The organism is Sphingomonas sp. SFZ2018-12, from assembly GCF_022496715.1.
In the GTDB taxonomy this organism is placed as follows: domain Bacteria; phylum Pseudomonadota; class Alphaproteobacteria; order Sphingomonadales; family Sphingomonadaceae; genus Sphingomonas.
Genome location: NZ_WTFM01000001.1, coordinates 852083 through 909104, shown reverse-complemented (window position 1 = coordinate 909104; position 57022 = coordinate 852083). Strand labels below are relative to the sequence as shown.

General features: G+C 68.7%; 50 protein-coding genes, 2 tRNA genes and 1 other RNA gene (2 of these 53 cut by a window edge). 15 read left to right on the top strand and 38 right to left on the bottom strand.

The annotated features are described in order from the left end of the window. The 3 genes from GO308_RS04225 to GO308_RS04215 form a co-directional block, all read right to left on the bottom strand. Positions 1-776, bottom strand: the start of a protein-coding gene (locus GO308_RS04225) for a TonB-dependent receptor (RefSeq protein ID WP_240884018.1). The gene continues 1525 nt to the left of window position 1, outside the view; 776 of the gene's 2301 nt are visible here — the first part of the coding sequence; its start codon is at positions 774-776; its stop codon lies beyond the left edge, outside the window. Between the two features lie 91 nt (positions 777-867). Continuing rightward, complete coding sequence (locus GO308_RS04220; RefSeq protein WP_240884015.1) at positions 868-2145, bottom strand: MFS transporter; 1278 nt, start codon at positions 2143-2145, stop codon at positions 868-870. 195 nt (positions 2146-2340) lie between these two features. Then, positions 2341-3441, bottom strand: a complete 1101-nt coding sequence (locus GO308_RS04215; RefSeq protein WP_240884013.1) for an NmrA family NAD(P)-binding protein — start codon at positions 3439-3441, stop codon at positions 2341-2343. 64 nt (positions 3442-3505) lie between these two features. Here GO308_RS04215 and GO308_RS04210 point away from each other — a divergent pair, with 64 nt between their 5' ends. After that, a complete protein-coding gene (locus GO308_RS04210) occupies positions 3506-4123 on the top strand; it encodes a TetR/AcrR family transcriptional regulator (RefSeq protein ID WP_240884011.1) in 618 nt (205 codons plus the stop codon). A 23-nt stretch (positions 4124-4146) separates the two neighbouring features. On the opposite strand, the gene GO308_RS04205 is transcribed toward GO308_RS04210, so the two are convergent. Together GO308_RS04205 and GO308_RS04200 are read right to left on the bottom strand one after the other, a co-directional pair. Next, the gene (locus GO308_RS04205; protein WP_240884010.1) at positions 4147-4878 is read right to left on the bottom strand and encodes a hypothetical protein; all 732 of its coding nucleotides are present in this window, start codon (positions 4876-4878) and stop codon (positions 4147-4149) included. Beyond that, entirely contained in the window at positions 4875-5243 is a 369-nt protein-coding gene (locus GO308_RS04200; protein WP_066481752.1) for a hypothetical protein, read from the bottom strand. The genes GO308_RS04205 and GO308_RS04200 overlap by 4 nt, the downstream gene beginning before the upstream one ends. Positions 5244-5411: 168 nt before the next feature. Here GO308_RS04200 and GO308_RS04195 point away from each other — a divergent pair, with 168 nt between their 5' ends. Further along, a complete protein-coding gene (locus GO308_RS04195) occupies positions 5412-6032 on the top strand; it encodes a TetR/AcrR family transcriptional regulator (protein ID WP_240884008.1) in 621 nt (206 codons plus the stop codon). Between the two features lie 107 nt (positions 6033-6139). On the opposite strand, the gene GO308_RS04190 is transcribed toward GO308_RS04195, so the two are convergent. After that, positions 6140-6216 (bottom strand) — tRNA-Arg (locus GO308_RS04190). A gap of 82 nt (positions 6217-6298) precedes the next feature. Here GO308_RS04190 and GO308_RS04185 point away from each other — a divergent pair. After that, positions 6299-6799 carry a hypothetical protein gene (locus tag GO308_RS04185; RefSeq protein WP_240884006.1) on the top strand — a complete coding sequence of 167 codons (501 nt, stop codon included), beginning with the start codon at positions 6299-6301 and terminating at the stop codon, positions 6797-6799. Between the two features lie 15 nt (positions 6800-6814). On the opposite strand, the gene GO308_RS04180 is transcribed toward GO308_RS04185, so the two are convergent. The 8 genes from GO308_RS04180 to GO308_RS04145 form a co-directional block, all read right to left on the bottom strand. After that, entirely contained in the window at positions 6815-9106 is a 2292-nt protein-coding gene (locus tag GO308_RS04180) for a fused MFS/spermidine synthase (protein ID WP_240884004.1), read from the bottom strand. Continuing rightward, entirely contained in the window at positions 9106-9663 is a 558-nt protein-coding gene (locus tag GO308_RS04175; RefSeq protein WP_240884002.1) for a GNAT family N-acetyltransferase, read from the bottom strand. Before GO308_RS04175 ends, GO308_RS04180 begins: the two co-directional genes overlap by 1 nt. After that, positions 9660-10649, bottom strand: a complete 990-nt coding sequence (gene hemB / locus GO308_RS04170; protein WP_240884000.1) for a porphobilinogen synthase — start codon at positions 10647-10649, stop codon at positions 9660-9662. The genes GO308_RS04175 and hemB overlap by 4 nt, the downstream gene beginning before the upstream one ends. Positions 10650-10722: 73 nt before the next feature. Continuing rightward, positions 10723-11082 (bottom strand): VOC family protein, encoded by a 360-nt coding sequence (locus tag GO308_RS04165; RefSeq protein WP_240883998.1) that lies wholly within the window; start codon positions 11080-11082, stop codon positions 10723-10725. A gap of 6 nt (positions 11083-11088) precedes the next feature. Then, a complete protein-coding gene (locus GO308_RS04160; RefSeq protein ID WP_240883996.1) occupies positions 11089-13926 on the bottom strand; it encodes a valine--tRNA ligase in 2838 nt (945 codons plus the stop codon). A 55-nt stretch (positions 13927-13981) separates the two neighbouring features. Continuing rightward, the gene (locus GO308_RS04155) at positions 13982-14560 is read right to left on the bottom strand and encodes a DUF2497 domain-containing protein (protein ID WP_346768991.1); all 579 of its coding nucleotides are present in this window, start codon (positions 14558-14560) and stop codon (positions 13982-13984) included. Between the two features lie 28 nt (positions 14561-14588). Next, positions 14589-16073 (bottom strand): TolC family outer membrane protein, encoded by a 1485-nt coding sequence (locus GO308_RS04150; protein WP_240883989.1) that lies wholly within the window; start codon positions 16071-16073, stop codon positions 14589-14591. 11 nt (positions 16074-16084) lie between these two features. Then, the gene (locus tag GO308_RS04145) at positions 16085-16753 is read right to left on the bottom strand and encodes a protein-L-isoaspartate O-methyltransferase (protein WP_240883987.1); all 669 of its coding nucleotides are present in this window, start codon (positions 16751-16753) and stop codon (positions 16085-16087) included. Between the two features lie 173 nt (positions 16754-16926). On the opposite strand from GO308_RS04145, the gene GO308_RS04140 reads away from it, so the two are divergent. From GO308_RS04140 to GO308_RS04130, 3 genes are all read left to right on the top strand, one after another. Then, positions 16927-17000: transfer RNA gene (locus tag GO308_RS04140), tRNA-Cys, on the top strand. Between the two features lie 81 nt (positions 17001-17081). Next, entirely contained in the window at positions 17082-17960 is an 879-nt protein-coding gene (locus GO308_RS04135) for an XdhC family protein (protein ID WP_240883985.1), read from the top strand. After that, entirely contained in the window at positions 17935-18534 is a 600-nt protein-coding gene (locus GO308_RS04130) for an NTP transferase domain-containing protein (RefSeq protein WP_240883983.1), read from the top strand. Before GO308_RS04135 ends, GO308_RS04130 begins: the two co-directional genes overlap by 26 nt. 48 nt (positions 18535-18582) lie before the next feature. On the opposite strand, the gene GO308_RS04125 is transcribed toward GO308_RS04130, so the two are convergent. From GO308_RS04125 to GO308_RS04085, 9 genes are all read right to left on the bottom strand, one after another. Then, on the bottom strand, positions 18583-20772 hold the full coding sequence (locus GO308_RS04125; protein WP_240883981.1) for a xanthine dehydrogenase family protein molybdopterin-binding subunit: 2190 nt from the start codon (positions 20770-20772) through the stop codon (positions 18583-18585). Then, positions 20769-21755 (bottom strand): xanthine dehydrogenase family protein subunit M, encoded by a 987-nt coding sequence (locus GO308_RS04120; RefSeq protein ID WP_240883979.1) that lies wholly within the window; start codon positions 21753-21755, stop codon positions 20769-20771. Before GO308_RS04120 ends, GO308_RS04125 begins: the two co-directional genes overlap by 4 nt. Then, positions 21752-22264 carry a 2Fe-2S iron-sulfur cluster-binding protein gene (locus tag GO308_RS04115; RefSeq protein WP_066551297.1) on the bottom strand — a complete coding sequence of 171 codons (513 nt, stop codon included), beginning with the start codon at positions 22262-22264 and terminating at the stop codon, positions 21752-21754. Before GO308_RS04115 ends, GO308_RS04120 begins: the two co-directional genes overlap by 4 nt. Positions 22265-22388: 124 nt before the next feature. Then, a complete protein-coding gene (locus GO308_RS04110) occupies positions 22389-22697 on the bottom strand; it encodes a hypothetical protein (protein ID WP_066481778.1) in 309 nt (102 codons plus the stop codon). Beyond that, positions 22694-23233 carry a DnaJ domain-containing protein gene (locus GO308_RS04105; protein WP_240883977.1) on the bottom strand — a complete coding sequence of 180 codons (540 nt, stop codon included), beginning with the start codon at positions 23231-23233 and terminating at the stop codon, positions 22694-22696. Before GO308_RS04105 ends, GO308_RS04110 begins: the two co-directional genes overlap by 4 nt. 64 nt (positions 23234-23297) lie before the next feature. Further along, positions 23298-23677, bottom strand: an RNA gene (rnpB, locus tag GO308_RS04100) — RNase P RNA component class A. Between the two features lie 13 nt (positions 23678-23690). Then, the gene (locus GO308_RS04095) at positions 23691-24380 is read right to left on the bottom strand and encodes an N-acetylmuramoyl-L-alanine amidase (protein WP_066481782.1); all 690 of its coding nucleotides are present in this window, start codon (positions 24378-24380) and stop codon (positions 23691-23693) included. Between the two features lie 320 nt (positions 24381-24700). Then, positions 24701-27451, bottom strand: coding sequence for a preprotein translocase subunit SecA (secA, locus tag GO308_RS04090; RefSeq protein WP_240883969.1), 2751 nt, complete (start codon positions 27449-27451; stop codon positions 24701-24703). A 114-nt stretch (positions 27452-27565) separates the two neighbouring features. Continuing rightward, a complete protein-coding gene (locus GO308_RS04085) occupies positions 27566-27895 on the bottom strand; it encodes a hypothetical protein (protein ID WP_240883961.1) in 330 nt (109 codons plus the stop codon). A 38-nt stretch (positions 27896-27933) separates the two neighbouring features. On the opposite strand from GO308_RS04085, the gene argJ reads away from it, so the two are divergent. Genes argJ through moaC form a run of 5 tightly spaced genes read left to right on the top strand, consistent with a single transcriptional unit; the run spans position 27934 to position 32043 of the window. Next, the gene (gene argJ, locus GO308_RS04080; RefSeq protein WP_240883959.1) at positions 27934-29163 is read left to right on the top strand and encodes a bifunctional glutamate N-acetyltransferase/amino-acid acetyltransferase ArgJ; all 1230 of its coding nucleotides are present in this window, start codon (positions 27934-27936) and stop codon (positions 29161-29163) included. Positions 29164-29215: 52 nt separating this feature from the next. Beyond that, entirely contained in the window at positions 29216-29797 is a 582-nt protein-coding gene (locus GO308_RS04075; protein WP_066481798.1) for an aminodeoxychorismate/anthranilate synthase component II, read from the top strand. Next, complete coding sequence (trpD, locus tag GO308_RS04070; RefSeq protein WP_240883957.1) at positions 29788-30783, top strand: anthranilate phosphoribosyltransferase; 996 nt, start codon at positions 29788-29790, stop codon at positions 30781-30783. Before GO308_RS04075 ends, trpD begins: the two co-directional genes overlap by 10 nt. Further along, positions 30780-31568, top strand: a complete 789-nt coding sequence (trpC, locus tag GO308_RS04065) for an indole-3-glycerol phosphate synthase TrpC (protein WP_240883956.1) — start codon at positions 30780-30782, stop codon at positions 31566-31568. The genes trpD and trpC overlap by 4 nt, the downstream gene beginning before the upstream one ends. Before the next feature lie 4 nt (positions 31569-31572). Continuing rightward, positions 31573-32043, top strand: a complete 471-nt coding sequence (gene moaC / locus GO308_RS04060; protein WP_240885196.1) for a cyclic pyranopterin monophosphate synthase MoaC — start codon at positions 31573-31575, stop codon at positions 32041-32043. A 216-nt stretch (positions 32044-32259) separates the two neighbouring features. Here moaC and katG read toward each other — a convergent pair whose 3' ends face one another. Beyond that, on the bottom strand, positions 32260-34464 hold the full coding sequence (gene katG, locus GO308_RS04055; RefSeq protein WP_240883954.1) for a catalase/peroxidase HPI: 2205 nt from the start codon (positions 34462-34464) through the stop codon (positions 32260-32262). Between the two features lie 186 nt (positions 34465-34650). Between katG and GO308_RS04050 the strand changes: the two genes are divergently transcribed. Together GO308_RS04050 and lexA are read left to right on the top strand one after the other, a co-directional pair. Beyond that, entirely contained in the window at positions 34651-35865 is a 1215-nt protein-coding gene (locus GO308_RS04050; RefSeq protein WP_240883952.1) for a molybdopterin molybdotransferase MoeA, read from the top strand. A gap of 54 nt (positions 35866-35919) precedes the next feature. After that, complete coding sequence (gene lexA, locus GO308_RS04045; protein ID WP_066481811.1) at positions 35920-36597, top strand: transcriptional repressor LexA; 678 nt, start codon at positions 35920-35922, stop codon at positions 36595-36597. On the opposite strand, the gene GO308_RS04040 is transcribed toward lexA, so the two are convergent. After that, a complete protein-coding gene (locus GO308_RS04040) occupies positions 36591-38741 on the bottom strand; it encodes a ComEC/Rec2 family competence protein (RefSeq protein ID WP_240883950.1) in 2151 nt (716 codons plus the stop codon). The genes lexA and GO308_RS04040 overlap by 7 nt on opposite strands. 58 nt (positions 38742-38799) lie before the next feature. Between GO308_RS04040 and gltX the strand changes: the two genes are divergently transcribed. Both gltX and GO308_RS04030 read left to right on the top strand, forming a co-directional pair. Further along, positions 38800-40257, top strand: coding sequence for a glutamate--tRNA ligase (gltX, locus tag GO308_RS04035; protein ID WP_066481194.1), 1458 nt, complete (start codon positions 38800-38802; stop codon positions 40255-40257). A 19-nt stretch (positions 40258-40276) separates the two neighbouring features. Next, positions 40277-41560, top strand: a complete 1284-nt coding sequence (locus tag GO308_RS04030; RefSeq protein ID WP_066481139.1) for a citrate synthase — start codon at positions 40277-40279, stop codon at positions 41558-41560. 21 nt (positions 41561-41581) lie between these two features. On the opposite strand, the gene GO308_RS04025 is transcribed toward GO308_RS04030, so the two are convergent. The 13 genes from GO308_RS04025 to GO308_RS03965 all read right to left on the bottom strand — a co-directional run. Further along, on the bottom strand, positions 41582-42199 hold the full coding sequence (locus GO308_RS04025; protein ID WP_066481141.1) for a hypothetical protein: 618 nt from the start codon (positions 42197-42199) through the stop codon (positions 41582-41584). An 84-nt stretch (positions 42200-42283) separates the two neighbouring features. Then, positions 42284-43663, bottom strand: coding sequence for a HAMP domain-containing sensor histidine kinase (locus GO308_RS04020; protein ID WP_240883948.1), 1380 nt, complete (start codon positions 43661-43663; stop codon positions 42284-42286). Then, positions 43660-44772, bottom strand: coding sequence for a DUF2336 domain-containing protein (locus GO308_RS04015; RefSeq protein ID WP_066481145.1), 1113 nt, complete (start codon positions 44770-44772; stop codon positions 43660-43662). Before GO308_RS04015 ends, GO308_RS04020 begins: the two co-directional genes overlap by 4 nt. 35 nt (positions 44773-44807) lie before the next feature. Next, positions 44808-45983, bottom strand: coding sequence for a hypothetical protein (locus tag GO308_RS04010; RefSeq protein WP_066481147.1), 1176 nt, complete (start codon positions 45981-45983; stop codon positions 44808-44810). Positions 45984-46036: 53 nt separating this feature from the next. After that, on the bottom strand, positions 46037-47233 hold the full coding sequence (locus GO308_RS04005; protein WP_240883940.1) for a DUF1343 domain-containing protein: 1197 nt from the start codon (positions 47231-47233) through the stop codon (positions 46037-46039). Further along, the gene (locus tag GO308_RS04000) at positions 47230-47751 is read right to left on the bottom strand and encodes a DOMON-like domain-containing protein (RefSeq protein WP_240883938.1); all 522 of its coding nucleotides are present in this window, start codon (positions 47749-47751) and stop codon (positions 47230-47232) included. Before GO308_RS04000 ends, GO308_RS04005 begins: the two co-directional genes overlap by 4 nt. A 55-nt stretch (positions 47752-47806) precedes the next feature. After that, the gene (locus tag GO308_RS03995) at positions 47807-49693 is read right to left on the bottom strand and encodes an XrtA/PEP-CTERM system amidotransferase (protein WP_240883936.1); all 1887 of its coding nucleotides are present in this window, start codon (positions 49691-49693) and stop codon (positions 47807-47809) included. Continuing rightward, positions 49693-51219, bottom strand: a complete 1527-nt coding sequence (gene xrtA, locus GO308_RS03990) for an exosortase A (RefSeq protein ID WP_240883934.1) — start codon at positions 51217-51219, stop codon at positions 49693-49695. Before xrtA ends, GO308_RS03995 begins: the two co-directional genes overlap by 1 nt. Beyond that, a complete protein-coding gene (locus tag GO308_RS03985) occupies positions 51216-52418 on the bottom strand; it encodes a TIGR03087 family PEP-CTERM/XrtA system glycosyltransferase (RefSeq protein WP_240883932.1) in 1203 nt (400 codons plus the stop codon). Before GO308_RS03985 ends, xrtA begins: the two co-directional genes overlap by 4 nt. Positions 52419-52426: 8 nt before the next feature. After that, positions 52427-53491, bottom strand: a complete 1065-nt coding sequence (locus GO308_RS03980; protein ID WP_240883930.1) for a FemAB family XrtA/PEP-CTERM system-associated protein — start codon at positions 53489-53491, stop codon at positions 52427-52429. Next, positions 53488-54363, bottom strand: coding sequence for an XrtA system polysaccharide deacetylase (locus tag GO308_RS03975; RefSeq protein WP_240883928.1), 876 nt, complete (start codon positions 54361-54363; stop codon positions 53488-53490). Before GO308_RS03975 ends, GO308_RS03980 begins: the two co-directional genes overlap by 4 nt. 14 nt (positions 54364-54377) lie before the next feature. Next, positions 54378-55451 (bottom strand): AAA family ATPase, encoded by a 1074-nt coding sequence (locus GO308_RS03970; protein WP_066549235.1) that lies wholly within the window; start codon positions 55449-55451, stop codon positions 54378-54380. A gap of 31 nt (positions 55452-55482) precedes the next feature. Then, positions 55483-57022: the 3' portion of a hypothetical protein gene (locus tag GO308_RS03965; RefSeq protein WP_240883926.1), read on the bottom strand. Its footprint extends 107 nt past the window's final position; the window shows 1540 of its 1647 coding nt (coding positions 108-1647); its start codon lies off the right edge, out of view; its stop codon occupies positions 55483-55485.

Sequence of the window (57022 nt, the reverse complement as noted above, 5' to 3'; positions counted from 1 at the left end):
GCCTGGCGCCAGTCGGCGATCAGCGTAAAGGTCAGGTCCGGGGTCGGTTCGGCGACAATCATGCCGCGCACGCCGTAATGCTCATATCCGTTGACGCGCGTGTTCACCGCGCGATTGAACAGATTGCCTTCGTAATTGCCGTAGAAGCCCGTGAAGCGGCTGGAGATGTTCGCGCCGAGTGGCACGTCCAGCGCGCCGCGCACGCGATATTCGTTGCCCTGGTCGAAGTAGAACGCGCCCTCGACATAGCCGCCGAGCTCATTGCCTGGTCGCCGCGTGACGATGTTGACCACGCCGGCCGACCCGTTCTTGCCGAACAGGGTGCCCTGCGGCCCGCGCAGCACCTCGAGCCGCTCGATGTCGATCAGGTCGCTGAACGCTTCGCCCGCGCGGCTGTAGACGACGCCGTCGACGACGGTCGAGACCGACGGCTCGCCCGCGATCGAGAAGGTCGAGGTGCCGACGCCGCGCAGGAACAGCGACTGGTTGATCGTCGTACCCGATTTGCGGAAATTGAGCGTGGGGACGAGATACTGCGCATTCTCGAGCGAGACCGCGCCCTGGCGGTCGAGCAGATCGCCCGAAACGACCGAGACCGCGATCGGCACGTCCTGCAGCCGTTCCTCGCGCTTCTGCGCCGTGACGACGATGTCGGCCGCGACATTCTCCTCGGCCGGATCGGGCGTATCGGCCTGCTGCGCCCATGCCGGCAACGCGAACATCGTGCAGCTCGCCATCAACGCGGCGGTCCGCGAAAATCCCTTGCGGTTCATCATGACACCCTCCCTTTTCAAGCCATCCGGCCTTTTAAATCCTATTCGTCCGATAGGAATATAGAAACGCTATCCCGCTCCCCAACTGCGCCTACTAGTGCGCCGGCACAATCTCGCGCGCGCCGGGCGGGCCGTCCACCGTGCGAATCACCGGCACCAGAAGCTGGATCCACCCGATTGCCAGCAGATAGGATATGGCGGCAAAGCCGAACAGCGGCAGATAGCCGAGCCCCGCCGAGAGCACGAGCCCGGCGACCTTGGCGATCACCAGACCGCCGATATTGCCGCTGAACGCGCCGAACGCGGTCACGCGGCCGACCTTCTCCTGCGGCACGACGTCCGCGATCAGCGCGAACAGGTTGGTCGAGAACGCCTGGTGCGCGGCAAGCGTCAGTGCGATGATCGCGATCGCCAGCGGATAGCTGTGGGCGGTGAGCGCGACCGGCACCGGCAGCACGAGCAGCGCGGCGCACAGCATGATCCCCTTGCGCACCGCGTTCACGCCATAGCCACGCTGGAGCAGGCGGGTCGAGATACCGCCGCCGAGCAGCGATCCCGCCGCTGCGCCCGAATAGGCGATGGCCAGCGGCACGCCCAGCGCGACGCCCGACAGGCCGAACTCGCGATTGAAGAAATCGGGCAGCCAGAACAGCATCAGCCACCATGTCGCATCCGACAGCACCTTGGCCACCGCGATCGCCCAGGTGCGACGCTCGGTCAGGATCGGGCCGTAGCGATCGGGCGTGGCAGCAGCGGATTCTGCCGCCACCGGTGCGGTGCGCGCCGGCGCGCCGAGGCTCAAGCCGCGGGTCGCAACCAGCCAGATGCCGGCCCACAGGATGCCGACCATGCCCGCCGCGACAAAGGTCGCCCGCCATCCGAAGCTGAGTGCGACCAGCGGAATGGCCAGTGGTGCCAGGATCGCGCCGATCGAATTGGCCGCGTTCATCGCGCCATAGCCGCTCGATCTGAGCGCCGGGGGCAGGATGGCGGCGATCGACTTGATGCCGACGGGCGTGCCCATCGCTTCGGTCGCGCCCAGCGCCACGCGGACCATCACGAACTGTACGGTGCTCTGTGCCCAGCCGTGCAGCATCGCGGCGATCGACCAGGCGGCGACGCCGAGCGGATTGGCCCATTTGACCCCCAGCTTGTCCGCGATCCAGCCGGTGAAAAGGAACGCGACCGCCGCCCCGCCCTGAAACCAGGCGGCGAGCGTGCCGTAATCATTGTCGGTCCAGCCGAGATCCTTCGAGATCACGGGCTTGAGCACCGCGATGATCTGGCGGTCGACCAGATTGAGGATGCCCGCGGTGATGACGAGCGCGAAGAGCAGCCAGCGCCGCGCGGTGCTCAATTCGGCATATGTCAACGCGCGCTCCCGCCGCTCGAGGGAGCGCGAACATGGCCTATCCGCCCGCACAGGAAAAGCGCCATCGGCAAAGGACCGGCGCAGGCCAGCCGGGGGTCGCCGGCACGTAGCCCGCGACCGGCACGCTTGCGGATGCTGCGCTGTCGATGCTGTGCCGTCAGGGCGCGGACATATATCCGCTCGCCTCGCCCCCGGTCATGCCGCTTCACCGACGCGAAGGACCTCGCCTTCGCTCCCTTTGTCGACCTGCGCGGACCTGAGCGCACGCCAGCCGGCATCCTCGATCGCAAAGCGCGAATCGGCAGGACGGCTGAGCCCCAGCCGCTGGTCGAAGGCGTCGAGGTCATAGCCCGGCATCATCGGGGTCCGCATGAAGTCGGTCCAGGCGCGTGCGCTTGCGCCGAAGCTGCGACGGGCTTCGGGAAGCGCGGCATAGCGCCGGGCGATGGTGTCGAAGCTTTCGGGCGCGCGGCCCGTGACGCGCCGCACGTCGTCGGTCGGCGCGCGGAATGAAAAGGCGCCCTGGGCGTGATCGCGCACCCAGTATCGGAAGCCGCTCAGTTCGTTGGCGGGCACGCCCTGCATGCGCGCAGCCTTCAGGAACAGCCACATCGGCATTTCGACCGCCCGCACCTTGCGCGCGAGCACCCGCGTCAGGATCGCGGCCATGTCGCGCGTCGACAGCAGCTCCGGCCCCGTCGGGCTGTAGCGGCGTCCGCCATGCGTCTCCGGATCCAGCAACGCGGCTGCGGCGACAGCGGCGATGTCCTCGTTCGAGGGCGGCGCGTTGCGGCTGTTCCCGGACAGCGAGGGCAGAATGCCCAGATGCGCGGCGAACCCGATCAGGCGCAGATAATTGTCGGCAAAGAAGGGCGGATTGACGATTGTATAGGCGATGCCGGGGATCGCGCCGAACAATTCGTCCATCGCCCACAATTGCCGGGTCAGCCAGGCAGGATGCGCCGGACCCGCCAGCCACTGGCTGAGGCCGACGATCGATTCGACACCGGCGTCTTTCGCTGCGGCCGCGAAGTGCGTCGCGCCTTCCAGCATCGCCGGGTCGAACGCCGGCAGGAAATAGGCACGCCGCACGCCCTGAACCGCGGTGCGCACGCTGCCCGGATCACTCAGGTCGCCCACCACCGTCTCGACGCCCTCGCGCTCCAGCCGCTCGCTGCGTTTGTCGCGCCTGCGGACGAGCGCCCTGACCGGCGCACCGTGCCGGCGCAGTTCCGCCACGACCGCCTGGCCGGTCTTGCCCGTCGCGCCGGTCACGAGAATTCTGGGATGCGTCATCATGGTCTCCTGCAATGGGGGCAGGCGTCATTAGGATAGATGATGCTTGTCATCTTTTTAGATGATGACTATCCTCTATCTTGTCAAGACGTCGGGAGAAGCAGCGATGCGCGTGTCGCAACAGGAAAAAGCGCGGAGCCGGGCGCGCATTGTCGACAGCGCCAGTCGGGCCTTCCGGGCGCGCGGGGTCGAGGGGGCGAGTGTCGGCGACGTGATGAAGGAGGCGGGGCTCACGCATGGCGGCTTCTATCGCCATTTCGAGTCGAAGGACGCGCTGCTCGCCGCCGCGCTGGAAGCCGCCTTTGCCGAAATGATCGGACGCGTGACCGACGGCCTGCAAGCCGAAGCGCCCGACGATGTCCGCCGGGCGTTCCAGACCTTCTATCTGTCGGCGGGCCATCTTGCGGCACCCGAAACCGGATGCCCCGCCGGCGCGCTCAGCGGCGACATCGCACGCGCGGACGGCGCAGTGAAGCGTGCGTTCGGCGGGGGGCTGCGCCGGATGATCGACGCCTTCGCCACGACATTCACCGGGTCGAGCGCCGACCCGCGACGCGAGGCCATGCGCGAATTCGCCATGCTGGTCGGCGCGGTGATGCTGGCGAGGGCGAGCGACCCGGAAATGGCGGGCACGATCCTGCGCACCTGTGGCGCTTCGGACGAGGCCGAAGCCGCCGCCTGATCGAGACGCTCGGATTCTCGCGTTCAGCCGCCGGCGAGCGCGGCGCCGAGCACGACCGGGATCAGCGTCGCGGCGCTCGCCCCGATGGCGAAGTTGCGATCGCGAACCAGGTTCTGGACGACGATGCCGGCCAGTGCCCAGGCAATGGCACCTGCATAGATGAGCGCCCCCGACGACGACGCCACGATCGTCCCCAGCGCGCCCGCCGCCCCGAGCAGCGCCAGCTGCCAGTCGGTGCGGACCGCGACCCCGCTCCACTTCAGCGTCGAACCCAGGTTCACCCAGGTCGCGGCCGAGATCCACCCGGCGAGAAGCAGAAGCGGTGCCGCGCCGAGCCAGAACGCCCAGCCCGAAAGCGGCCCTGCGACCGCGATCGTCCACACCGCAGCGAGCAGCGTCACGAGTGCGGCCGCGATCAGCCCGACGCTGGTCCAATCGATGTCGCGCCTGGCCACATGCCACTCCCACGCCGTGTTCAGCGTCCACGCGGCCACCGCCAGCCAGCCGAGCGCGCGCATCAGCGGGTCGGACGGGTTGAGCGTGTGCCACACCGCGAAACCGAAGCTCGCGGCAAAGATCACCGCCCAGATGGTGAAGAACGGTGCCCATGGCACGATCGGCAGATGCTGGCGCTCCGACCGTTCGGGCACCGTCTTTTCCCAGCCGCGCAACTGCGGCCAGCTGGCCATGACGGCCTGGGCGAGCGCGGCGACGATCACCAGCGCGACGCGGACGAGATCGAACGGTTCGGTCATGGCAGGCTCCTTAACAGGATGACGGGCCAGAAAAGGACGATGGGAAGGAAGGTCAGCGCCGGACCCCACGGCACGGGCGCGCCCGCGCGCCACGCCGGCAACACGAAGGTCAGCAGCCACGCGGTCTTGTAGATGACCTGGAGCACCAGGACGCCCGCCATTGCACGCGGCCAGGCGAGGCCGACGACCGAACACAGGAGGATGGCGCCCCATAACGCGGCGACGAGCAGCCGCAGCGCCGCCGAATCCGGGACCCCGGGACCGAACACCGCCGCAGTGCCGCGCATGTGCAGCGCGATCACGACGGGCAGCAGGATGAGGATATTGGCCGTATAGGCCAGCCGCAGCAGCGTCTCGCCGTTCATCGGCCACGCGCCTCCCCCACCCCCGGCGACCATCGCGCGAAATGAAACCCGATCATGTCGTCACGCCCTCGCTTTCGATGACACTTGGCATTGGCCGCAGCGTCGCTAGACTGGATCAAGCGTCATAATGCATGAGCGTTAGTTTGGTTCAAGTGATACATGCCTAGGATGGTCGGCACGCCGAACCGCGCGACGGCAAAGCGGCGGGCGGAGCTGCTCGACCGCATCCGCGCCCGCCTTCAAGATCGCGGCGCGGGGCCGGCATCGTGGCGCGACATGGCCGCCGCCGCCGGCGTCAGTCTGTCGAGCCTGACGCACCATTTCGGACGGCGCGACGACGTGATCCGCGCGCTGATGGAGGACGAGAAGAGCCAGGGGGCCGAGCCGCTCGCGGTGATGGCGCGCCCGACCGGCGACTTTGCGACATCGATGCGCGACGCGGTCGGGCATCTGGCCGGTGGTCTGGTCCATGCCGGGCTGGACCGGATGATCGCCAGCGGGCTCGCCGAGGGCCTGGGCCATCCGACCGTCGGGCCCGCATTCGTCGCCAACCTGCTCGAACCGATGATCGAGGCGGCTGAGGCGCGGCTGGAGGCGCATGTCGCGCGGGGCGAGATGCGCGGTGGCGACACGCGCCTCGCCGCGATCCAGCTGATCGCGCCGGTGCTGATCGCGGTGCTCCATCAACGCCCGCTTGGCGGCGCTGCGGTGCGGCCGCTCGACCTCGACGCGTTCGCGAGCGATCACGTCGACAGCTTTGTCCGGAGCTGGGGCCTGCCGCAGTCCTGATGTGCTGAAAACGGTGCGCCCAGCGGATACCCCGCGGTCACGCCTCGGGTCAGCCGACACGCCCGAATATCGGCCCGACAAAATCCGTCGAAATGGCGGGAAGAAATTGGCGCGCCCGGAACGATTCGAACGTCCGACCCTCAGATTCGTAGTCTGATGCTCTATCCAGCTGAGCTACGGGCGCGCGGGAAGTGGGCACATAGAAGGCTGTCGACGGGAGCGCAACCCTGTTGCACGGATAATTTCCGCCGCCTAAGCGCGTGGCCATGCGCGCACATCTCATCCTGGCCGCCCTTGTCGCCCTGACGGCGGGCTGTGCCAAGCGCTCGGGCGACGGCTATCCGTCGCTGCTGCCGCGCGCGATCGAGTCGGCTGATACGGCGGAACCGATGCGCGAGCCCGTGCCCGCGGCGCCCGATCCCGCGCTCGACCAGCAGGTCACGGCCCTCGCGGCGCGATTGGACGAAGCGTCGCGCGTCTTTGCCGCCCAGGCAGATCGGGCAGCGCAGCTGGCCGCGAAGGCGCAGGGCGCGGACGCCGGCAGTGAACCGTGGCTGGCCGCGCAGGTCGCGCTGGGCGAACTCGACGTCCTGCGCGCGGCGACCAGCGGCCTGGTCGCCGACATCGAACGGTCGATCATCGACCGCGCGGCTGCCGGCGCGATGCCCTATCCCGCGCTCCAGTCGCTCTACGAGGATGCGACGCGACGCGCGGCGGCGGAACGGGCGCGGGTGACCGAGATCGAAGCGATGCTCGCCACGGCCTGAGGCCGGTCGCTTGCCCTAGCGATTCATGTCCGGGTGCAGCGCCAGCAGCACCGGCAGGATCGAGGCATAGTCATCGGTCCATGCCTGGACCCGCTTGCGGTTCGCCAGCGGTTCCCACGGCCCCTCCGCCATCAGGGTCGCCAGCGTCTCGGGATCGCGGGTCAGCACGATCCAGTCGGAAACGGCACCCGCTTCCTCCTCCGCGCCGGGACGATGGATCAGCCGCGCGGCATACCAGTCGCCACCCGCCGCGGTTGCCGTGATCACCGGCGCCAGCGCGAGATAGCGGTTCGAAATGTGGACGAGCAGCGCGCCGCGCCGCGGCAGGACGCGGGCATAGGTCGCGAAGGCCTGGCGCGTCATCAGGTGCATCGGCACCGCATCCGAAGAAAAGGCGTCGAGGACGAGCAGGTCGAGGCTGGCCGTCCGGGTTGCCTCGAGCGACAGTCGCGCGTCGCCGAGCGTGATCTGTGCCGACGGCTGGCAGCGCGACAGGAAGGTGAAGCGCCCGTCGTCGCGCGCCAGCCGCACCACCGCCGGATCGATCTCGAAAAAGCGCCAGTGCTGGCCCGGCCGGGCAAAGCAGGCGAGCGTGCCTGCACCGAGCCCGACCACCCCGATCCGGGCCTCCCGACCATAAAGTTCGGGCGCGGCGAGCAGCGCGCGACCGACGCCCGATCGCGGCAGATAATAGCTGGTCGGCCATCGTTCGCGATCGGCCGATCCGGTCAGCTGGATGCCGTGCAGCGTCGTCCCGTGCGACAGCTGGCGTCGAAAGCCGTCCTGTTCGACCGTGTAGACCCCAAAATAGCTGCGCGTGCGGATATCGCCCTGCCAGCTCAGCCACAGCGACTGGAACCCGCCGAACAGCAGCAACGATCCGGTCAGCACGATCAGGAACGCGATGCGCGTCCCGACGGTCAGCACCCCGATGACGGTCAGCGCGACGAAGGGCAAGCCGGCCTCCGGACCGCCCGCCATGCCTTCGCTCCACCACAGCCCACCCGCGACGACCCCGGTGACAAGCAGGGCGACGAATCCGGTGCGCAGCGCGACCGCGCGGCGCGATCCCTGCCACAGCCGGGCGACCGGATCGATCAGCCAGCTTTGCGGCACGAGCGCCCCGGCGGCGATGATCAGCAGCGGATATTCGTAGGTCCAGTCGAAGATGATCGGTGCGATCAGCGCGGCGAACACCCCGCCCAGCGCCCCACCCACCGACATCGCCAGATAAAAGCCGGTCAACCCGCGCGGTCCGGGACGAAGATCGTACAGCCGGGTGTGCAGCGCGACCGCCACCGCGAACAGCACGCTCAGCGCCATGAGCGCATTGAGGAAGGGCTGCGACGTGCTGCCGCCGATCATCAATCCGCCGAAGATCAGCACAACGACCGGCGCGAATTTGGTGATCGCGTCCGCCACCCCGCGCCGGTCGGCAAAGGCTGCGGTGAAGCTCAGGAGGTAAAGCCCGAGCGGCAGCACCCAGAGCAGCGGGACGGCGACGATGTCGGTGGTCAGGAAGGTGCTGGTCGCCAGCATCAACCCCGACGGCACGGTCGCGAGCGCGATCCACATCAGGATGCGGCGGGGTGTGGGCGGGCGCTCGGCCGCTTCGGCCACGTCGCGCGCCGGCGGCGGCGCACTGGCCATCGGGGCGGCGCGCGCCCGCCAGCCGCAAGCGAGGACCAGCACGATCAGGAGCAGATACCCCGCGCTCCACAGCCGGCTTTGCGCACTGAGCGCCAGTGCCGGTTCGACCAGCAGGGGATAGGCGAGCAAGCCCGCGAAACTGCCCGCGTTGGACGCGGCATAGAGCGCATAGGGGTCCGCGCCGCCGCTCGCGACGCTGAACCAGCGTTGCATCAGCGGCGCCTGCGCCGACACCGCGAAGAACAGCGGGCCGATCGATGCCAGGAGAAACAGCGGCACCCACAGCACGGGCTCCCCCGCCCCGGCCGGATCGATGCGCGCCAGGCCGATCGGCAGCCAGATCGCGGCGAGCGCCAGCACCGCGAGATGCACGACGACCTGGCGTGCCACCGTGATCCGGCCGAGCGCGTGCGAATAGGCATAACCGCCGAGCAGCAGCGCCTGATAGACGAGCATCGCCGAGTTCCACACCGCCGGCGCGCCGCCCAGCCGGGGCAGCGCCATCCGCGCGATCATCGGCTGGACGAGGAACAGCAGGAACGACCCCAGCAGGATCGTGACCAGGAACAGCCGGCGCGTCGCTGCGCTACCCTGAACCGCAGCGGCGCCCGGCCCGTTCGGCGCGGGCGCCGCCTCCGTCATCGGCGAATCGGTCATTACGTGCCGTTCGCGCCGGCGGCCACCGGACGGTCAATCGCATAGACGATCATCGCCGCCTGGGGGCTGTCCGGCGGATAGTCGGGATGGCGGAAGTCGAGGTCGGGACGGCGCACCATGCCCAGCCGCAGCATCAGCCCCCATGACCGGCTATTGCCGATCACCGTCCAGGCCGAAATCCGGGGATGCGGGGTGTTGGCCCAGCCCCAGGCGATGCTCGCCGCCGCGGCTTCGCGCGCCAGGCCGTGGCCCCACCACCGCTCACCGAAGCGCCAGCCGATTTCAAGGTCGCCCATCACCGGCGTGCCGGGATGGCCCCCGATGCGCAGGCCGCACACGCCCGCCAGCTCGCCCGTTTCGCGCAGGGTCGCAGCCCACATGCAATGTCCGTACTTGGCCTGTTGCGCCATCTGGGTATCAATGATCGCGTAATGCCGCTCGGCCGGCACCGGCCCGCCGAAATGTTCCATCATTGCCGGTGTGTTGACCAGTGCGTGGAACACCGGCTTGTCCGCCTCGGTCCAGGGGCGCAGGTGCAACCGTTCGGTCAGGATCACGGGCGCAGCAACCGCGCGGCATGCAACGCGTGATAGGTCAGCACGCCCGAGCAGCCCGCGCGCTTGAACGCCATCAGCGTCTCCAGCACCAGCGCGTCGCGATCCCCCGCCCCGGCGGCCGCCGCGGCCTCGATCATCGCATATTCGCCGGAAACTTGATAAGCGAATACAGGGACTTCGAAGCGTTCCTTCACCCGACGTATGATATCCAGATAGGGCAGGCCCGGCTTGACCATGACGCTGTCCGCGCCCTCGTCCAGGTCCATCGACACCTCGCGCAACGCCTCCTCGGCATTGGCGGGATCCATCTGATAGGTCTTCTTGTCGCCCTGCAGCAGCCCGCGGCTGCCCACCGCGTCGCGGAACGGGCCATAGAAGGCAGAGGCGTATTTGGCGGCATATGACATGATCTGGACATTGACGTGCCCGCCCGCCTCCAGCGCCGCGCGGATCAGGCCGATGCGCCCGTCCATCATGTCGCTGGGTGCGATGATGTCCGCCCCCGCCGCCGCCTGGTTCAGTGACTGGCGCACCAGCACGTCGGCGGTTTCATCGTTGAGCACATAGCCCGCCGCGTCGATCAGCCCGTCATGGCCGTGGCTGGTATAGGGGTCGAGCGCGACATCGGTCAGCACGCCGATGTCGGGCACCGCCGCCTTGATCGCGCGGATCGCCCGGCACATCAGATTGTCCGGGTTACAGGCTTCCTCCGCATCATCGGTGCGCAGTTCGCGCGGCGTGTTGGGGAACAGCGCCACGCACGCGATGCCCGCGTCGCGCGCTTCTCGTGCCCGATCGACGATCCGATCGACCGACCAGCGCGACACGCCGGGCAACGATGCGATCGGCTCCTCCACCCCCTTGCCCGACGTCACGAACAACGGCCAGATCAGGTCGGCGGCGGCAAGGTGGGTTTCGGCGTGAAGGCGGCGGCTCCACGGCGTGGCGCGGGTCCGCCGCAGGCGCAGCGCGGGATAGTGGCTCATGGCGCCGGGTTGTGCGTCAGCGCGCGGCCAGTGGCAAGCCGCCTCGCCGATCGCGGACGCGCACGCCCGTCGGTCAGGGGTAGTGGCTGACCTCGATCCGCATGCCGTCCGGATCCTTGAAAAAGGTCGCGGTGCTGTCGCCGAACGCCTGGATATCGGGCACCTCGAACCCCGCGGCCGCCATGCCGGCGCGCACGGCGTGCAGGATGTCGAGCGTCGGCGCGGTGAAGCCGAGATGGTTGAGCCCCGGGCCGTAGCGCGCGTAATCGCGCGTCTCCGGCTCGGCCTGCTTCAGGTCGATATAAACCCCGTCTTCATTGCCCCAGACGTGATCGCGCGACTTGGTGAAGCCGATCAGCCCCAGCATCGCGTCATACCAGGGCAGGCTCGTTTCGAGCGAGCGGACCATGATGACCAGATGATCGAGCTTCATGTTTTCCTACCCCAACCTGGCCAGCGCCGCCGCCAGCCGCTCGGCCTCGGCGGCCTTCTCGGCATGGTCGGCGCGGGCTTTTTCCACCGCCTCGGGCTTGGCCCGCGCGACGAAACTGGGATTGTCCAGCCGGCCGGACAAGGCATCCCGTTCTTTCTGCGCGGCTAGAATTGCTTTCGACAGCCGCGCGCGCTCGGCATCGAGATCGATAACGTTCTTCAGCGGAATGGCGTAAAGTCGGCCTTCAACAGTAATTTGAATCGAAGCCTCTGGTTTACCTTCAAGAGGTGAAGTCAATATAGAAGGCCTTACCCGCGCGAGCCGCTCGATAACTGCAGCGTTTTGCATCAATTTTGCTTCAGCGGCTTCATCTTTCTCGGTCTGGTAGATTAGCGTTTTCGCCCCCGGCGGCACATTCAGTTCGGTGCGTGCCGCGCGAATTTCGCTCACCAGCCGGATCAGCCAGTCGACCTCACGTCCAGCCTCCTCATCCACCGCAATACCATCCACCTCAGGCCAGTGCGCCACGATCAGCTCGCCGTCGCGCGCGCCCAGCGCGTGCCACAGTTCCTCGGTGATGAACGGCATGAACGGGTGGAGCATCACCAGGATCTGGTCGAGCACCCAGCCGGCGACCGCGCGGGTCTCATCCGCCTCGGTCCCCTCCCCGCGCTCGCCCGGCGCGGGGGACAGGACCGGCTTGATCAGCTCCAGATACCAGTCGCAGAAGCGGCTCCATACGAATTGATAGATCGCATTGGCCGCCCCGTCGAAGCGCAGGTCGGCCAGCGCTTGGTCGAGCGCGCGGACCGTCGCCACCGTCTCGCCGATGATCCAGCGATTGACCGCGAGGGCCGCGGGCGGCGGCGCGATGCTGGTCGACGCGCCGATCCCGTTCGCCTGGGCGAACCGCGTGGCGTTCCACAGCTTGGTCGCGAAGTTGCGATAGCCCTCGACGCGGGCGACATCCATCTTGATGTCGCGGCCCTGGCTCTCCATCGCCGCCATGAAAAAGCGCAGCGCATCCGCGCCATATTGATCGATCAGGCCGAGCGGATCGACGGTATTGCCTTTCGACTTCGACATCTTCTGCCCGTCGGCGGCGCGGACCAGCCCGTGCAGGTAGAGCGTGCGGAACGGCACGTCGCCCATGAAGTGCATCCCCTGCATCATCATCCGCGCATCCCAGAAAAACAGGATGTCGAAACCGGAAATCAGCACGTCATTGGGGTAACGCCCGTTGAGGGTCCCTAGCCCTCTCCCCTCAAGGGGAGAGGGAGCATCGCCCGGCCACCCCAGCGTCGCGAATGGCCACAGCGCAGAAGAGAACCAGGTGTCGAGGACGTCCTCGTCGCGAGTAAGCGCGACGTCCTCGCCGGCCTCGGCTTGCGCCTCCGCCTCGGTTTCTGCGACGAAAACGCGACCATCTTCGGCAAACCACGCCGGTATCCGATGCCCCCACCAAAGCTGCCGGCTGACGCACCAGGGCTGGATATTCTCCATCCAGTTGAAGAACGTCTTCTCCCACGTCTTGGGGACGATGTTGATCCGCCCGTCGCGCACCGCCTCGATCGGGCCCTGCGCCAGCGTCTTGGCGTCGACATACCATTGGTCGGTCAGCATCGGTTCGATCACCACGCCCGATCGGTCGCCGATCGGCTGCATGATCGTCTTGTCCTCGACCTTGATCATCAACCCTTCGGCGTCGATGTCGGCGACCACGCGCTTGCGCGCTTCGTATCGGTCGAGTCCACGATAGGCTTCCGGCACGAGGTTGAGCGCGTCGATTTCAGCAGCGCTTGCCGGTGCGCCCTTCGCGATTTCGCGCGCGCGCGCGGATGCGAGTGCATACGCAACACCGTCGACCCGCATCGCAGCGACTTCGTCCATCAACCGGTACATTGGGATGCCGTTGCGCTGCGCGACGCCATAATCGTTCTCGTCATGCGCTCCGGTGATCTTGACGGCGCCGGAACCGAATGCGGGATCGGGATAGCTATCGGTGATGATCGGAATTGCGCGACGATGCTCGCGAGGCCCTACCGGAATCTCGCAGAGCTTGCCCACGATCGGACGATAGCGTTCATCGTCCGGGTGGACCGCCACTGCGCCGTCGCCGAGCACAGTTTCGGGCCGAGTCGTCGCAATCGAGATATAGTTGCGCTCCTCTTCCAGAGTGACATTCCCGTCCGCGTCACGCTCGACGTGGCGATAGGTCTCACCCCCCGCCAGTGGGTATTTGAAGTGCCACATGTGCCCCTGCACTTCGCGCGCCTCGACCTCGAGGTCGCTGATCGCGGTCTTGAGCGCGGGATCCCAATTGACCAGGCGCTTGTCGCGGTAAATCAGCCCGTCGCGATACAGATCGACGAACACCTTCAGCACCGCCTTGCTGAAGCCCGGGTCCATCGTGAAACGTTCGTTGGCCCAGTCCATCGAACAGCCCAGCCGGCGCAGCTGGCCGGTGATCTGGCCGCCGCTTTCCGCCTTCCACTGCCACACCTTCTCGACGAACTGCTCGCGCGTGTAATTTGTGCGCTTGTCCTGCCGCTCGTTCAGCTGACGCTCGACCACCATCTGGGTGGCGATGCCGGCATGGTCGGTGCCGACCACCCACAAGGCATCCTTGCCGCGCAGCCGCTCATAGCGGACCAAGATGTCCTGCAGCGTGTTGTCGAGCGCATGGCCGATATGCAGGCTGCCCGTGACGTTGGGCGGCGGATTGACGATCGTCCAGGGCTCGGCACCCGGCCGCTCGGGGCGGAACAGGCCGTTTCTTTCCCAATGGGCATACCAGCGGCGCTCGATCTGCGCGGGGTCAAAGGTCTTGGCGAGTTCGGTCATGGCGGCCACGCCATAGCCTGACGGCGCGGCGTGGCAAGAGCGCGGCGTTAGTGCGTCAGCCGTTGCGGCCGGCGATCCGGGCGATTTCGCGCGCCACCATCGCCTCGACCATTTCGGGCAGGTTCGCGTCGAGCCAGTCGCGAAGCATCGGGCGCAGCATGTCGCGCACCAGATCCTCCAGCGTCTCGCCCGCCGGCGATTGCGGCGCGACGATCACGCGCGACAATGCCTCCAGCGAACGGCTGGTCGCGCGTGCCGCCTGATCCGACACGATCGTCGCTGCCGCCGGCGCGGCCGCATCCGCAGGCAGCGGTGCCGCTGTGGCTGCCGCAGCCTCACCGTTCCGGCGCGCATTGACGGAGTCGCCGGCTCCCGCCTTGGTGGGCGCGGGGCGCGGTGCCGCGGGCCTGGCGGCGGGTGACGGCGCGTGGACTTCCTCGCTCAGTTCGAGGACCGCATCGTCCGGATCGGCAGCGTTGGTCGGGGCGGCAACGGGTGCGGGCTCACCCGCGCCGCGCGGCAGCTTGCGTCCACGCGTGCCACCGGCGGTGCCGTCGCTTTCCTCGGCGATGATGCGCTTGATCGACGACAGGATGTCCTCCATCGAGGTTTCGCCGCCCAGGTCGCCCATCATCCCGATCCCAATTTCGCCGCCAACGCGCCTATCTGTCGGGATTTGCGGGGCCCGTGTCAACGCCACGCTGCAGCTCGGGATCGAGCGGCTTGGTGACGACCGGCGTCTGCGCCGGCGTGTTCGCGGTGCTGCTCGCGACCGGCGCGGCACGCGCGCCGTCGCTCCAGTCCCACAGCCCGCCGCGCACCCGGCGATAATTGACGTCGGGATCGTAAAGCGGCCCGCCGTCGAGGCCCAGGTCGCGCGCCTCCGCCCGGCCCATCGCCGCCAGCAGCGCGAAACCGGCGACATAGGCGTCGCGGCGCGCGGTCACCAGCGTCACTTGCGCATTGAGCAGCTCGCGCTCGGCATCCAGGATGTCGAGGATCGTACGCGTGCCGACGCTGTTTTCGGCCCGCACCCCTTCAAGCGACAGCCGGTTCGCCGACACTTGCGTCTCCGCCGCCTCGATCACGCGCAGCGACGATTGCCAGTTGGCGAAGAAGGCGCGCGCCTGCTCGATCACCGCGCGTTCGGTCGCGGTCACCTGCTCGATCGCGACGCTCTCCAGCGCCCGGGCCCGGCGGACGTTCGCGGCCGGTGCGCCACCCTGATAGATCGGGATCCGCATCTGCACGCCCGCGCTCGCGCCCGAGCCCGAATTGACGCTGACATTGCCGGCATTCTGGGACGATAGGTTGTTGAAATAATTGCCGCCCAGGAACGTCGAAACCTGGGGCAAACGCTGCGCACGGGCGGCACGCGCGTCGAAACCGGCCGCGTCGCTGTTATGGCGCGCCGCGATCAGCGTCGGATTGTTTTCCAGCGCGGCCGCGACGGCGGCATCGGCGGTGTCGGGCAGCCCGGGCAGCGGCGGCGGCTGTTCGAGCGATTCGGGCGCCACGCCAACGGTGCGGATATAGAATTCACGGCTCGCGATCAGCGTCGCCTCCGATCCGCGCAGCTGGCCGACCGCGGCGGCCAGGCGGGCCTCGGACTGCGCCACATCGGTGCGCGTGACGTCGCCGACATCGAACCGGTCGCGCGTCGCCTGCAAATTGACCTCGAGCGCGCGGACATTCTGACCGTTGAGCTCGACGATCGCCTCGTCGCGGATGACGTTCAGATAAGCCGCGACCACGTCGGTGAACAGCTGCGCCTCAGTGCCGCGCAGGTTGGCGCGTCCGGCCTCGACCCGGGTCTTGGCCGCGCGCACCGAATTCTTGACCGCGCCCCCGGCATAGAGCGGAACGCTGAGACTGGCCTGCCCCGTCACCGATCGGGCGGGGGCAAAGAACTGATTGGCGGCCTGCTGGAAATCCTCCGAATAGCGCGCATCGACCGCCGCCGAAGGCAATCCGTCCGCGCGGGCAAGCGGCACCGCCTCGTCCGTCGCGCGCAGGCTGGCGCGCTGGCCGGTGATCGTCGGATTGGTCGAATAGGCGCGGACCAGGGCGTCACGCAACGTTTCGGCGCTGGCCGGGCCGACAGCAAGCACCGCCACGCCGGCGAAAAGGAGAAGACGGTGTCTCATCATGCCCGATTTCAGAAGGTGAAGCCCCTGGGCCGCTCGAACCCCGGCAGCACCACGCACTCGACATCGGCGAAATCGACCATGCCAAAGCCGCCCTGGCTCCGCTGGCCGCGCGCCAGCCGCGTGACGCCGCGATCGACGATCCCGGTGACGATGCGCCCGTCGGGGCGACACTGTTCGACGAAGCCGTCGGGCAGCCGTTCGACCGCACCGTCGATCACGATCACGTCATAGGGTGCGCCCGCCGCCCAGCCCTGGTTCAACGGCCCCTCGACCAGTTCGACATTGCCGATGCCGGCCAGCGCGGCGCGCGCCGTCGCCGCCAGATCCGCCGATTCCTCCACCGCCACGACATGCGCCGCCAGCCGCGCGAGCAGCGCGGCGGCATAACCGCCAGCGGCCCCGATCAACAGCACGCGATCCGCCGGCGCGATCTCGGCCGCGACCAGCAATCGCCCGGTCGCCAGCGGGTCGTTATGCATCCGCCCCGCACCCAGCGGCAGCGGACGGTCGCGATAGGCGACATTGCGCAGATGCGCAGGGAGAAACTGTTCGCGCGGGACACTCGCCATCGCGTCGACGACTCGCGGATCATTGACCGAATTCGTCCGCAGCTGACTGTCGACCATCGCCTGGCGCGCGGTCGCGAAGGAAAGCGTCTGGGGAGCAGTCTCGATCATTATTGGCCTCTGTCGCACAGCTGTATTATCGATGCAATACACATCCTGCTACATTGGCTTCTAATGATATGATTTCACGTCGCCAAGCGCGCGTACGATTGTTTTTCGCAGTCGCCGTCCGGAACCAAGGGTTGACACTGCGTGCGGCCCCGCGCATCTCGCGCGCCTGCTTCGGCCCGATGGCGGAGTGGTGACGCAGCGGACTGCAAATCCGTGCACGCCGGTTCGATTCCGGCTCGGGCCTCCAAGCATCCGGCGCGATCGGCGAAGGCCGCTTCACGCGGTTTAGCCCTTTGCAAATGGTGCTGGCGCGCTATCGCGTCCGACGATGTCGTTGACCGATCCCGCCCTGCCCGCATGCCTGTCGGGGGAAGACCCGGGGGCGGTGGACGAGGATCATCTGGCGCTCGCAGCCGCCTGTGCGCCGGGCGTCGCCCTGTGCACCATCGTCGGCATCGACGGCAGCTTCTCCCGTCGTATCGGCGCGCAGCTTGCGATTCGGCCGGACGGCAGTTTCGCCGGCAGCCTGGCCGACGGTTGCCTGGAGGCGCAGCTGCGCACCGATGCCCAGGGTGCGACGACGCCCGTCGTCCGACGCTATGGCCGGGATTCGGGCGTCGTGGATTTTCGCCTGCCCTGTGGTGGCGGCCTCGACATCCTGATCGACCCGGTGCCCGACCGCGCCGCTTGCGCCGCCGCGATGACGGCGCTCACGGCGCGGCGTGCCGCAACGATTTCGCTGCCGCCCAATCCGTATCTCGGCGCGCGGCGCTATCTGCCGTGTCTCGCCATCCGCGCGTTCGGCGAGGGGCCGGAACTGGGCGCGCTCGAACGCATCGCCGCGGCAGCGGGCGTCGTGTGCCAGGGGGTTGAGAAGTCCGGCCTGTCGCTGGGCCGCCGAAGCGGCCTGCCGGACGCCGACCGCTGGACGGCGATCGTCATGCTGTTCCACGACCATGAGTGGGAAATCGCGCTCCTCGACGAAGCATTGGCGAGCGACGCCTTCTACATCGGGGCGCAGGGCGGCTTCACCGCGCGCGCCGCACGCCTGGAAGCGTTGCGGGAGCGCGGCGCCGACCCGGTCGCGCTCGCCCGCGTGCGCAGCCCGATCGGCCGACCCTCGGGCAGCCGGTCGCCCCAGACGCTGGCACTGGCGATCCTTGCCGAGGTGGCGGGGGAATATGAGCAGCTCCGGACCTACCCCTGACCCCGCGCCCGCGTTCGCGCTGCTGGCGGCGGGATCGGCGCGCCGTTTCGGCGGCGGCAAGCTCGTCGCCGACCTGCTCGGCAAGCCGCTCTGGCGCTGGGCCGCGGACGCCGCGGACAGCGCCGGCTTCAAGGCCAGATGGCTGATCCTCTCGCGTGAGACGGCGGCTGATATCGGTCCCGTGGCAGCTGACTGGGGGGTAGCGATCAATCCCGACGCCGGCAGCGGCCTCGCCACCTCGATCGCGCTCGCCGCCCACTTGGCCGCGCCGCACCCACGGCTCGTCATCGCGCTGGCCGACATGCCCTGCGTCACGCCGTCCCTGCTCGGCCAGCTGGCGCGCGCGCCGGGCACGGCCTTTACCCGCTACGCCTCGGGCCGGCCCGGGGTCCCGGCGGCATTCGACGCCAGCGACTTCGCCAGGCTCATGCGGCTCAACGGCGATCGTGGCGCGGCGGCGATCGACTGGGAATCGGCAACGACGATGATCGACCCGCCGTCGACCGACGCGTTGCTCGATGTCGATACGCCCGCGGACCTCGATCGCGCGGCGGCGATCCTGGCGCGGCGCTGACCCTGCACCGGCGGGCAAGAATGCCCGCGGCGACCGGCATCGCACCCGTCAGTCGGGCATCGCGGCGAGGATCCGGTCGGGCGTCATCGGGAACGCCAGCACGCGCGCGCCGCACGCATGGTAGACGGCGTTCGCGATCGCCGCCGCGCCGCCGCACATGCCCAGCTCGCCGATCCCCTTTGCCTGAATCAGGCTCGCCGCCGCGTCGCGTTCCTCGACAAGGACGACGTCGATGTCGGGAATGTCGCGATGAACGGGCACGTGATATTCCGCCAGGTCGCAGTTGACGAGGTGGCCGTCGCGCGGATCGAACGCCAGCGCCTCGGTCAGCGCCACGCCGATACTCCAGGTGATACCGCCCAGACATTGCGAGCGCGCCGTGGTGGGATTGAGCACCCGCCCGAACCCGAACGCGCCGGTCATCCGGTCGATGCGGGTTTCGCCGGTGAAGCGATTGACCCGGACCTGGGCGAAGAACGCACCGAATCCCGCGGCAGTGAACGCGTCCTCGATCTTGCCGGGTTCGTAATGCCCCTCGCGGACGATGTCCGCACCGCTCAGCAGATCGGTCAGCGATTGACCCGAAGCCGTCCGGCCACGCGTGAGCTGAAGCTCGCGCTCGGACACGCCGGCGCGGCTCGCAAGGTCCTCGCGGATCGCCTGACAGGCGACATAGACCGCCGATCCGATCGACGCCGCGCCCCAGCTTCCGCCCGAACCCGGCCCGCGCGGGTGACGCGTATCGCCCAGGTCGACCAGAATGTCGGCCGGATCGAGGCCCAGCATCTCCCCGACCAGTTGCGCCAGGATCGTGTAGGTCCCGGTGCCAATATCGGTCATGTCGGTTTCGACTCGCGCGGTGCCGTCGCGTTTCAGCGTGACGCGCGCGGTCGCCGCCTGGACATTATGCACGCGCGCGGCGCTCGCCACCCCCGTGCCGATCCACCATTCGCCGTCGCGCGTCTGACGCGGCCGCCGCGGCGATCGGTCCCATCCGAACGCCTCGGCCCCCTTGTTCAGGCATTCGGCAAGCGTATGCGAGGAAAAGGGCAGGTCCTTCTCCGGATCACGCGCGGGAATATTCCGCAGGCGAAGCTCGACCGGATCGATCCCGACCTTTTCCGCCAGAATGTCCATCGCCGCCTCCAGCGCGGGCATGCCCACCGCCTCGCCAGGCGCGCGGACGGAGCCCGCGGTCATCCGGTGGATGCGCGCCAGATCGAGCGAAAGCTCGCGGTTCTCGGCAGCATACAGGAAGTGCGACGATTGCAGCACCGGCTCCGCAAAGGCTTCGCCGGGGAGGTTCGAGACCAGCGCATGATGGCCAAAGCCGATCAGCCTGCCTGTCGCATCCGCCGCCAGCCGCAGCCGCTGGGTCGTTTCCGACCGGCGCATGATCCCCTGAAACACCTGCTGCCGCGACAGGACGACGCGAACCGGACGACCGAGCTGCATCGCCGCGATCGACGCGGCGACGACGTCCTGACTGATGCCGAGCTTAGAGCCGAAGCCGCCCCCGACATAGCGCGAGACGAGCCGGATCCGGTCCTCATCCAGATCCAGTGCGTCGGCAAGCTCGCTGATGTTGTAGTTCAGCATCTGGAGCGATGCGTGGACGGTCAGCCGCTCGCCGTCCCATTCGGCAATCGCGGCGTGCGGCTCCATCGCCGCCGAGGCATGGCCCTGGGTGGTATAGGTGACATCGACGCTATGGGTGGCCTCGCGCATCGCCTGGGCCAGATCACCCCGACTGACCGCGTCGTCGGTCTGCGCTTCGGCATCGACCGCTGCCGGATCGACGGGCGCATCTGGGTCGGCGCGATATTCGACCTGGAGTCGTCGCGCCGCGTCGCGTGCCTGTTCAAAGCGCTCGGCGACGACCAGCGCGATCGGCTGGCCCCAGTAGCAGACCTGCCGGGGCGACTGCGCCGGAGCCTTGTCGGCGGTGCCCTGGGCGGGTCGCGTGGTCAGTCGCGCGTCTTCGATCACCGCCAGCACCCCCGGCAGGGCAAGTGCGTGGTCCGTGTCGATCCGAACGACGTCGCCGCGCGTGATCGTCGCGGTCACGAGCACGCCCTCGGCACAATTCGCGACCGGATATTCGGCGGCATAGGGCGCGGTGCCCGTCACCTTCGCCAGTCCCTCGATGCGCGGGTGCGGCTTGCCGAGCACGCCCTGACCCATCTGATCCAGGCGATTGTCGGTCGCGGGCTCGTCCTGCCTGAAGCTGACGCTCATCGGGCCGTCTCCGTCACCTGGCTAAGGACCGCGTGCAGCGTGCGCCGCGCGAGGGTGACCTTGAACGCGCTGTCACTGTCGGTGCGTGCGCCGTCGAGCAGGATGTCCGCGGCGGCGTCGAACAGCTCGGGCGACGGCGCCTGGCCGATCAGCGCGTCGCCGATGCGCGGATCGTGCCACGGCTTGTGCGCCAGCCCGCCAAAGGCCAGATCGGCCCGGCTGAACCTGCCGCCGTCCAGCGCGACGATCGCGGCGACCGATACCAGCGCGAAGGCATAGGACGAGCGTTCGCGCACCTTCCTGTAAAGCTGTGTCGCGCCGACCGGCGGCGGAAGGGTGACGGCGGTGATCACCTCGCCCTGCGCGAGCACGGTGTCGCGCCATGGCGTATCGCCGGGCAGGCAATGAAAGGCGCGAACGGGGACGGAGCGTTCCCCACCGCCCGCCGAACGGAGATGGACGGTCGCGTCCAGCGCGCTCAGCGCCACCGCCATGTCGCCCGGATAGGTCGCGATGCACTGGTCGCTGGTGCCGAGGATCGCGTGCAGGCGGGCCACGCCGCCGATCGCGCCGCAGCCGGTGCCGGGCTGCCGCTTGTTGCACGGCTGGTCGATATTGGTGAAGTAATAGCATCGCGTCCGCTGGCACAGATTGCCGCCGGTCGTCGCCTTGTTGCGCAGCTGCTGGGTCGCCCCGGCAAGGATCGCGCGGGCGAGCACCGGATAATCGCGGCGGACCCGCGGGTGGACCGCGGTTTCGGTGTTGGTCGCCAGCGCCCCGATGCGCAGCCCGCCATCGGGGCTATCCTCGATTTCGCGAAAGCCGACATGGTTGATGTCGGCCAGCTGTGACGGCGTCGCGACCTGCAATTTCATCAGGTCGAGCAAATTGGTTCCGCCCGCGATGATCGCCGCCTGCGCATCGCGGGCGATTTCGATGGCGTCGTCGATCGCATGCGCGCGACGATAGTGGAATGTCCTCATGCCCCGCGCTCCCCGACAACCTCACGGATGGCCGCGATGATGTTGGCATAGGCGCCACACCGGCACAGATTGCCGCTCATCCGCTCGCGCAGCTCCTCGTCGGTGACATGGAAGTGGTCGGCATCGAGCGCACCGGTCGCATCGCTCGGCCACCCGTTGCCAAGCTCGTCGAGCATTGCGGTCGCGGCGCAGATTTGACCCGGGGTGCAATAGCCGCACTGAAACCCGTCATGCTTCAGGAATGCCTGCTGCAGCGGCGACGGCTCGGTCGGCGTGCCGATCCCCTCGATCGTCGTCACGCTTTCGCCGGCATGCATCGCCGCCAGCGTGAGGCAGCTGTTGATGCGGATGCCGTTGACGATCACCGTGCACGCGCCGCACTGGCCGTGATCGCAACCCTTCTTGGTGCCCGTGAGGCCGAGGTCGTGTCGCAGAAAATCGAGCAACGTCGTGCGTGGATCGTCGGGCAACGCCCGCTCCGTCCCGTTCACGGTCAGTGTCTCCGCCACGCAAGCATCCTCCCCGGCAATGGCTGCCTGGAGGTTAAAGGGCTTGGGCGCGCGTTCGTTCCACGGACCGGCCGAACATTTGCGCACAAGCGTGCCGACACCGGCAGCCGCGCTCGGCGTAGCGCTATTTGGGCGTGATCAGGCCGAGCTCGCGCGCGACGTCATCAAGGTCGGCACCGGCCGGTACCAGGTTCCAGACGCGCGCGTCGGCGCCGTTGACGACGGTCACCGCGCCGCGCGGACACACGCCCAGACACCGAACTTCGACCACCCCGGCGGTGCCCTTGCGCCCCTTTTTCAGGCCCAGATGCTTGCGCAGCGCCTTGGCGAGCGGGGTGCGGCGCTTGGGGCCGAAACCGCCGTCGAGCTTCTTCGAGCATTTGGCACAGACGAGGATCGCATTCGACCATTGCGACCGGACCTGCCGCTTCATCGGCCACCCTTGAACGTCCGGCGCTCCTCAGCCGATCTCAGCACTTCATAGGCGGTCTGGATCGCCTGAAACCGCGTCGCGGCCTCCGCATCGCCGGGTTTGACATCCGGGTGATTGGCCTTGGCCAGCCGCCGCCAGGCGACCTTGACCGTCTCGAAATCGGCGTCGGTTTCGAGCCCCAGCACATCGAGCGCGCGCATCTCGTCGCGGCTGCGCGAACCGTCGCCGGGGCCGCCCCAGCCATAATGGCTCGCCTCGGCATAGCCATTGGCCTCACGCTGCTCATTGTCCTCGCGGCGCTTGGCTTCCTCTTCGCTCAACCCCTCGAAATAATTCCAGTTACGGTTGTATTCGGCCGCGTGCGTTTCACAGAAATACCAGCGTTCGCGGCTGTTGGGCGATTTGGGCGCGGGCCGGTCGCCCGGCTGGTCGCACCCGTCGCGATCGCACATCCGCACCGTCACGGCTTCGCGATCGGCACCGTAAGCGCGCCAGCGGGGAAACCCCCAATCCATCGAACGTGACGATCGGCTCATGCGACTCCAGATAGGCAGGCGCGCGCGCAATGGCCAGTATGGCCGAACGTCCACCCGCCGATGCACTGCCAGAGGGCCTGTAAGCCGGGTTCTGTCCACCCCCTTCCTCGCGGTCGGGGGATGGGCGACCATTCCTCTGGGACGACGCTCGCGCGCCGCCTCAAGCAACCAACCCGGACGACGCGCCGGAACGAGGCGCATATGCCGTCCCTATTCGGTCTTGCTCCCGGTGGGGTTTGCCATGCCGTTCCCGTTGCCGGGCCCGCGGTGCGCCCTTACCGCACCCTTTCACCCTTACCCTGCCAAAGCGGGGCGGTCTGCTCTCTGTGGCACTTTCCCTGGGGTCGCCCCCGCCGGGCGTTACCCGGCACCGTCGTTTCCGTGGAGCCCGGACTTTCCTCGACCCCGGATCAAGTCCGGAGCCGCGGCCGCCCGGCCCTCTGGCAGTGGGGGTTACCTAATCATCTCCCTGCGGTTTGGGAAGCAGAAGCGCGAGCAGCAGCATCCGGCATTCGGCGTCGACTTCGCCGTCGATCATCTCGGGGCGGAAGCGGCGCTGGAACGCGCGGATCGCGGCGACGGGGTCGCTGACGTCATAGCCGAAGCGCTCGAGCGCGAGGAGGAAACCGCCCTCGCTCCAGCCCGGATCCATCAGGTTGCGGGTCGGGCGCGGCAATGCAAGCCGCAGCCGCGCCAGCTTTCCCCAGGGAAACAGCTCGCCGGGATCCTGCTTGCGCGCCGGGGCGACGTCCGAATGGCCGACGATGTTGCCGCGCGTGATGTCGTAGCGGTCCTTGATCAGATGGACGAGGCGGATGACCGAAGCGATCTGCGCGTCCGGGAAATCGCGATAGCCGAACTCATGGCCCGGATTGACGATCTCGATCCCGATGCTCGCCGAATTGACGTCGGTGATGCCGCGCCAGTGCGACCGCCCCGCATGCCACGCGCGCTTGTCCTCATCGACCAGCCGCAGGATCGCGCCATCCTCGTCCACCACATAATGCGCCGACACCTTGGCTTCCGGGTCGCGCAGCCGGGCGACGGCGCTGGCTGCGTCCTGCATCCCGGTATAGTGCAGCACGATCATCGTGATCGGCAGCTGCCGGTCATCGAAATTGGGCGAAGGCGCGTCGATCATGTCCATGACGACAGGACGCTGGCGCGCCGGGCGGGCAAAGGCAAGTGGGGGGCGCAACGCGTGCTACGCGATGTTGCCGCCTTCCGCTTACCCGTGAGGGACAAGCGCATCACTTATTTCTTGTCGTCACCCCGGCCTCGTGCCGGGGTCCACCGCGCCGGCTAACGCGACACTTCGCGGGTTAACGTCGCACGCCATCCAGCAACCAACCTTGCCATGCCATGATCAAATGCCAGCGCGCGCTGCACGGTGGACCCCGGCACAAGGCCGGGGTGACGGGCTATGGACGAGAATGCACGGGGCAGGCTAAGTCGCCCCGCCCCCCCTCACACCAGCGCGCCGTGGCAATGCTTGTACTTGCGGCCCGAGCCGCACGGGCATGGCGAGTTGCGGTTGACCCGACCTTCCCACAGTTCCGGGTTCTCGCCCAGCTCGTCGCCGTCGGGCTGGGGCATCGCCATTTGCAGCGGCGGCAGCCGGGTCGTCACCAGGCCGGCCGACCCGCCATCCCAATCGGCGCTGTTGTCCTCGCCGGTCAGCGGGTCGATATGCGTCGTCAGGAACGCCGGCAGCTCGGGCAGGTCGGGCGGCGGTGCCAGCTGGAACTGCGCGAACGCCAGCGTCCGGGTCACGTCCTCGCGAATCGACGCCAGCATCCGTTCGAACTGGCCGAACGCTTCCTGCTTATACTCGTTGATCGGCGTCTTCTGCGCATAGGCGCGCAGGTGAATGACCGCGCGCAGCGCGTCGAGCAGCGCCAGATGCTCCTTCCAGTGATGGTCGAGATTCTGGAGCAGCACGCCCTTTTCGATGTCGGTCCAGGTCTCGGGCTCCAGCTCGGCGGACTTCTCCGCGATCAGGGCATCGGCCAGCTCGCGGATCCGCGTCTCGATCGTCTCGGGCTCGATGCCTTCCTCGGCCTCGATCCACGCGCGCACGGGCGGGTCGATGTTGAGCGTCTCGCGCGCCGCCTCGATCAGGCCGTCGACATCCCATTGCTCGGGATAGCTGTTGGGCGGGCACGCCGCGCCGACCATGGCGTTGACCGTCTCGGCGCGCATGTCGACCACCACGTCTCCGACCGTCTCGGCATCCATGATGTCGGCGCGCTGTTCATAGATCACCTTGCGCTGGTCGTTCATGACGTTGTCATACTCGACCACCTGCTTGCGGATGTCGTAGTTGCGCGCCTCGACCTTCTTCTGCGCGGTCTCGATCGCCTTGGTCAGCATCCGCGACGGCGGCATGGCTTCGCCATCCTCGATCGACGACCGCATCATCCGCGCGAACAGGGTGTTGGAGCCGAAGATCCGCAACAGGTCGTCGTCGAGGCTGAGATAGAAGCGGCTGAGCCCAGGATCGCCCTGCCGCCCCGAACGGCCGCGCAGCTGGTTGTCGATGCGGCGGCTTTCATGGCGCTCGGTGCCGAGCACGAACAGCCCGCCTGCGGCCAGCACCTGCGCCTTTTCGGCTTCGATCTCCTGGCGCAGGCGCTCGATCGCCGCTTCGCGCTCGGGACCGTCGGGCATGTCGGCGAGCTCGTCGTTGATGCGGAATTCCAGGTTGCCGCCCAGTTTGATGTCGGTGCCGCGCCCGGCCATGTTGGTGGCGATCGTCACCGCGCCTAACCGCCCGGCCTGCGCCACGATATGCGCCTCCATCTCGTGATAGCGCGCGTTCAAGACCTTGTGGGGCACGCCTTCCTTTTCGAGGAATTCGGACAAGAGCTCGGATTTCTCGATCGACACGGTGCCGACCAGCACCGGCTGGCCGCGCTCGGCATGTTCCTTGATCGTGCGCGCGATGCCGCGGAACTTGTCCTCGGTCGACTTGTAGAACGTATCCTCCTCGTCCACGCGCTGGACGGGCACGTTGGTCGGGATCGACACGACATTCATCTTGTAGATGTCGTAGAATTCGGGCGCCTCGGTCGCCGCCGTGCCCGTCATCCCGGACAGCTTGGGATACATGCGGAAATAATTCTGGAAGGTGATCGAGGCGAGCGTCTGGTTCTCGGGCTCGATATTGACGCCTTCCTTGGCCTCGACCGCCTGGTGCAGGCCGTCGGACCAGCGGCGGCCGTCCATCATGCGGCCGGTGAACTCGTCGATGATGACGACCTTGCCATCCTTGACGATGTAGTCGGTGTCGCGCTTGAACATCATGTTAGCGCGCAGCGACTGGTTGAGGTGGTGGACCACCTGCGTGTTCTCGAAGTCATAGAGATTGGCGCCCTGGAGCAGCCCGGCGGCCTCGAGCATCCGCTCGACCTTCTCCGTCCCGTCCTCGGTCAGGATGATCGAGCGCTGCTTCTCGTCCTTCTCGTAATCCGCCTCGGCAAGCTGCTTCACCACCGCGTCGACCGAGATGTAGAGCTCGGACTTGTCGTCGGTCGGGCCGGAGATGATCAGCGGGGTGCGCGCCTCGTCGATCAGGATCGAATCCACCTCGTCGACGATGGCATAAGCGAAGGGCCGCTGGACCATCGACGCGCGATCATATTTCATGTTGTCGCGCAGATAGTCGAAGCCGAGTTCGTTGTTGGTGCTGTAGGTGATGTCGGCGGCATAGGCCGCGCGGCGCTCATGATCGGGCAGGTTGGGCACGATGACGCCCGTCGTCAGCCCGAGGAAGCGATAGACCTGGCCCATCCATTCGGCGTCGCGGCGCGCCAGATAGTCGTTGACGGTGACGACGTGCACGCCATCGCCCGGCAGCGCGTTCAGATAGGTGGCGAGCGTCGCCACCAGCGTCTTGCCCTCGCCCGTGCGCATCTCCGCGATCTCGCCGCGATGCAGGACGATGCCGCCGATCATCTGGACGTCGAAATGGCGCATGCCCAGCACGCGCACCGCGGCTTCGCGGACCGTCGCGAAGGCTTCAGGCAGCAGCGCGTCGAGCTTTTCGCCGTTGGCGAGGCGTTCGCGAAACGCCGCGGTCTTCGCGGCAAGCGCGTCGTCGGACAGCGCCTGCATCTGCGCCTCCAGCGCGTTGATCTTGGTGACGATGGGTCGCATCGAGGCGACATAACGGTCGTTGGACGACCCAAAGAGCGACTTGGCAATTCCGCCGAGCATAGAAAATTCCTGTAATGATCCTGGGGTTCGGCGCGCACGCGGCGCGCCGGGGCCGTCACGGCCATTCAAAACGATCGCCGCGCCGGTTGGTTGCGGGCGCGCAACGAGCGCGCGCTATTCGCGGCGGCGCTCGCCGCGGATCGCGGCGACCGGGCGAAGCCGGATCGCGGGGACCGAAATCCCGACGTCGGCGCGCAAGGGACCATAGCCTTGCGCGGGAAGGGGAAGCGCCGCGCTGCGCGCCGGGGACACGATCTGTGCCGCACGCGCAGCGACCGCGGCCACAGCCTCCACCTGACGCACCTCGGGCACGCGCGCGCTGCCGATCGCGCCGGTCAGGGCGGCGAACAGAGCGGATAGGATGAGCAGCGCGTTCATAAGCGTGGCCGCTACATAGGGTGCGGCGGCGGCGGCGTCGAACAAAAATCGCGCGCGCAACTCCATCGTTGATCTTCGCGCGCCGACACAACATGGATCGCGCCATGACTCATCCCCGCTCGCCGCTCGCGCCCGCGACCTTTCCCGACCTGCCGCAAGTCGCCGGGGTGATCCCGCGCGTGGCGCGCGCGCGCTACAAGGCATGGGACCGCTGTGACCTGACCTTCGTCACGCTCGCGCCCGGCACGACGGTGGCCGGCGTAACCACGCAAAGCCGCTGCCCCTCGCCCGAGGTCGAATGGTGCCGCCAAGCGCTGCCACTCGGCCGGGCGCGGGCGCTGGTGGTCAATGCCGGTAACTCCAATGCCTTCACCGGCAATCGCGGCCGCGCCGCGGTCGAGGCGATCGCGGCGCGCGCCGCCGCACATCTCGCCTGCCAGCCGTCGGACATCTTCGTCGCCTCGACCGGCGTGATCGGCGTGCCGCTGCCGATCGACCGCGCCGAAGCGGGCCTCGACGCCGCCTTCATCGCCGAACCGTGCGACTGGCGCGCGGCGACCGACGCAATCGGCACCACCGACACCTTTCCCAAGGCCGCGGTGACCCACGCGATGATCGGCGACCGGCGCGTCAGCTTCGTCGGCATCATCAAGGGGTCGGGGATGATTGCCCCCGACATGGCGACGATGCTCGGCTTCCTGTTCACCGACGCGGCGATCGAGGCGGGGTTCCTCCAGCGTGCGCTCGACGATGCCAATGCCCGCAGCTTCAGCTGCATCACCGTCGACGGCGATACGTCGACCAGCGACACGGTGCTCGCCTTTGCCACCGGCGCGGCGGGCAATCCCGCGATCGCCGGCGATGACGATCCGGGTGCCGACGCGGTGCGCGCGGCCATCGCCGACCTGTGCCTCCAGCTCGCGCATCTGGTCGTCCGCGACGGCGAAGGCGCGAGCAAGTTCATCGCAATCACGGTCGAGGGCGCAGTCAGCGACGCGAGCGCCCGTACGGTCGCGCTGTCGATCGCCAATTCGCCGCTGGTCAAGACCGCCATCGCAGGCGGCGACGCCAATTGGGGGCGCATCGTCATGGCAGTCGGCAAGGCGGGCGAGCCGGCCGAGCGCGACCGCCTCGCCATCCGCTTCGGCGCGACCCAGGTGGCGATGAACGGCCTGGCGGTCGAGGGCTATGACGAGGCCCCCGTCGCCGCGCACCTGGCGGGTGACGAGGTAGAGATCGGGGTCGACCTGGGGCTGGGCGACGGGCGCGCCACCGTGTGGACCTGCGACCTGACGCACGGCTATATCTCCATCAACGCGGACTATCGCAGTTGAGCGCGCGCCATCGCCCGATTGCGCGCCGCCGCACCTGCGCTATGGCGATGCCATGATCCTGGTCATCGACAATTACGACAGCTTCACTTGGAACCTGGTCCATTATCTGATGGAACTGGGCGCGGAGGTGAAGGTCGTGCGCAACGACGCGCTGACCGCGCAGGAAGCGATTGCCAGCAACGCACAGGCATTCCTGATCTCGCCCGGCCCCTGCACCCCCAACGAAGCGGGCATTAGCCTGGACCTGGTCGCGGCGTGCGCGGCGCAGCGCAAGCCGTTGCTCGGCGTCTGCCTCGGCCATCAGGCGATCGGCCAGCATTTTGGCGGCGAAGTCGTGCGCGGCGGGCTGATGCATGGCAAGACCAGCCCGGTGCTGCACGACGGGACGGGGCTGTTCGCCGGCCTCCCCTCCCCGTTCACCGCGACGCGCTATCACTCGCTGATCGTGCGCGACATCCCCGACGACCTGATCGTCAACGCCACCGCAGAGGATGGAAGCGTCATGGGGTTCCGCCACGCCGAGTTGCCCATCCACGGCGTGCAGTTCCACCCCGAAAGCATCGCGACCGAACATGGGCACGACATGCTGGCCAATTTCCTGACACTTGCCGGGATCGAGCGGGAATGCGCGTGATCGCGGCGCTGCCCGATCCCTCGGCGCCGCTGTCGCGCGACGCGGCCGCCGCCGCGTTCGCCGCTATTCTCGACGGCGAGGTCGCCGACGCGGAGATCGCCGCGTTCCTGGTCAACCTGTCCGAACGGGGCGAAAGCGCGATCGAGATCGCGGCAGCCGCCTGCGCGCTTCGCGCCCGGATGCTCCCCATTGCCGCGCCCGCCGGTGCGATCGACGTCTGCGGGACCGGCGGCGATGGGCATCACACGCTCAACGTGTCGACCGCGGTCGCGATCGTCGTCGCGGCGGCGGGCGTGCCGGTCGCCAAGCACGGCAACCGCGCCGCGTCGTCCATGGCGGGGGCTGCGGACACGCTCGAGGCACTCGGCCTCGACCTCGATCGCGCGAGCCGGAGCGCCGAACGGACGCTGGCCGAAATCGGCATCGGGTTCCTGTTCGCGGCGCACCATCACCCCGCCCTGCGGCGGCTGGCGCCGATCCGCCGGGCGATCGGCCGGCGCACGATCTTCAACCTGATGGGCCCGCTCGCCAACCCGGCGGGCGTCACCCGCCAGCTGATCGGCATCGCTCGGCCCGACTATGCGCCGGTCTATGCCGACGCGCTCGCAACGCTGGGCGCGGAGGCGGCGGCGATCGTGGCGGGCGAGGACGCGCTGGACGAGCTGTCGACCGCCGGCCCGAGCGTCGCGGTCAATGTCGGCGCCGCCCGGCTGCCCGAGCGGATCACGCCCGAAGATGCCGGCCTGCCCCGCCATCCGCTCAGCGCGCTGCGTGGCGGCAATGCTGCGCACAATGCGGCGGCGCTGCGGGCGTTGCTGCAGGGCGAAGCCGGTGCCTATCGCGACGCGGTGACCCTCAACGCGGCGGCGGCTTTGATGGTCGCCGGGCGGGTCGAAACGCTTGCGGCCGGGGCCGAGGAAGCCGGCGAGTTGCTCGACAACGGCCTTGCGAACGCGCTTCTCGACTGCTGGATCGCCAACGCATGAGCACCATTCTCGCGCGTATCCTGGAGCACAAGGCGGCGGAGGTCGCCGAACGGCGCGCGCGCGTGACGCTTGCCGAGCTCGACGCGCGCATCGCCGCTCAGGATCCACCACGCGGCTTCCGCACCGCGCTCGATGCCCGCGCCGCCACCGGCTATGGCCTGGTCGCCGAGATCAAGAAAGCGAGCCCGTCAAAGGGGCTGATCCGCGCCGACTTCGATCCGCCGGCGCATGCGCGCGACTATGCCGCTGGAGGTGCCGCCTGCCTTTCCGTGCTGACCGACGAGGCGTTTTTCCAGGGCCATGACGACTTTCTGGTCGCCGCGCGCGCGGCATGCGACCTGCCGGTGCTGCGCAAGGATTTCATGATCGACCCGTGGCAGGTGGTCGAGGCGCGCGCGCTGGGCGCGGACGCGATCCTGATCATCGTCGCCGCGCTCGACGATGCGCAAATGGCGGAGATCGAGGCGACGGCGTTCGCGCACGGTATGGACGTGCTGGTCGAGGTGCACGATGCCGAGGAAATGGCGCGCGCTGCCGGGCTCAGGTCACGACTGATCGGCGTCAACAACCGCAACCTGAAGACGTTCGAGGTCGATTTCGACAACACACTGCGGCTGATCGACCTGGCCCCGCCCGGCTGCACCTTCGTCGCCGAAAGCGGTATCGCCACTCGCGACGATTGCGACCGGCTGGCCGAACGCGGCATCCGCTGCTTCCTGGTCGGAGAAAGCCTGATGCGCCAATCCGACCTTGCTGCCGCCACCCGCGCGCTGATCGGTGGCTGAGCACATGGCGGGGCTCACCCATCTCGACGCCGATGGCAACGCCCGGATGGTCGATGTGTCGGGCAAGGCAGTGACGCGGCGCGAGGCGGTCGCCGAAGGGCGCATCGACATGGGTGCGGATGCGCTCGCTGCGGTCCGCGAGGGCCGCGTGCCGAAGGGCGACGTCATCGCGGTCGCCCGCGTCGCCGGCATCATGGCGGCCAAGCAGACCAGCGAGCTGATCCCGCTGTGCCACCCGCTGCCGCTGTCCGGCGTGACGATCGATTTCGAGGTTGACGATCGCGGCATCGCGGTGCGTGCGACGGCGACGACCGAAGGCCAGACGGGCGTGGAAATGGAGGCACTGACCGCGGTGTCGGTGGCGCTGCTCACCCTCTACGACATGGCCAAGGCGCTCGACCGGGGCATGGTGATCGGCGGGGTGCGGCTGGTCGCCAAAAGCGGCGGCAAGTCCGGGGATTGGCGGGCACCGTAACGCGAAGCACCCTTTCCTCTCCCGCACGCGGGCGGGGGACTGATGGGCGGTGGTCGGTGCAGCGCGTTTCTCGACTTCGTTCGAAACGATCGGGCCTTTGCCGTTAACGCGCCATCCGTTCGTTTCGAGCGAAGTCGAGAAACGCAGCCCCAACTGCCCCGAAAGAAAGGGCCCCCGGCATCGCTGCCGAGGGCCTGTCTTTCCCAGCCGCGAAACTCAGGCGAGATCGAAGCGATCCGTGTTCATCACCTTCGCCCACGCCTTGACGAAAGCGTTGACGAAATGCGCTTCCGACCTGCCCTCGGCATAGACCTCCGCCTGCGCGCGCAGCACCGAGTTGGAGCCGAACACCAGGTCGACGCGGGTGCCGGTCCATTTGGCCTCCCCGGTCTTGCGGTCGCGGGCGACGAAGATGTCCTCTGATTCCGCCGAAGGTTCCCACTTCATCGCGAAGCTCGAATTGAGCAGGTTGACGAAGAAGTCGTTGCTGAGCGCGCCGACCCGGTCGGTGAACACCCCATGCTTGCTGTCGCCGTGATTGGCACCCAGCACGCGCAGGCCACCGACCAAAGCAGTCATTTCGGGCATGGTCAGCGCGAGCAGATTGGCACGGTCGACCAGGTTCTCCTCCAGCGTCCGCACCGGCTTGTGCGCGGCATAGTTGCGGAAGCCGTCGAATTTCGGCTCCAGCGGCTCGAACGAGTCCGCGTCGGTCATTGCGTCGGTCGCATCGGTGCGGCCCGGCGCGAACGGCACGGTCACGTCATGACCGGCCTTCTTTGCCGCTGCCTCGACCGCCGCACAGCCGCCGAGCACGATCAGGTCGGCGATGCTGACCCGCTTGCCGCCCGCGGCCGACGCGTTGAACTCAGCCTGGATACGCTCGATCACCGCCAGCGCCTGGGCGAGCTCCGCCGGCTCGTTGACCGCCCAGTCCTTCTGCGGCGCGAGCCGGATGCGCGCACCATTTGCGCCGCCGCGCTTGTCCGAATTGCGATAGCTCGCCGCCGAGGCCCACGCGGTCTTGACCAGGCGCGAGATCGACAGCCCGCTGTCGAGCAGCTTCTGCTTGAGCGTCGCGATATCGCCCGCGTCGATCAGCGGGTGATCGACCGCCGGCACCGGGTCCTGCCAGATGCGCGGTTCGGCGGGGACTTCCGGCCCGACCAGCCGGTTGATCGGACCCATGTCGCGGTGGGTCAGCTTGTACCAGGCTTCCGCGAACGCCTTGGCGAACTGGTCCGGGTTTTCGTAGAAGCGGCGCGAGATCTTCCCATATTCCGGGTCGAAGCGCAGCGACAGGTCGGTCGTCAGCATCGTCGGCTTGTGCATCACGCCGGGCAGGTGCGCGTCGGGGATATCCGCGACCGCATCCTTGGCGACCCACTGGTGCGCGCCGGCAGGACTCTTGGTCAGCTCCCACTCATGCTCGAACAGGTTCTTGAAATAGAGGTTCGACCATTTGGTCGGCTCCTGTGTCCAGGTGACTTCCAGGCCGCTGGTAATGGTGTGCTCGGCATTGCCCTTGCCGTAGCTGTTCGCCCAGCCCAGCGCCTGGAGCTCGAGCGCCGCGCCCTCCGGCTCGGGGCCGACATATTCGCCCGGATTGGCCGCCCCGTGCGTCTTGCCAAAGGTGTGGCCACCCGCGATCAGCGCGACGGTTTCCTCGTCGTTCATCGCCATGCGGCCAAAGGTTTCGCGGATGTCGTGTGCGGCGGCGACCGGATCGGGATTGCCGTTCGGGCCCTCGGGATTCACGTAGATCAGCCCCATCTGCACCGCGCCCAGCGGGTTTTCCAGCTCGCGCTCGCCCGAATAGCGGCCGGTATCGGCCAGCCATTCGCGCTCGGGTCCCCAATAGACGTCCTCTTCCGGCTCCCACACGTCGGCGCGGCCGCCGCCGAAGCCCGCCGTCCGGAAACCCATCGATTCGAGCGCGACATTGCCGGCGAGTACCAGCAGGTCCGCCCAGCTGAGCGCCCGACCATATTTCTGTTTGACCGGCCACAACAGCATCCGCGCCTTGTCGAGATTGGCGTTGTCCGGCCAGCTGTTGAGCGGGGCGAAACGCTGCTGCCCGGCACCCGCGCCACCGCGCCCGTCACCGATGCGATAGGTACCCGCGGCGTGCCACGCCATGCGGATGAACAGCGGACCGTAATGACCGAAATCGGCCGGCCACCATTCCTGCGAATCGGTCATCAGCGCGGTGATGTCCGCCTTCACAGCGGCGAGATCCAGCGCCTTGAACTCGGCGACATAATCGAAATCCTCGCCCATCGGGTCGACGAGTGGAGAATTCTTGTTGAGGATCGAAAGATCGAGCTGGTTCGGCCACCAAAGCCGGTTGGTCATGCCGAACAGGACGGCCGCGCCGTCCATGTGATTGCCGTGGATCGGGCATTTCGATTCGACGTTCATGGCTTCTCCAATCCTGCAGTTTTGCTCTGGGAACTTGGTCTCTCTCTGCCGCGAAGGATTGCGCCGGCTTGCGGATTCGTCCAGACGTTTAATCCGGTCAGACTGATCGAAAGCGGCTGAGAAACGATCGGCGAAATCGCCCGACGCCGCTTTTCTCAGGGGTCAAACCCGCTAGAGCACGTGGCGATGAACGCCGCTCCTCCAAATCCCGCGCCGCTGGCCGTTGCCGAAGCCCAGCGCCGCCTGCTCGCACTCGCCGGACCGACGCCCGTCGAACACGCCGCCCTGCACGCCGCGGCCGGGCGCTGGGCCGCCGCCCCGGTGCAGGCCGCGCGCACCCAGCCGGCGAGCGACCTGGCGATGATGGACGGTTATGCGTTGCGCTTCGCCGATCTGGGGGCACCGCTCCGGATCGTCGGGGAAAGCGCGGCAGGCGCGCCCTTCACGGGGCAGGTCCGCATCGGTCAGGCGGTGCGGATCTTCACCGGCGCGCCCGTGCCCGCCGGGGCGGACACGGTGCTGGTGCAGGAGGAGGCGCTGCGCGAGCGTGACCGGCTCAAGCTCAGCGGCGAAGGTCCGGCTGCCATCGGCGCGAACATCCGGCCGCGCGGGCTGGACTTCGTCGCGGGCGCGCCGCTGATCGCGGCGGGCGCGCAATTGACCCCACCGTGTATCGCGCTCGCCGCGATCGCGGGTCACGCCACCCTGCCCGTCCATCGCCGGCTGCGCGTCGCGATCGCGGCGACCGGCAATGAACTGGTGCGGCCCGGCGATCCGATCGGCCCGGCGCAGCTGCCCGAAAGCAACGGGGTGATGCTTGCCGCGATGCTGGCCAACCTGCCCGTCGACCTGATCGACCTCGGCATCCTGCCCGATGATCTCGATACGCTGACCGCGGCGTTCGGCACGGTCGACGCCGACCTGCTCGTCACCAGCGGCGGCGCGTCGGTCGGCGACCATGACCTGGTCCGCCCGGCGCTGGCGGCGGCGGGTGTCACGCTCGATTTCTGGCGGATCGCGATGCGGCCGGGCAAGCCGTTGATGGCCGGCACGCGCGGCGCGATGGTGGCGATCGGCCTGCCCGGCAATCCGGTTTCCGCATTCGTCACCGCGACGCTGTTCGTCCTGCCGCTGATCCGGGCACGGCTGGGCGCGCGCGATCCGTTCCCGGCGATGACGACCGCGATGCTGGGGGTCGCCCTGCCTCCCAACGGGCCACGCGCGGACTATCGACGCGCAATGCGCGTCAACGGCATTGTGGTCGAGCCGGCGCGACAGGACAGCTCGATGCTCCACGCGCTCGCCGACGCGGACTGCCTGATCGTGCGCGCGCCCGACGCTCCGGCCGCTGCGCCCGGCGACTCGGTGGAAATCCTGCCGCTCGCGCCCGCGGGTGCTTGACAGCGTTCCCCGCGTTTCCTAAAAGTTCCGGGTCTGTTCCGACGGAGAACCCCGATGCTCACGCGCAAGCAGCATGAACTGATCTGTTTCATCTCGGATCGCCTCGCCGAAACCGGGGTGTCGCCGTCGTTCGAGGAGATGAAGGAGGCGCTCGACCTCAAGTCGAAGTCGGGCGTGCACCGGCTGATCAGCGCGCTGGAGGAACGCCATTTCATCCGCCGCCTGCCCAATCGCGCCCGCGCGCTCGAAGTGCTGCGGATGCCCGAGCGACCGGAAGCCAAGAAGGGCAAGGGCGCGGCCGCCACGGGTACCCCGCCGAGCCAGGCACCGCAGCGGCCAGCCCCCGCCAACGACGTGATCGAAATTCCCCTCCACGGCCGGATCGCGGCCGGCGTGCCGATCGAGGCGATGGAGGGGCAGCAGATGCTGCCGGTGCCCGCCGCGTTGCTGGGCGCGGGCGATCATTATGCGCTCGAAGTCGCGGGCGATTCGATGGTCGAGGCCGGCATCCTCGATGGCGACTATGCGCTGGTGCGTCGGACCGAGACCGCGCGCGACGGTGAGATCGTCGTGGCGTTGATCGACGAGAATGAGGCCACGCTCAAATATTTCCGTCGCGAGGGCGCGATGATCCGGCTCGATCCGGCCAATCGCAGCTACGATCCGCAACGTTACCGTCCCGACCAGGTGCGCGTACAGGGGCGGCTTGCCGGGTTGCTGCGTCGCTACTGACCGGAAGAACGCCGAGGGCGTGAGGTCACGCGCGGCCGTTGCACCGTTGCAGGGTCGAGCCAGGGATGGCGATCGCCGGGCCGGCGCACCGTCGTCACCCGGCCCGCGCCGAACGCGATCGCGACCCCGCCGGTTCGCGCCAGTGTCCCGCGATCCAGCTTCAGCCAGCGCGGCGTGCAGCGACGCGGCAACCGGCGCTCGCTGACGATGATGTCGACATCGCGACACAGCCGGACGATCTCGGCGATGGGCACGAGATAGCTGCTGCGCGTCGCGGCGATCCGCCAGCGTCGTTCGCCTTCGCGATGCTCCACCACACACAGGTCGCGGTTGCATCGCGCGGCGGGATGGGTATCGAGCGCATCCGCCGCGCCGTCGACGCCGCTCGCCTCACCCAGGATCGAGCGGACATAGTCGCCTGATCGCGCGCGCAGCAGCGCCAGGCCGCCGTCATCCGTGCGCAGCGCCAGATGGCGGCCGTCGCCGGTCACGACCAGATCGGGCGGCGGCGTCCCCAACGCCCATACCGCGCCGATCAACAGCGGCACGGCCCCCCAGCGTCGCCAGCGGGTCCGCCACAGCATCAGCCACAACCCGCCGGCGATCATCGCGGCAAAGGCCCCGGCGGGCATCGACGGCAGCGTCGCGATCGCGCCGGGCGCATTGGCGGTGGCGTGCGCGATCGCGAGCAACAGGTCGAGCGCGACGCCCGCGATCCACCAGAAGGGCGCGCCCAGGCCGATCGTGTCGGCGATCAGCGCCATCGCCTCGACCGGCATGATGACGAACGTCGTCATCGGGATGGCGATGATATTGGCGAGCGCGCCGTACAGCCCGGACTTGTGGAAATGGAACAGTGCGATCGGCGTCAGCGCCGCCTCTACGGCCAACCCGGTCAGCAGCGTCGTGCCGAGCGCACGGACCAACCGGCGCGCGCCGCTCTCCTCGCGCCGCGCGAACCAGCCCTGGACGCGCGGATGCTCGTGCAACGCGACGATCGCGGTGACGGCGGCGAAGCTGAGCTGGAAACTCGGGCCGACCAGCGTTTCGGGAAAGATGAGGAGCACGATCGTCGCGCCCGCCGCGATCAGCCGCAGCGTGATCGCCTCCCGCCCGATCGCCAAGGCGGCGAGCACCAGCAGGGCGGCGATGCACGACCGCACCGTCGGCACCTCCGCGCCCGTCAGCCAGGTATAGCCGATTGCCGCCAGCCCCGCCGTGCCCGCCGCCACGACCGGCAAGCGCACGCGCAACGCGAGCCACGGGCTGAGCGCGAGCAGGCGGAGCATGACGAGCATCGTCGCGCCCACCACCGCGGTCACGTGAAGGCCGCTGACGGACAGCAGGTGCGCCAGGCCCGACCGCCGCATCGCCTCGGCATCGTCGTCGGCGATGCCGCCTTCGTCCCCGGTGGCGAGCGCCGCGGCAATGCCGCCGCCGCTGCCCGGCAGCCGGCTGCGGATATGCGCCGACAGTCGATCGCGAAGCGGCGCACCCGCGTCCGCGCCGGGGGTGACGAGCGCCACGCGCCCCAATGCCCGCCCGGTCGCGCCCAATCCCTCGAACCAGGCGACGCGCGCAAAATCATAGCCTCCGGGCACTCCGGCGGGGGGCGGCGGCACCAGCCGTGCGCGCAGGCGGACCCGCGCGCCGCGTCGCACATCGGCGGGCAAATCCGTGTCGGCCACGTTGACGCGAAGGCGCGGCGGCAGGCCCGACCCCGGCAGCGTCGCGATGCGCAGTCGGACGATCTCGCGCGCGGGCAGCGGCTCCACCCGATCGACCCGGCCATCGATCGTCACCACCGAAGGTCGCGCCAGCACGGGCGCGGCGACGTGGTCGGCCCGCCACCCCATCAGCGCGCACCCGACCAGTGCGGCGACTGCCCCCGCTGCCAGCACGCGCGGTGCCCGCCCGCCCCCACCCCATGCGATCGCAACCAGGGCAAGCGCGGCCATCAGCCCGCCAAAGCCCCACCAGGCGATCGGGTCAGGCAGCAGGAACCAGGCCGAGATGCCGCCGCCGAGCGCCACGGGCAGCCACAGGGGCAGTTGCCCGCGCTCGGCCTCCAGCCGTGCCTCCAGTCCGTTCAAGCGGCGTCGAGTCCACCCGCCGCCGCCGATTTGAAGCGGCGCGGGGGCCATGCTAGGGGCGGTCGCGGCTATCCTGGCCATCGATTATCCAGCTTGGGAGTATGCGCGTTTGAGCGCAACCGAAGATACCGGCCGCCCGGCCGGCACCACCGCATCCACCACGGACATCGTCACGCGCTTCGCGCCGTCCCCGACCGGGTTCCTGCACATCGGCGGCGCGCGCACTGCGCTGTTCAACTGGCTCTTTGCCCGCCACCATGGCGGCCGCTTCCTGCTGCGGATCGAGGATACCGACCGGGCACGCTCGACGCAGCCGGCGATCGACGCGATCCTCGACGGGATGCGCTGGCTCGGGCTCGACTGGGACGGCGATCCGGTCTTTCAGTTCGCCCGTGCCGCGCGCCATGCGGAGGTGGCGCACCAGATGCTGGCCGCCGGCACCGCCTATCGCTGCTACGCGACGCCCGAGGAACTCGCCGAACTGCGCGAGGCCCAGCGCGCGGCGGGTCAGCCAATCCGCTACGACGGCCGCTGGCGCGACCGCGATCCCGCCGACGCCCCTGCGGGCGCGCCGTTCGTCGTCCGGCTGAAGGCCGATCACGACGGCGCGACGACGATCGCCGACCGGGTTCAGGGCGACGTCACGGTCCAGAATGCCGAGATCGACGATTTCGTCCTGCTGCGGTCGGACGGCACGCCGACCTATATGCTGGCGGTCGTGGTCGACGATCATGACATGGGCGTCACGCACGTCATCCGCGGCGACGATCACCTGAACAACGCTTTCCGCCAGCTCGGCGTAATTCGCGCGATGGGATGGCCGGAGCCGGTCTATGCGCACGTCCCGCTGATCCATGGCGCGGACGGCGCCAAGCTGTCGAAGCGCCACGGTGCGCTGGGGGTCGAGGCCTATCGCGACGAAATGGGCATGCTGCCGGAGGCGCTTTGCAATTATCTGCTGCGCCTCGGCTGGGGTCACGGGGACGAGGAGATCATCGACCGGGCCCGCGCGGTCGAACTGTTCGATCTCGCCAATGTCGGGCGATCGCCCAGCCGGTTCGACCTCAAGAAGCTGGAGAACCTGAACGGTCACTATATCCGCGCCGCCGACGATGCACGGCTGGCGGACCTGGTCGAGGCGCGCCTGCCCGCGCCGCTGGCCGCCGCGCAACGCGACCTGCTGGTGCGCACGATGCCGGTGCTGAAGCCGCGCGCGACCAATCTCGACGAGCTGGCCGACGGCGCGGCGTTCCTGTTCCGCACGCGTCCGCTGGCGATCGACGCCGACGCCGCGCCGCTGCTGGCCGGCGATGCCGCGATCTTGCTCGCATCTGCACATGCGGCGCTTGACGCGCTCGCCACGTGGGATACGGAGACGACCGAGGCCGCGATCCGCGCCGTCGCCGAGCAGGCACAGGTCAAGCTGGGCGCGGTGGCCCAGCCGCTGCGCGCGGCGCTCACCGGGCGGCGGACCTCGCCGCCGATCTTCGACGTGCTGGTCCTGCTGGGCCGCACGGAAAGCCTTGGCCGGATCGCCGATCAGATGGCGGCCCCGGCCAGCCGTTAGTTTGAAAGGATGATGCGATATGGGTGACACTGCGAAGCTGCAGGTTCCGGGCAAGGACGTCGAATATCCGGTCGTCGCCGGTTCGGTCGGCCCCCAGGTCGTGGACATCCGCAAGCTCTATGCCCAGACGGGCATGTTCACCTACGATCCCGGCTTCACCTCGACCGCGAGCTGCGAATCGGGGCTGACCTATATCGACGGCGACGAAGGCGTGCTGCTTCATCGCGGTTACCCGATCGGCCAGCTTGCCGAGCATTCGACCTTTCCCGAGGTCGCCTATCTGCTGCTCAACGGCGAGCTGCCGAACCAGCAGGAACTGGACGAGTTCACCTACACGATCACCCGCCACACCATGCTGCACGAGCAGCTGGCGATGTTCTATCGCGGCTTTCGTCGCGACGCGCACCCGATGGCAATCATGTGCGGCGTGGTCGGCGCGCTCAGCGCCTTCTACCACGACTCGACCGACATCACCGATCCGCGCCACCGGCTGATCGCCAGCCACCGGCTGATCGCCAAGATGCCGACGATCGCGGCGATGGCGTACAAATATTCGGTCGGCCAGCCGTTTCTCTATCCGAAGAACGACCTGTCCTACACCGGCAACTTCCTGCGCATGACCTTCGGCGTTCCGGCCGAGGATTATGACGTCAATCCGGTGGTCGAAAAGGCGCTGGACCGCATCTTCATCCTCCATGCCGACCATGAGCAGAACGCGTCGACCTCGACCGTGCGGCTGGCCGGATCGTCGGGTGCCAATCCCTTTGCGTGCATCGCGGCCGGCATCGCCTGCCTGTGGGGTCCGGCGCATGGCGGCGCCAACGAAGCCGCGCTCAACATGCTGCGCGAGATCGGCACGCCCGAGCGCATTCCCGAATATATCGCGCGCGCGAAGAACAAGGACGACCCGTTCCGCCTGATGGGCTTCGGCCACCGCGTCTACAAGAATTACGATCCGCGCGCGACGGTGATGCAACAGACGGTGCGCGAAGTGTTCGCCGCGCTGAAGGTCAACGACCCCGTGTTCGAAGTCGCGCTGCAGCTTGAGGAAATGGCGCTGAACGACAGCTATTTCATCGAGAAGAAGCTGTTCCCCAACGTCGATTTCTATTCGGGCGTCATCCTGTCGGCAATCGGCTTCCCGACCACGATGTTCACCGCGCTATTCGCGCTTGCCCGCACCGTCGGCTGGGTCGCGCAATGGAACGAGATGATTTCCGACCCCGAGCAGAAGATCGGTCGCCCGCGCCAGCTCTATACTGGCCCGACGCAGCGCGACTACGTGCCGGTGAATCAGCGCTGATCCGCCGGCCCGCCGGCCCCGTCAGGGTGCCGGCGTGTTCCAACGATGGCGCGTGACTGAAAATCCGGTGCGGTCGAGCCCCAGCCTCACCGTACGGACGACGACGGGGTTGATCGTGTAGCTCACCCGCGTGAGACAGAACACGGTCGTGCAGTTGCCGTCGATCAGGCCGACCGTCGGGACTTCATGGACCAGCGTCCACCCCTGAAGCCCGGCATAGGTACGCAACTCGTTGAGATATTTGTCGGCGTCCGCCCCTGACGGGCGGGCGGTGTGTACGCATTTGAACTCGCCGCCGGGCGCCTTGTAGACGCTGTACATACAGCCCGAATAGCCGCCCCCGCCAACGATGCGGTGCGCCCGCGTGATCGTCGCCATTGTCGACTGGCCATCTTCGAAAAAGAGCGCGGACCCGTTCGACGCGGGTTTCGTCGAGCGCGTCACGTCGATGACGAAGCTGAAATTCTTCATGTTGAACGAGAAGATCGCCGGCTGTGCCAGCGTCTTCAGGTGATGCGGTGCCGAGATGACGGCTTCTTCCGAAATCGCACGCGCGCCGAGTTCGCCGAACCCGCCCCCGACGCCCTTTGCACGGTTATGGTACAAGTCACTGACGACGGTTTTCAGCGTCACGGTCATGTCGGTTCTCCCCCCCGGAACGGCGAGGCATAGCCGAGCGCAGGGGGAACCACAAACGGTGCGGCGCCGGTTTCGGGTGGCGCCTCAGCGCGCGGGCAGGGTCAGGACAAATCGCGCGCCCTGGCCGGGGGCGCTGTCGACCAGAATATCGCCGCCCATCGATCGGGCGAGCGCGCGCGCGATGTAGAGGCCAAGGCCGCTGCCGCCCGGCTCGGTCGGGTCGAGCCGCTCGAACTTGCTGAAAATGCGCTCGTGATCCTCCGGGGCGATGCCCTTGCCCTGATCGGCGACGATCACGCAAGCGCGATCCCCGTCGCGTTCGATGCGCAGCCATACCATGCCGCCAGTCGGCGAATAACGCACCGCATTGCCGATCAGGTTGACCAGGATCTGCAGCACGCGATGAAAGTCGCCGGTCGCGGCCAGCTGTTCGTCGGCGTCGGGCCGGTCGATCCTGACCTGCGCCTCCGCCGCACGAACCGACAGCAGTCCGGCGGCACGCCGCGCCAGGTCGGCCAGGTCGATCGCCTCCAGCGACACGGTAAAGTCGGGTCGTTCAATCGCCTGCAAATCGACCAGATCCTCGATCAACGTCAGCAGGTGGCGGCCGGCATTGGCGATATCGCTGGCATAGTCGACATAGTCGGACGACAGCGGCCCCTCGAACTGCGCCGCAATGCTGTCGGCGTTCGCGATGATGCGGGCAAGCGGGCCACGAAGTGCCTTGTCCAGACGGGCACCGAACTGGGGGGGCAGCGTGGCGTGGTCGGGGTCGGCATCGTCAGCGGGCGGGTCCACGACGTCGGGGGCGACGATCCGCGCCGCCCCGGCAAAGCCGGCGAAACGCCCGCCCGGATCGATGCGCGGCGTCGCCGCCAGCATCACCGGCTCGCCGGTCAGGCGCAGCCGCGCCTCCTGCCCCTCGAAACGCGACTGCGCGGCGACCGCGGCCAGGATCGGAAACGCGCCCTCGCCATTGTCGACCAGCGCGAACAACCGGGTCAGCGGCTGGCCGAGCAGGCTGGCGGGGTCGAAGCCGTGCCGAAACGCGGCCTGGGACGACAGGTGGACAAGGCGAAGCGCCGCATCGGTTTCCCACAGCCAGTCGGCATCAGCGCGCAGGAAATCGCGGTCGCGATCGGCATCCAGCGTCGGTGCACGCCAGCCGCGCTGAACGTGCCAGCCACCGACTTCCAGCCGGACGCCGTCGCCATCGGGTTCTGCGCGGACCATCAGCTCCAGGTCGTCGTCGCCGTCCGCAGCCACGACGATCCGGGAAATGCCGATGCCCAGCCGGCCCGCGAGGCGAACGATCGTGGCGAGCTGAGGTACGGCAAGCGGCTGGCCGACCGCGCCGCCTGCGCGCTGGTTGAGCGCCGCAAGCCGGGTATCGGCCTCGAGCAGCGCACCGTCGCGATCCAGCCGGGCGATCGCGATCTCCATCGCGGGGCTCGCGATGTTCATGCCGCGCGCCGCGTCGCGTTCAGGGTGGCGAGTGCCGAGCGGAAATCGGGATCGAAGCGCAGCGGTGCGATCGCCGCGCGCGCGGTGTCGACCGGCACCGCCATCGCGGCTTCGATAAGGTCCGGCAGCGTCTCGACGTCACGCGCCGGGTCCGCCTCGAACAAGGCGAAGCCGAAACCTGCCATCGCGTCGCGCGGCAGGTCGATCGCGCGAAGCATCAGCCACAACCGGTCGCTGACCGTGTCGAGCACGGCATGGGCGACGACGCGCGGATCGAGGTCGAGCGCGTGCGCGACCAGCGCGATCGCCACCGACAGGCGCCGGTCGCGCAGCGCCTCGCCAATCAGGAAGGGGAGCTCGTCGGGCGTCGCCTGGATCGCGGTGGCGAGGCGAAGCGCCGCGCTTTCGGCGCGATCGTCCTCGTCATGCGCCTCGATGCTGCGCCGGGCGGCTTCGAGCAGCGCCTGGTCGGTCGCGGCGTGATCGGCGCTGCCGCCGACAAATTCGTCGCGGATCGCGGCGGCGACCCACCACACCAGCTTGCGATGCAATGCAAAGGGCAGCCCGGTCACGGTCAGCCGTTCATGGTCGGACGCCGCGCGGCGGCTCGATTCCGCCGCCATCAGCGCGAGCGCTGCGGACGCGACGAGCGGATCGCTGGAATGAATCAGGCGCGCAAGCATGCTCGGCCGCTCCGCCCCCTCGATCGGCGCGACCGGCAGCGCGGCATCGAGCAGGTCGATCCGCACGCGCAGGAACAACTCGTCGATGAAATCGCCGTCGCGCGGCATCCCCGATTCGATCAGGCGCGGCAGGACCTGGGTCGGGCGGTTGGCCAGCCGTTCGGCGACCAGCGGCTCGCCGCGTGTCGCGAGCAGCCGCGCCGCGTGCTCGCGCAGTCCCTGTTCGACACAGGCGACCTGCGCGGCGAGCAATGCCGTCGCCGCGCTGCGGCTGCGATCGTCGAGCCGGGCATCGTCGGGCAGGAACAGGTCAGCCGCCATCGCCTCGCGCCGCCGCAGCGTGCGAAAATCGGCCTGCGCTGCTCGCGCAAGCAGGATACCGGCGCCATTGGCACCACCCGCCATGTCAGCCTTCTCGCCGGACATGCCAATCGTCTAGCGGGAACATCGTTAAGCTCCGCCTAAGCCTGAGGACGCGATCCCTCGACCGCGAGGCCCAGGCTGACCAGCGCATAGACCGCCGCCACGGCCAGCGCGACCAGTGGATAGCCGGCAACCACCAGCGGGACGGCGACTAGGGTGAATGCGGCCGCATCGGCATGCCAGACGCCGCGCCGGCCCGGCACGCGGGTCGCGATCACCGCAGCGGCGACAGCGGCGACGGCGAGCGTCAGCCCGGTCGGATGCCCGTCGGCGATCAGCGCCGCGCCGCCGATGCCGAGAAAGGTCAGCGCGACCCCGCCGTCGCTCAACCATTCCTGTGCGGCCGCCATGCGTTCGTTGCCGCGCAGCCAGCTGAGCAGCGATCCGGTCGACAGCGTCACAACCGCAAGCAACCAGGGCGCTGCCGCCATCGCGCCGCGACCGACGCCGATCAGCGCCAGCGCGCCCCCGAAAAGCAGGAGCCCGCTCGCCGCGAGCGCGGCATCGGGGACGCTGCGCGCGACGAGCGCGGGGAGCACGCGCCGGGTCAGCGGCGTGAAGACGAAGCGGTCGGCCCAGCCTGTCCGCTGATTGGCGAGCGCGGCGAGCACCGCGTTGCTCCGGCTCGCGAGCGCGGCGGCATGGCGCTCGACGCCGTGGCCGGCACGGCGCGCGGCGGCCGGCAACAGCACCTGCTCGGCGGCGTTCTGGACCGCGACGCGCAGCAGTGTCGACTGGAAATCATATTCGCGCGGCATCGCGGCGATCGACGCCAGATGGCGGCTCGACAGGCGCGCGACCCCCGCCCAGTGATGTTCGGCATCGATCCGTTCGATCGCCGCGTTGCCCGCATCGTCGCTCGTCACCAGGATCGTGTCGGCCCGTTCGCCCGCCATTGCGGTGACGACCGTATCGGTGGTGACCAGCGCGTCGGCAATCACGATCACATCGGCGAGCGGGTGGGCCTTGGCGGCGGCTTCCTCCGCCGATCGCACGACGTCGACGGTGATGCCGCGCCGCTCGACGCGGGCAACCGAGCCGAGCAGCGCCGGCGTCACGCGGCTGACCGCGACCAGCAGGTGGGTGACCCCGGCCGCGATCAGCAGTCGCGCCTGATATTCGACGAGCGTCATGCCGCCGAAGGGCAGCGTCGCCGCCAGCCCCTCGCCGTGACTTTCGGCATCCTCGGTCGCAAAGATCAGCCCCGCCAGCATCGCCGGTGCGTTAGGGCCACCGCGCCCGCTTCGCAACGCCCGGCGGCCGGCGCTCAATAGATCAGGTGCGGGCGTCGGGCGTCGATCCACGCGGCCTCGTCCGGCTGCACGATCGCATCGAGGTCGCCCGGCTGCGCGGCCGCATCGTCGACCCATTCGCGCAGCGCCGGCCCGCCGTTGATCACGTCGATCGCCAGCTTCTCGAACTCATATTCATAGGGGAAATCGCGCCACAGCGGATAATCGGGGTAGAGTGCGCGGATCGCCTTGAACGCCAGCGCCTGCACGCGCCACGGCCGGAATGCCTGATGGTCGTAGCCCGGCCCCTCGGCGTGCAGGAACACGCCGTGGCACAATTGCTCGGCATGCTTGTGAAAGGTCGGCTGGAACCAGGTTTCGCGCAACGTGACGCCATGCAGCCATTCGGGCGCGATCGCGTGCATCCGCGCGATCACCGCGCGCGCATCGATGTCGGGCGCGCCGAACAGCTCGAGCGGCCGCGTCGTCCCCCGCCCCTCGCTCAGCGTCGTCCCCTCCAGCATGACCGTGCCGGCATAGGCGCGTGCCATGTTGACGTTGGGCGCGTTGGGGCTTGGATTGATCCACACCCGGTCGGTCGGCCAGCCGAAACCGGGGGCGGCATCGGGCTGCCACCCCGCCATTTCGATCACGCGGTAATCGACGTCGAGCTTGAACTGATCGATGAACCAGTGCCCCATCTCGCCCAGCGTCATGCCGTGGCGCATCACCATTGGCCCCGCCCCGACGAAACTCTCCCATCCCGCATTCAGGATATTGCCCTCGACCGGGCGGCCGGCGGGATTGGGCCGGTCGAGCACCCACACGCTCTTGCCGTGCGCCGCCGCAGCTTCGAGCACGTAGAGCAGCGTCGTGACAAAGGTGTAGATGCGGCAGCCCAGATCCTGCAGGTCGACCAGCATCACGTCGAACGTGCCCATCGACTGCCCGGTCGGCCGCCGCACTTCACCGTACAGGCTGAAAACGGGCACGCCATAGACCGGATCGGTGAAGTCGGGCGACTCCATCATATTGTCCTGAAGGTCGCCGCGCACGCCATGCTGGGGGCCGAACATCGCGGAAACATCGAGGCCCGTCGCGATAAGGGCATCAACGCTGTGGGTCAGGTCGGCGGTCACCGAGGCCGGATGAGCGAGGAGCGCGATACGGCGGCCCTGGAGGGGCCGGCGCAGGTCGGGGTCGGCGAGCAGCCGGTCGATGCCAAAGGTCATGGCGCCGTGCCTGCCGCGAACCGGTGCGCGAAGCAAGCCTCGTGGTGAAAATCGGGCTTGCCCGGCGGATGCGCGAGCGCCCAGTAGCTTTTTCGGCCACCCGTCTCCTCGATCACCGCGCTCAGCCCGATGCACACGGGGGCGTCGCCGATCGCCTCCGCGGGCAACGCGACCTGCCACGCCGCATCGCCGTCGATCGCGGCGACTTGGGGCGCTTGCGCGAGGTCGAGGGCACGCATTCCCGCGCGATAACCTTCGAACCGATAGGCCGCCCAGCGGGTCGACGGCGCGAAATTGAACTCCGCATAGCCGCTCCCGCCGTCGGGCTTCACGAACAGCTCGAAACAGGTGTGCTGCCAAAGCCCATCGGTGCGCTCCGGCGTTGCAAGCGGCGGCACGACGAGCGTATCCGCGCCGAGGACACGAAACACCAGCCGGTCGGGCGCGAACGCAACGGCGATCGCCCGCACGTCGCTAGCGGGGGTATCGGGGTGACACTGAAGCGAGAGCGGCGTCATCGACCGGACAATAGGCCGAACCGATGTCCGATGCCCAGCCGTCATGCCGGGCGCGCTATCCGGCCAGCCGGGCGAGGCTGCGGTCGAGCATCAGCAGCTGCCACAGCGTCCGGCCATGCTCGGCGCGTCCGGCGCGATGATCGACGGCGATCCGCTCGATTGCGCGGCGGTCGAACCAGGCGAGGAGGTGCGGCGAGGCGGCGAGCGCGGCGGCCTGATCGACCAGCGGTCCGCGGAACCAAGCACTGATCGGCGTGACGAAGCCCATTTTCGGGCGATACAGGATGTCGCGCGGCAACCAAGGCCGCAGCGCGCGCTTCATCAGCCATTTGCCCTCGCCGCCACGCAGCCGCATCGACACGGGCAGCGTCGCGGCGAATTCGATCAGGCGATAATCGAGCAGCGGCTCGCGCGCTTCCAGACTGACCGCCATGCTGGTGCGGTCGACCTTGGTCAAAATGTCGCCGGGCAGCCAGTGCTTGAAATCGGCATATTGTGCGCGGTCGAGCGCATCGCGCGCGGGTGCCGACGCCATGGTGTCGACATAGCGCTGCTCGCCGCGATACACGCCGATCGCGCGGTGCATCGCGTCGCCATACAGCCGCCCACGCAGCTCCGGCGTCGTCACCCCGACTGCGCGGGCATAGGCCGCCCCGCCATGCTCGGCGAGCGCGAGCAGCGTCGTGCGTGCGCGCAGCGGCCGGGGCGCCCAGTCCGCCTTGGGATAGGCGCGGCCCAGCGTACCGAACACGCCGCTGCGCAAACCCGCAGGCACCAGGCCGCGCACCCGCTCCTCGGCTGCATGAAAGCGATAGCGGCGATAACCGGCAAACGCCTCGTCCGCGCCGTCGCCCGACAGCGCGACCGTCACCGTTTCACGCGCGAGCGCGCAAACCTGATAGGTGGCGAGCGCGGAGGCGTCGGCGAACGGCTCGTCAAAAGCGTGGACCAGCGTGTCGATCAGCGCAAAGTCGTCGGCGTCGACGCGGCGGACGCGGTGATCGGTCGCAAAGCGCGTGGCGATCGCCGCGGCATATTCGGTTTCATCATGGCTCGCGGTGTCGAAGCCGATCGTGCAGGTCTTGACCGGCTGGCGGCTTGCCTCCGCCATCAGCGCGACGACCGCCGAGCTGTCGACCCCGCCGGACAGGAACGCGCCCAGCGGCACGTCGGCGATCATGCGCGACCGCACGGCGGTACGCAGGTGATCGGTCAGCTCGGCGGTCAGGTCGGCCGCGCTGCCCCGCGCACGACGCGAGAAGTCGAGATCCCACCACTGAACCGGCGCCGGCACGGCCCGGCCGCGTTCGAGCCGCAGGAAATGACCCGCCGGCAACTTGCGCACCCCCGCGACGAAGCTCGCATCGTCGGGCACATAGCCGAGCGCCATGAAGTCCTCGATCGCGCGCGGATCGACTTCGCGCCGGACGAGCGGGTGAGCGAGCAGGCCCTTGAGTTCGGACGCAAAGGCGATCGCGCCGTCGGCCAGCTCGATATAATGGAGCGGCTTCACCCCCATCCGGTCGCGCGCCAGGAACAGCTGCCGCCGCGTATTGTCCCACAGCGCGAGCGCGAACATGCCGTTGAGCCGCGCCAGCATGTCCGGCCCCCACGCGCGCCAACCGTGCAGCAGCACTTCGGTATCGCTGTCGGTCCGGAAATGCGCGCCCAGCGCCGCCAGCTCGGCACGCACCTCGCGGAAGTTATAGATTTCGCCATTGAACACGGTGACGAGGTCGCCATCCGCGCTCGCCATCGGCTGCGCGCCGCCGCCCAGGTCGATGATCGCGAGGCGGCGATGGCCGAGCGCGATGCCGGGCGCCGCCCAGACCCCGGATCCGTCCGGCCCGCGATGCGCGAGCGCATCGGTCATCGCCGCGATCCGCGCCGGCTCGATCGGCTTGGGCGTGCCGGGGTAGAACAACCCCGCGATACCGCACATCAGCGCGCGCAGCTCGTGACGCGATCCGCGAGGCGATCGACCGGCCCCGCCGCGGCCAGGAAGTCGGTCAGCGCGGCGCGGCTGTCCTGCCCCTGCCGCTCGGCCGACGCCAGCACCGCGACCGCGCGCTGCGGCCCGCCGGTCAGCTTGAGCTTCAGCGTTTCGAGCTTCACGCGGGTCGGAGAGGCGGTGACGACATCGCCGATGCGATACCATGTCACCGTCTCGCGCTCCACCGGCCCGGCGGCGGTCATCCGGATCGCCCTGCCCCCCGCCAGGTCGGGCAGGTCGGCAACGCGGACCCAGCGATCATTCTCCGCGATCGCTCCCTGGCCGAACGCGGTCAGTTCATGCCCTTCACGCTGGCCGGCATAGACCGCGATCGCCAGGTCGACGGTGCGGCCGCGCGCATCTGCATAGCGGCCAATGAGCCGGTGATCGGCGGTCGGGTAATGCGCCTGCCACGGTGCCGCGCGGCTCAGATTGACGCGGGTCCAGCCCGGCACCTGCGGCAGATCGAGCTGCGCGGGCAGATCGTCGACGCGATGCCCGACCTTGTACGCCAGGCCCGCCGCGAACACCGCGAGTGCGATCGTGCCCGCCGCCGCCATCGGCAGGACGAGCCGCGGCCCGCGCACCGGCGGCAGCGCGTCGGGGTCGAACGCCGGGGCATCGGGATCGCGATCGAACCAGCGCCAGCCGATCGCCATGACGCCCGCCATCACCAGCGCGAAGAAGACCCAGCCATAGACGATATGGTCGAACCCGGTTGCCGCCTCGACGCCCACGACCGACGCCGCGCCGATCGTCGCCGCCGCGCGCACGCCGTTGGCGAGCACGGGCACGACCAGCGCGACCGCCATGAACGCCGCACGCCGCCGCCAGCTGGCAAAGCAGATCCCGGCGACCAGCGTGCCATAGGCGATCATCGCGATCAGGAACTTGTTGCCCGAGCACGCCTCAGCCACCTCGAAATAGCCGTGGGGGGTGGTGATCAGCACCCCGTCGTTGATCGCGGGCAATCCGATCAGCTGCAGCTGCGCCATGACCAGCCGGACCGTGATCGCCTGCATCGGCTGCTCGAGCGTTTCGCCGAACGGGACGAGGAAGAACATGTAGCCGAGCGGAAAAAGCAACCCGCGCGTTACCTGTGGGCCGAGCAGGGTGAGTACCGCCGATTGCAACATCGCCACCAGTGCGACGTGGCGGACGATGGCGACGCCCGCAATGTCCCCCAGGGCCCAGAGCGCGCCGGCGAGCGCCATCGGCACCAGCCCGGCAAGCCAGCCGGTCGGGGTCAGCCGCGCGAGCTCGCGACGGCGCTGCCACGCCAGCCAGCCGACGATCGGCGCGACGAACAGGCAGTGGCCGAAGGTCGTGCTTTCCCAATAGATCACGGCCAGATCGCGAACGTCGTGCGCAAAGAGGATCAGCAGCACCGCCCAGGTTGCGGCGAGCGCGCCGAGATGCACGCGCCAGCGCACCGCGATGGCGGGGGCGGCGACGATCGGCGCGACCATCGTCATGCGGCGGCATCCGCGGCGGCCGGCGCCAGCCCGAGCAGGTCGTCGAGCGGGGCGAGCCGCGCCGGCCAGGCATAGCGCGTCTGTACCCGCCGGCGCGCCGCCTGGCCCAGCGCGACCGCGATGGCAGGATCGTCGAGCAGGTCGCCGATCGCGCCGGCGATCCGCGTTGCGCCGGCGCCGACGCGCAGCGTGCCGGCATGGTCGATGCCCGTCGCCGCTTCGGTCGATGCGACCACCGGGCGCGCCATCGCCATTGCCTCCAGCACCTTGTTCTGCACGCCGCGCGCGATTCGCAGCGGCGCGACCACCACCGCGGCGGCGGCAAGCCAGCCGCGCACATCGGCGACCGCCCCCGTCACCGTCACGCCGGGCAGCCGGGCCAGCGCGCGCACCGCTTCACCGGGCTGGCGGCCGACGATCGCGAAGCCCGCGTCCGGATGGCGCCGCCGCACGAGCGGCAGGATGTCGCGCGCGAACCACCGGACCGCCTCGATGTTGGGCGGATAGTCCATCTGGCCGGTGAAGACGATCAGCGGCCCGTCCGCCGCCACCGGGTCGAATTGGGCGGCGGGGTCGAAGAAATCGGTATCGATGCCGTTCTCGACCGCGACGATGCGGCCGATGCCGCCGAGATTGCTGAACAAGGCCGCCTCGGCGTCGCTGACGAAGAGGCTGGCGGTCGCCGCCTGCGCGACGCGGCGTTCATAGGCACCGAGCAGCCGGGCCTCGCGTGCGTAGAGCCAGCGCAGCGGCCAGCGGGCGGCGCGCGCATAGTCGGCGAACTTGGCCGAATCGACATCGACGAAATCCATGACCGGCGCATGTCCGGCGGGAACGTGCTGCGCCATCTGGCCGGAGAACACGAACACCCGACCGACCGGCGTGCGTGACGTCACCGCCTCGACCGCCGCCGTCACGCGCGGATCGGCAAAGGCGGTCAGCGATACCGGGCGCCCCTGCGCCAGCGCCTCCACCGCCGCCCGTGCGCGCGATTTGGTGCGCGGGATGATCGTGGTGCTGACGGCAAGGTCGGCCAGCGCGGCCGTCGCACCCATATCGGCCGCGTCGTCGGCAAAGGCCACCAGGTGCACGCGCGCGCGTTCGCCGAGATGGCGGAGCAGATGATAGCCTCTGATCTTGTCGCCGCGATCGGGCGGCCACGGCACGCGATGCGCAAGGAAAAGGATGTCGCCGCTCACCTGGGCGCTCACCCCAGCCCCCGCGCGATCCACGGGCCGATCGCATTGGCGACCGGGAGGGGAAGCCGCTGCCACGCCGCGATCTGCAAGCGGTATTTCGGGCTCAGCGGATTGATTTCACGCGGCGCGGCGCCATCGGCGGTGCGGGTGAAATAGGTGAGCGGCTGTCCGGCAAATCCCCAATTCTTCTTGAACGCCGCCGGGCCGCTGCCGACCTTCGACCGGCCGAAGTCGAACCGGGTGCACCCCCGCGCGCGTGCATGCCCCATCAGCGCGAAGTACATCCGGTCATTGGCGCGCAACGCCCGCGCGCTATGCGTGCCCCCGCCCCAATAGGGATAGACCGTGCCGCGCCAGTAAAGGCTGAGCACACTCGCCACCGCCACGCCCCGATGGCGCACCGTCAGGATGTCGGCCGCATCGCCGAAACGGTCGAGCACTTCGGCGAACAGTGAAGCGGGAAACACCGGCGTGCCCAGGTTGCGCACCGATTCGGCATAGACCGCATAATGCTCGCGCCGCGCGCGCGCGTCCGCGCCGACGGCGACCTCAAGGTCGAAATCGAGCGACTTGCGCACCTCGGCGCGCTGCTTGCGCGGGATGGCGAGCAGTTCGGCGTCATCGTCGGCGGCAAGGTCGCGGACATGGCCGAGATGGTGGCCGCTCGCGACCTGCCACTTCGCCCCGGGCGCATCGCCGCCGCGCAGTTCGACGGTGGGGCAGCTCAGCCGTTCTGCCAACGCCCACGCCACCGTCGCCAGGTCGCGTGCGACCCCGGCACCCCCCGCCAGCACCCCCCCGCCGACCGCGAACCCGGTCGACACCAGCGCGCGGCCGAACAGCGGCGAATGAATTTCGGTGAGCGGCAGCACGCCCGCAAGCGAGCCGTCGCCATGTTCGGCGATCAGCAGGTGCGCGCGCTGGCCGCAGCCTTGCGCGACCGCCTCGTTCCACGCCGGCAGGTGAAATGGCGTGCCATCGGGGTGCGCGTCGACGAATGCGGTCACGCGCGCGGCATCGCCCGGCGTCGCCGCGCGCACGGCGACCGGGCGCTCGATCAGGGCCATGTTCATGCCAGCCGCGCCGCTTCCCGCGCGGCGACCGCATCGACCCGCCCCCAGCGATGCCCTGCAAGCAGCGTCGCCAGCTTGCCCCGCATCGCGCCAAGCCGGCTGTAATGGCGGAGCTTCGACCGGAGCGGCGCGTCGGCCACGCGCGGCTGATCGGGATCGATTTCCCAGGGGTGGAAGTAAAAGATCGCCGGCTGCGCGTCATCGGCGTTGCACCGACGAATCGCCCGGTGGGTCAGCGCGGCCGGAAACAGGCGAAAAAAGCCGCCGCCGGTGGGCGTATCCTTCCCCAGAAACGGCGCGGTGGTGATCGGCAGCTCGATCAGCGGCGAATCGGCGAGCGGCCGATGCGCACGGCGCGGCGCGTCGGGCCAGCCATAATGATCGTGACGCACCGGCGCGACGCTGGAGGAATAGGCATAGCCCTGCTCCGCCAGCACCCGGTGCGCCCACGGCGTGCGCGGATCGATCGAGAAGGATGGCGCGCGATAGCCCGTGACGGCCACGCCGCCCGCATCCTCCAGCGACGCGCGCGCACGTGCCAGGTCGTCGCGAAAGGCGTCGGCATCCATCGTGAACACGCGGGCGTGCGCCCAGCCATGGCTGGCGAGTTCGTGCCCTTCCGCCACGATCCGGCGGATCATCGCCGGATAGCGCGCCGCAACCCAGCCGAGCGTGTAGAAGGTCGCCTTGACCCCGGCCTCGGCGAACAGGTCGATAACGGCGTGGGTGTTGCGCTCGACACGCGGTTCCAGCGCGTCCCAGTCGGCCGGATCGATCACGCGCTCGAACGCGCCGACCTGAAACCAGTCCTCGATATCGACCGACATGCCGTTGACGACACGGACATCGCCCAGCGTGGGATCGTGCAGCATCGCGGCGACCGGGCTCAGGCCGCCGAACCGCGCAGCGACGTCAGGTCGATCCGGCGGTGATCGCCCTCGACCCAGTCGACCAGCAGCGCGAGCACGCGGCGGAGCGCGGCGTCCTGTTCGTCCATCCGCGCCTCCATCGCCTCGATCCGGGCGACGATTTCTGCCAGCTTGGGCGGCGTCGGGTCGGCGGCCGCGCGCATCGGGCGCGGTTCGTCGGCGACCGGTACGCCCGTCAGCGGCAGAGACGCGGGCTCGGCCGCATCGTCATCGGTTGCGCCCGCATCCTCGCTCAGCTCGGCGGCGACGGTTTCGACGTCAGTATCCTCGAACTGCTCGATCCCCTCGACCGCGCCGAGCAGCATCACGCGATTGGCGATCATGTTGAGCCGGCGGGGGATGCCCTCCGCCCATTCATACATCGCCGCGACCGCCGCCTCGGTGAAGTCGGGGCGCCCGTTCCAGCCGACCCTGGACAGCCGGTGAATCAGGTAGGGCGCGGCTTCTTCGGGCTCCATCGGTCCCAGATGATGGATGGCGATGACGCGCTGGCGCAGTTGCTCGAGCCGCGGCGAGTTGAGCAGGCGACGGAACTCGGGCTGACCGAGCAGGAAGATCTGGAGCAGCGAATGGCCGGCCACCTGGAAGTTGGACAGCATCCGCAATTCTTCGAGCGATTCGATCGGCAGCGACTGCGCCTCATCGACGATCAGCAGCGTGCGCTTGCCGGTGCGCGCGACCGCGTGCAGCCCGCGCTCGATCGCCGACAGCAGCTGCGACTTGGTCATCCCCGCCGAAAGCACATCCAGCCCCGCCGCGACCAGGTGCAGCAGGTCGCCGGGATCGACCTGGGTCGTCACGATGCGGATGACGTTCAGCCGTTCGGGATCGATCCGCGCCATCAGATGCCCGACCAGCGTCGTCTTGCCGGTGCCCGGTTCGCCGGTGATGACGATGAAGCCTTCGCTCTGGCTCAGGCCATAGCCGAGATACGCCATCGCCTTCTTGTGCGTGGCGGTCTCGAACCAGAAGGACGGATCGGGGGTCAGCGCGAATGGCCGGCCGCTCAATCCATAATGGGTGTCATACATCCTTGCGTCTCCCTGGGCCGCGTGACCCGGATCAGAACCGATATCCCAGGCCGACCAGCGCCTGGCCGACCAGGTCGCTGTCGCCGCCTTCCTGATCGAAGCTGTAAAGGCCTAGCGCCGCGGTGGCGCCCAGCCGGCCGAAGCTGCGCGAATAGCTGGCCTGCGCGCCCGCGCCTGTGACATCGCCGGTGAAGGCGATGCCGCTCGAATAATAGTTGAAATACACCGTCGCGGTCAGGCCCGACCGGCTGTCCAGCGCGGTCGCGGCAAACGCCTGGATATAGGCGCTTTCGTCGACCGTGCCGTCGACGGTGAAGCCCTGCGCCAGATCGGGCGCATAGAAGCGCCGCCGGGCATAGCCGCCGCCAAAGCCGACGCGGGTCGCCGCACGATTGATCGCATAGACCACGTCGAAGCCGCGTGCCCGGAAATTGGCGGTGGCGATCGACTGGAGCGCGGAATTGAGGCAGCCGCCGAGCGCGCCGTTGGCACCATTGCCGCCGATACCGCCCGATCCATTGCCCTGCGCCAGCACGCAGCCGTTGAAATTGTCGCCGAACGCATCGTCGCCCGCGACGAAGCTGGTCGGCAGTTCGGCAATCGCACTGTTCAGCTGGCGGCCGAAGCCCTGGATGCCGTCATAGACGCCGACCTGAAGCCCCGATCCCGGCCCGGTCTGCCAGCTGAGCGAACCGATATAGGTGAGCGAGTCGTACCGCTCGCCGACCCGCGCCTCCAGCACGGTGCGCGGGCTTGGTTTCCACACCACGCCCGCATCCCAGAAAATGCCGTCGAAATCGAACGCGATCAGCCGGGGCGATGCGGGGTCGGTTACGAAGCGGCCGTTGCGGTCGGTCACCGGAAAGCCGGTCGCCGGGTCGATCAGCGCCGCGCGCTGGTCGATGCGGATATTCTCGTAGCCCGCGCCGGCCACCAGCGCGACGGTGCGGCTGACCGGCACGACGACATCGCCGCGCAGATACTTGCCCTCGAACCGCTGGTCGAGCTGGCTCGCGTCCTCGCGCTGCCATGCCCCGCTCAGCGTCAGCCCGACCGGCAGCAGGGTGCCCGCGCGGGTGCCGATGCTCGCCAGCGCCAGATGGCTGGTCGATTCGTCGAAATTGTCGAGCGGCGGCAGGCCGCCCGGCACGCCCTCGAACCCCGGACTTTCGACCTTTGTATAGCCGAAGCGGTACAGCGCGTTGAGGTTTGCCGGGCCGACACGCTTTTCCAGCGTCGGGCCGGCATAGGCCGAGAAGATCTGCGCGATGTTGTCGACATTGCCGACCAGATTGCCCGGCGCGGCACCCCGGATGTCGGATCGACCGCGCGTCGCGATCGCCCCGCCTTCGACCGTCAGCCCCGGCGCGACGAGCAGCGCGCCGCGCGCCAGCCCCGAATGGATGCTGCCGTCGTTCAGGTCGTCGTCCCACGAAATCCGCTGCTCGAAGCGATAGCTGACCTGCACCTCGACGCGGCGCGTGCGGGCGACCGCGTCGATCCCGACCGCGATCGTCGAATAGGTGAGCACGTCGCCGTCATCGTCCAGCTCGGCGACGAGCACCTGCCCC

Excerpts from the sequence above, each read along its gene's own strand:
- GO308_RS03980 (WP_240883930.1), bottom strand. The coding sequence starts at position 53,491 with ATGAACATGGCCCTGATCGAGCGCCCGGTCGCCGTGCGCGCGGCGACG.
- GO308_RS04020 (WP_240883948.1), bottom strand. The coding sequence starts at position 43,663 with ATGAACATCGCGAGCCCCGCGATGGAGATCGCGATCGCCCGGCTGGAT.
- GO308_RS04050 (WP_240883952.1), top strand. The coding sequence starts at position 34,651 with ATGAACGCCGCTCCTCCAAATCCCGCGCCGCTGGCCGTTGCCGAAGCC.
- GO308_RS04085 (WP_240883961.1), bottom strand. The coding sequence starts at position 27,895 with ATGGAGTTGCGCGCGCGATTTTTGTTCGACGCCGCCGCCGCCGCACCC.
- GO308_RS04005 (WP_240883940.1), bottom strand. The coding sequence starts at position 47,233 with ATGACCTTTGGCATCGACCGGCTGCTCGCCGACCCCGACCTGCGCCGG.
- hemB (WP_240884000.1), bottom strand. The coding sequence starts at position 10,649 with ATGAGCCACTATCCCGCGCTGCGCCTGCGGCGGACCCGCGCCACGCCG.
- GO308_RS04165 (WP_240883998.1), bottom strand. The coding sequence starts at position 11,082 with ATGAAGCTCGATCATCTGGTCATCATGGTCCGCTCGCTCGAAACGAGC.
- secA (WP_240883969.1), bottom strand. The coding sequence starts at position 27,451 with ATGCTCGGCGGAATTGCCAAGTCGCTCTTTGGGTCGTCCAACGACCGT.
- GO308_RS04125 (WP_240883981.1), bottom strand. The coding sequence starts at position 20,772 with ATGAGCGTCAGCTTCAGGCAGGACGAGCCCGCGACCGACAATCGCCTG.
- GO308_RS04075 (WP_066481798.1), top strand. The coding sequence starts at position 29,216 with ATGATCCTGGTCATCGACAATTACGACAGCTTCACTTGGAACCTGGTC.
- GO308_RS04210 (WP_240884011.1), top strand. The coding sequence starts at position 3,506 with ATGACTATCCTCTATCTTGTCAAGACGTCGGGAGAAGCAGCGATGCGC.
- trpD (WP_240883957.1), top strand. The coding sequence starts at position 29,788 with ATGCGCGTGATCGCGGCGCTGCCCGATCCCTCGGCGCCGCTGTCGCGC.
- xrtA (WP_240883934.1), bottom strand. The coding sequence starts at position 51,219 with ATGACGATGGTCGCGCCGATCGTCGCCGCCCCCGCCATCGCGGTGCGC.
- GO308_RS04105 (WP_240883977.1), bottom strand. The coding sequence starts at position 23,233 with ATGAGCCGATCGTCACGTTCGATGGATTGGGGGTTTCCCCGCTGGCGC.
- lexA (WP_066481811.1), top strand. The coding sequence starts at position 35,920 with ATGCTCACGCGCAAGCAGCATGAACTGATCTGTTTCATCTCGGATCGC.
- GO308_RS04130 (WP_240883983.1), top strand. The coding sequence starts at position 17,935 with ATGAGCAGCTCCGGACCTACCCCTGACCCCGCGCCCGCGTTCGCGCTG.
- GO308_RS03975 (WP_240883928.1), bottom strand. The coding sequence starts at position 54,363 with ATGCTGCACGATCCCACGCTGGGCGATGTCCGTGTCGTCAACGGCATG.
- GO308_RS04180 (WP_240884004.1), bottom strand. The coding sequence starts at position 9,106 with ATGACCGATTCGCCGATGACGGAGGCGGCGCCCGCGCCGAACGGGCCG.
- GO308_RS04185 (WP_240884006.1), top strand. The coding sequence starts at position 6,299 with ATGCGCGCACATCTCATCCTGGCCGCCCTTGTCGCCCTGACGGCGGGC.
- GO308_RS04135 (WP_240883985.1), top strand. The coding sequence starts at position 17,082 with ATGTCGTTGACCGATCCCGCCCTGCCCGCATGCCTGTCGGGGGAAGAC.
- GO308_RS04195 (WP_240884008.1), top strand. The coding sequence starts at position 5,412 with ATGGTCGGCACGCCGAACCGCGCGACGGCAAAGCGGCGGGCGGAGCTG.
- trpC (WP_240883956.1), top strand. The coding sequence starts at position 30,780 with ATGAGCACCATTCTCGCGCGTATCCTGGAGCACAAGGCGGCGGAGGTC.
- GO308_RS04205 (WP_240884010.1), bottom strand. The coding sequence starts at position 4,878 with ATGACCGAACCGTTCGATCTCGTCCGCGTCGCGCTGGTGATCGTCGCC.
- GO308_RS04010 (WP_066481147.1), bottom strand. The coding sequence starts at position 45,983 with ATGCTGGCGGGGCTGATCTTTGCGACCGAGGATGCCGAAAGTCACGGC.
- argJ (WP_240883959.1), top strand. The coding sequence starts at position 27,934 with ATGACTCATCCCCGCTCGCCGCTCGCGCCCGCGACCTTTCCCGACCTG.
- GO308_RS04155 (WP_346768991.1), bottom strand. The coding sequence starts at position 14,560 with ATGATGGGCGACCTGGGCGGCGAAACCTCGATGGAGGACATCCTGTCG.
- GO308_RS04095 (WP_066481782.1), bottom strand. The coding sequence starts at position 24,380 with ATGGACATGATCGACGCGCCTTCGCCCAATTTCGATGACCGGCAGCTG.
- katG (WP_240883954.1), bottom strand. The coding sequence starts at position 34,464 with ATGAACGTCGAATCGAAATGCCCGATCCACGGCAATCACATGGACGGC.
- GO308_RS04215 (WP_240884013.1), bottom strand. The coding sequence starts at position 3,441 with ATGACGCATCCCAGAATTCTCGTGACCGGCGCGACGGGCAAGACCGGC.
- GO308_RS04000 (WP_240883938.1), bottom strand. The coding sequence starts at position 47,751 with ATGACGCCGCTCTCGCTTCAGTGTCACCCCGATACCCCCGCTAGCGAC.
- GO308_RS04015 (WP_066481145.1), bottom strand. The coding sequence starts at position 44,772 with ATGTCCGGCGAGAAGGCTGACATGGCGGGTGGTGCCAATGGCGCCGGT.
- GO308_RS04150 (WP_240883989.1), bottom strand. The coding sequence starts at position 16,073 with ATGAGACACCGTCTTCTCCTTTTCGCCGGCGTGGCGGTGCTTGCTGTC.
- GO308_RS03970 (WP_066549235.1), bottom strand. The coding sequence starts at position 55,451 with ATGTATGACACCCATTATGGATTGAGCGGCCGGCCATTCGCGCTGACC.
- GO308_RS04200 (WP_066481752.1), bottom strand. The coding sequence starts at position 5,243 with ATGAACGGCGAGACGCTGCTGCGGCTGGCCTATACGGCCAATATCCTC.
- moaC (WP_240885196.1), top strand. The coding sequence starts at position 31,573 with ATGGCGGGGCTCACCCATCTCGACGCCGATGGCAACGCCCGGATGGTC.
- GO308_RS04110 (WP_066481778.1), bottom strand. The coding sequence starts at position 22,697 with ATGAAGCGGCAGGTCCGGTCGCAATGGTCGAATGCGATCCTCGTCTGT.
- GO308_RS04040 (WP_240883950.1), bottom strand. The coding sequence starts at position 38,741 with ATGGCCCCCGCGCCGCTTCAAATCGGCGGCGGCGGGTGGACTCGACGC.
- GO308_RS04025 (WP_066481141.1), bottom strand. The coding sequence starts at position 42,199 with ATGACCGTGACGCTGAAAACCGTCGTCAGTGACTTGTACCATAACCGT.
- GO308_RS03995 (WP_240883936.1), bottom strand. The coding sequence starts at position 49,693 with ATGTGCGGTATCGCGGGGTTGTTCTACCCCGGCACGCCCAAGCCGATC.
- GO308_RS04160 (WP_240883996.1), bottom strand. The coding sequence starts at position 13,926 with ATGACCGAACTCGCCAAGACCTTTGACCCCGCGCAGATCGAGCGCCGC.
- GO308_RS04120 (WP_240883979.1), bottom strand. The coding sequence starts at position 21,755 with ATGAGGACATTCCACTATCGTCGCGCGCATGCGATCGACGACGCCATC.
- GO308_RS04145 (WP_240883987.1), bottom strand. The coding sequence starts at position 16,753 with ATGATCGAGACTGCTCCCCAGACGCTTTCCTTCGCGACCGCGCGCCAG.
- GO308_RS04030 (WP_066481139.1), top strand. The coding sequence starts at position 40,277 with ATGGGTGACACTGCGAAGCTGCAGGTTCCGGGCAAGGACGTCGAATAT.